Here is a 56,552-nt window from a genome sequence, read left to right as displayed (position 1 = left end):
TTGTCGCTGGCGGCGCTGGCCGCGCGCGTTCCGTACAGCAGGGCGGCACTCGGGCACTACGAAACCGGTACGCGAGCGGCGTCTTTCGAGGTGATCGCGTGGTACGAACGAGTACACGCGCAATCGACGCCCGCGCTACCCGGCACTCGCCGACGCGATCCGCGTGCTGCCGACGCGGCCCTCGCGACAGCGATCGCCGCGGCGCACCGGACCGGCCCGCTCATCGAGATCGGGCGACCCCATCAGGGCGACAGCGGAACCGGATACTTCTGCCCGTTCCGGATCGACGGTGTGGTCGAGGGCGAAGCCGCGGGAACCGATCCGGCGACGGCCTTGCACTCGGCGCTGCTCGCGGTCGGCGCGGAGCTGAACCGTGCGGGAAACTGCATCGGCCCTGGTCGACCTGGGTGAACCGGCACAGCCCGGCGGATCAGTGGTGCGCGGCGACGACCGTTTCGAGCGCGAGGGCGAGCAATTCCAGGTAGCGGTCCGGATCGGCGATCACCCGCGGATCGGAATGCACTGACAGCGTGATCGTTTCGCCGAGCCCGTGGACACCGTGGGTCAGGTGCATGACGGTACCGAGGGCCGGAAAACCCCCGGTGAACAGCACCGGGGCGCCCGCGAAGGCGAGATCGGCCGGTCCTCGATAGACGCTGGACACGACGGTATTGCCATCGAGCGACGCGGGGACGTTGTCCAGTTCGGCCCGTGCGACATCGCGTACCGCCAGGACCGCGGGAACCACGTCGCCGACTCGATCCTGCGCGGAGAGCAGTGGATTCAGTGCTCGCTCGCGACGGGCGGCGAGTTCATCGGCGATGAGATTCGCGCGCACACGCAGGTCGGGTTCGTCGATGTGCAGGTCGATGGACAGTCCGCGGTAGTTGTTGCGGGCCGCGCTCGGCGCCGGAAGTGCCATCGGTAGTGCGGTCCCCAACCGCTCCGGTTGCTCACCCCGCTCCGTGAAGTAGTCGACCAGCGCGCGCGAAATCGCCGTCAGCGCAATAACGGTGACGGTTTTACCCGGAATGCGGAGCTCGTCCGCATCGACGACGAGCATTCGCACCGCGTGGCCGCCGACCGCGGCGGCCGGATTCAGCACACAGGGCGCGAAACCGGCTGCGGCGGCCGGTACCTCACCGGCCGCGGTCCGGTCCGCCAATTCCCGTTGCGCCAGGTACGCGGCCCGCCCGCGCCACACCGTCGCCGCGAACTGCCCGGGAAAGCGCAGCACCCCAAGCACTCTCGGATCTATCCGTCGGGCAATCCATCCACAAGGTTGTCCACAGGAATCCACAGGCTGTGCAGGAGTTTTACCAGGTCCGACCGGGTGATCTGCCGAGTTGTCCACAGGCGTACCGGATGCGCTGTGGACAACTGCCGCATCCGCGGCCATCCCGAAGAGCGCTCGCCCGATGGCGGCGGCACGGGTGCCGTCCGCCAGTGCGTGCGAAAGTTGCAGCACCACCACCACAACGGGTTCCGCCGATCGCGGCGCCGAGTGGACCGACCGGAAAACATGGACACGCCAGGGAGATTCGGTCGCGACGACCCCGGTTCCCAGGAGTTCGCCCAGATCCGCGAGCAACGCCTGCCACGACAGACCGTCCGGGCGGTGGTGCACGAATTGCTGGGACGCGAATTCGGCCGGAACCCAGCGCGGGTAGGCGAGGTCGCCCGGAATCTCCTGTAACCGGATCCGCAGATCCGGAATGCACGCGACGCGCGCGGCGATGAAAGCGCGGAGTTCGTCGGTGGCGCAATCGGTTTCGGCGAAAGAGTAGAGCAGGAATACGTCGTTGGCGGTGCGCCGCGACAACCAGTACATCGTCGCGTCACGCGCGGCCATCGTGGTCATCCGGCCACGATAGGCCACCCCGCCGCGGTCACTGAGAAGGCCCCGAGTCCGCTCGACTCGGGGCCGGTATTGCCCATTCGAGATGCATCTAGCGGCTCAGCCGCGCGCGAACTCTCCCGCGGTGACATCGGCGAGAAAGGCTCGCCACTGCCCTGGACCGAAGGCCAGCACGGGTCCACGGCCGCGATCCTTCGTGTCGCGAACGGCGATATCGCCGCCGGCGAGAAAGGCTACTTCGACACAGTTCCCATCGGGTCCGCTGTAGGTGCTCTTCCGCCACACAGCGTCGGTCACATCAACTTCCACGGCACTTGCTCCTTTGGTTCATCGAGAAGAGGGGATAACTCCTGGAATCGTTGCAACATTCCGAAATCCGGCGCGACCGATGAGTTACTTCGTGGCACACAAGGCACTGCCACACGGCACGCGCAACTGACCGGCACGAACCAGCGCATCAAGGCGTTTCCGCCTCCGGGGGCTGCCCCCGCGGAAGAAACACTAGCAGGTCTTCCGCAATGTTGCGGAAGAGAATTTGCTTTCCCATATCGTTTTGCCAAGCTTGCGAAGCTTCACGTTTGCGGGGGCATTGCCAGGCCCCTTACCCATTCCCGATCCGGTCGACACATCCTGATTTACTTCCATGTGATTGGTCCGTGATACGTCAATTTCTCGAGTACCTCAGCAGCCACATGAGCACCATCGGGGGCAGGCGTGGATCATGGGGGAATGATCTCCCGTGACCGTGACACCGCAGGTCGTGCCCGTAACGACCGCCCCCGCGATCGACTCGGCCGACCGCTGCCCCCCGGCAGTGCCGGAGTCGCCCGAATTCCCGACGACCTCGAGCTCGGGCCCCAGCAAACTCTCACCTTCGCTCAGCAACTGCTGGACGACGGATTGGCATTCAATGCCCACGAAGTACTGGAGGCGGCATGGAAGAACGGACCGGTTGCCGAGCGGATGCTCTGGCAGGGGCTGGCCCAATACGCCGTCGGCCTCACCCACATCCAGCGAGGCAACGCCAAAGGCGCGGGCACTCTCCTGCGCCGCGCGAGTGAGCGACTCGGGTCCTACCCGGCGAATGCCCAGCAGCACGACATCGACCGCGCCGGACTGATCGCGCACGCGCGAGAACTGATCGCAGCGCTCGACGCCGGTGACGTCATCGCCGAGGAACGGCTGCGAACGCGGCTGTGCCGCGAGCCCACCTAGGATCGAGGGGTGCCAACGAGTCGAGGCGCGGGCCGCTACGCGCCGAGCCCTTCGGGCGAGCTGCACGTGGGAAACCTGCGTACCGCGGTGCTCGCCTGGCTTTTCGCGCGAACCTCCGCGCGCGAGTTCCTGATTCGCGTCGACGATCTGGACCGGGTCCGGCCCGGTGCCGCACAGCGCCAGCTCGACGACCTCGCCGCGATCGGCATCGACTGGGACGGCCCCGTGGTCTACCAATCCGAACGACTGCCGAACTACGCGGCCGCTGTGACCGAACTTACCGCGGCCGGGCGCACCTATGAATGTTTCTGCACCAGACGCGAAATCCAGCAGGCCGCCACCGCACCGCACGGGCCGATGGGCGCCTACCCCGGCACCTGCCGTCAGCTCAGCGCTGCCGAGCGCGCGGCCAAGCGGGCCGAAGGACGGGTAGGCGCAGTGCGATTGCGCGCCGACGTCACCGAGTACGAGATCACCGATCTGCTGCACGGCCGATATCGGGGCGCTGTCGACGATCTGGTGTTGCGCCGCGGCGACGGTGTCCCCGCCTACAACCTCACCGTCGTCGTCGACGATGCCGCCCAGGGCGTTGACCAGGTGGTTCGCGGCGACGATCTACTGCCGTCCACCCCGCGCCAGGCCTACCTCGCGCAACTGCTCGGACTCACCGTCCCGACCTACGCCCACGTGCCGCTCGTGCTCAACGAGGAGGGTAAGCGACTGGCGAAACGCGATGGCGCCGTGAGCCTTTCGGATCAGCGTGCCCTGGGCAACACGCCCGGAGACGTGGTGGCGGCGATCGCGGAGTCACTCGGGTACTCCGCACGGACGACTGCCGAGCTGCGCGAAGTTTTCGACCCAGCGCGCATCCCCGAGAAACCATGGATACTCGAGCCTATCGGGTTGTTCCGACCAGAGGGATGTCCGTAACGTACGCATCGACCGATCTAGAAGATCAAAACGAGGACTGAGATTATGACCAGCGGTGGTTACGACCCCAACCAGTACCCGCAGGGCGGTCAGCCCGGCGGCTACGGCCAGGACCCCTACGGCCAGCAGCAGCCACAGCCCGGCTACGGCCAGCAGCAGCCGTACGGCCAGCCCGGACACGGCGGGGCACCCCAGCCCGGTTACGGCCAGCCGGACCCCTACGGCCAGCAGCAGCCGGCCTACGGGCAGGACCCGTATGGTCAGCAGGCCTACCCGCAGCAGGGTCAGTACGGTCAGCCGCAGGGCCAGTACGGTCAGCCGCAGGGCTTCGGCGGCGTACTGCCCGCTGATCTGGGCGTTCGACTCGGCGCGCGCGTCATCGACGGCATCATCATCGGCATTCCGCTGTTCTTCGTGAACCTCGGCATCAGCTTCGCGCTGTTGGACAGCCCGTTCCTCGCAGGCGTCGTGCTCTGGATCATCATGGGTATCGCCTACGTCGGTTACAACGTGGGACTCGAGACGACCCAGGGCACCACGCTCGGCAAGAAGCTGCTCGGTCTGCGCGTGCTCGCCCCCGGCGGCGCGCCGAAGCTCACCCCCGAAGCGTCGCTCAAGCGCAACATCTTCCTGGCTCCGCTGGTGGTCTACTGCCTCGGCGGTCTGGTCACCACCGGCCTGTCGATCTACATCGCGGTCACCATCAACAACGACCCGAACAAGCAGGGCTGGCACGACAAGTTCGCCGGCGGCACGCAGGTCGTCAAGGGCTGATCGCCCGCATCTGACGAAAACAACAGGGGCGCTTCCGGATTCCGGAAGCGCCCCTGTTTCGTCGGGAGATCAGTAGGTCGTGGACGTGTCGAATCCACCGGCGATGCCGAGCACCACGAAGAAGAGGATGTAGAGGACCCAGCCCACGATCGCGGCGACACCGATCCAGATGCCCGCCTGCGCCATGCCCTTACCCTCGCCGCCGCGCTCCTTGATCTGGTTGAGCGCCATCACGCCGAGAATGATGCCGACGATCGCGCCGATACCGCAGCTGCACAGACCGATCAGCGAGGAGACCAGCGCGCCGATCGCCAGGCCGTTAGTACCCTGCGGCTGCGGGTACTGCCCGTAGGGCTGGTACGCGCCCGCCGCCGGATACCCGCCGTAACCGGGCTGCTGCCCGTAAGCGGGCGGCTGCTGCGGATACTGCGGCTGGCTGGGCTGCTGGTACTGCGGCTGCGACGGCGGCTGCTGCGGATACTGCGGCTGCGAAGGGGGCGGCGCCGGCTGCTGCGGATACTGCGGCGACGACGGATATTGGGAAGGCTGCGACGGCTGGGAGGTCGGATGCTGCGGCACCGAACCCGGCGCGCCGGACTCCGGGGACACGCCGGAGCCGCCGTACTGCTTCCACCACTCGTCGGAATCGCCGGGATTCGTCATAACGACAGCGTATTCCATATGCGCTCGATGAGCGCTGGCGCGCTCGAGGCGGGGCCCTTCGGGCCGCCCTTGATAGAGACCCATCAGGTTTGGCGGACCTGGGAGAATATGGGCCGTGACTGATACAAACTCGCTCGACAAACCAGCTGAATCTGGGCACCCCGCGCCGGAACATGCGGCATTCGCCCAGGTTGCGCGGGGGTTCTATCCGGTAATCGTCGCCCTGTTCACCGCGACGCTGATCATCTCCAATATCTGCGCCACCAAGGGTGTGGAGTTCTTCACCGACAGTTCGGTGATGCTGGGCCCGATCCAGATCCTGCCGATCGCGACCGACGGCGCCTTCTTCCTGTTCCCGCTGGCCTACATCCTCGGCGACGTGCTCAGCGAGGTCTACGGCTTCCGCGCCACCCGCCACGCCATCTACACCGGTTTCGGCGCGCTGCTGCTCACCGTCGGCTGCTTCTACATCGCCATCCGGCTGCCTCCCGCCGGCTTCTACGAGAACCAGGAAGCCTTCCGCACGGTCCTCGGCACCACCCCCCAGCTGGTGCTCGCCGGTCTCGCCGGCTACTTCGTCGGCCAGCTGCTCAACTCGGCCACCCTGGTGCTGATCAAGGAACGCACCAAGGAAAAGCACCTCTGGGCCCGCCTGATCGGCTCCACCGTTGTCGGCGAGTTCGCCGACACCCTGATCTTCTGCTCGATCGCCGCTACCGCCATCGGCATCAACACCTGGCAGTCGTTCATCAACTACGTCATCGTCGGCTTCCTGTGGAAGACCCTGTGCGAGGTGCTCGTGATGCCGATCACCTACCGCGTCATCGCCCTCCTCAAGAAGACCGAACCGACCTACGCTCCGGCGAAGGTCGACGCGCTGCACGACTAGCCCGCGGGGCGGGCGGCGGGTCGGAAGGTCCGCCGCCTACTCCCCCGGCACCTTGATCCGGCCCCGCCACTGGCCCAAGAACTCCTTCTTGAACTCGTCGAAGTAGCCGCCCTCGATGCTGGCCCTGATGCGGTCGACGAGGCGAATCGTGAACCGCTCGTTGTGAATTGTGCACAGTGTGGCCGAGAGCATCTCCTTGGCCTTGAACAGGTGATGCAGGTAGGCGCGGGTGTAGTGGGCGCAGGTGTAGCAGTCACAGTTCTCGTCGATCGGGGTGAAGTCGCGACGGAACCGGGCGGTGTTGATGTTGAACCGGCCCTCGTCGACATAGATCGCGGCATTGCGCGCCACCCGTGAGGGATTGACGCAGTCGAACGTGTCCGCCCCGTTCTCGATCGCGGTGAACATGTCCTCCGGTTCGCTGATTCCCAGCATGTGGCGCGGTTTGGCCTCGGGCAGCTCATCACAGCACCACCCGACGATCGTCCCGAGATTGTGCTTTTCCAGCGCACCGCCGATGCCGTAGCCGTCGAATTCCGTTCCACCACTGCCCCGGATCGACTCCAGCTCACGACAAGCCTTGCGCCGCAGATCTTCGTACTGCGCACCCTGGATCACCGCGAACAGCGCCTGATAGGGCCGATGACCGCGCACGGCGGTGAGCCGTTCGTGTTCGTCGATGCACCGCTGCGCCCACTCGTGCGTGCGCTGCAACGACTTCTCTTGATAGCCACGGGTATTCATCAAGGTGGTCAGCTCGTCGAAGGCGAACATGATGTCGGCCCCGAGTTCGTGCTGGATGCCCATCGACACCTCGGGCGTGAAGCGATGCTTCGAACCGTCCAGGTGCGAACGGAAGGTGACCCCGTCGTCATCGACGGTGGCCAGGCGCTCCTTGCCCGCCGCGATCACCTGATCGGACCGGATATCCACGGCCTCCATGGCGAGGACCTTCTTGAACCCGACCCCCAGCGACATCACCTGGAACCCGCCGCTGTCGGTGAAGGTGGGCCCCGGCCAATTCATGAACTTCCCGAGCCCACCCGCCTCGTCGACGACGTCGGCACCGGGCTGCAGGTACAGGTGGTAGGCGTTGGCCAGCAGCGCCTGTGCCCCGATCTCGCGCATCGTCTCCGGCAGCACGGCCTTCACCGAAGCCTTCGTTCCCACCGGAATGAAGGCAGGCGTGGCGATCTCGCCGTGCGGGGTGGAGATCACCCCGGTCCGACCGTGCCTGCCCCCGTCCAGACGGGTGCCTACTTCGAAGGAGAACTCGCTGCTGTCGGCCACCGACCCATCGTGCCAGGGCCTTACTGAGCGGCCGCGAACTGGGCGTTGTACAGGTTGTAGTAGGGCCCGCGCTCGGCGAGCAGCCGCTCGTGGGTGCCGTGTTCGACGATGCGCCCCTTGTCCATCACGACGATCAGATCCGCGTCACGAATCGTCGAAAGCCGATGCGCGATCACGAAACTGGTGCGATCGCGGCGCAACGCCGCGGTGGCGTGCTGGACCAGCGACTCGGTGCGGGTGTCGACCGAACTGGTCGCCTCGTCCAGGATCAGGATCGACGGCTTGGCCAGGAACGCGCGGGCGATGGTGATGAGCTGCTTCTCACCCGCGCTCACCCCGCCGCCCTCCTCGTCGATGACCGTGTCGTAGCCGTTGGGGAGCGAGTGCACGAACCGGTCGACATAGGCCGCCCTGGCCGCGGCCTGGATGTCGGCTTCCGAGGCCGTCGGGTTGCCGTAGGCGATGTTCTCGCGGATGGTGCCCTTGAACAGCCAGGTGTCCTGCAGCACCATGCCGATGCGCGAGCGCAGGTGATCGCGGGTGATGGTGGTGATGTCGACGTCGTCGATGGCGATGGTGCCCGCGTCGAGTTCGTAGAAGCGCATCAGCAGGTTCACCAGCGTGGTCTTGCCCGCGCCGGTCGGGCCGACGATGGCGACCACGTGGCCGGGATCGGCCACCAGCGAAAGCCGTTCGATGACCGGAGTTTCCGGGTCGTAGCCGAAGGACACCGCCTCGAACTCCACCCGCCCGCGATCCACCGGACGCGCGTTCTCCACCAGCGGATCGGGCCTCTGTTCCTCGGCGTCGAGGATCTCGAAGATCCGCTCCGCCGAGGCGACGCCGGACTGCAGCAGGTTCGCCATCGCACCGATCTGGGTGAGCGGCTGGCTGAACTGGCGCGAGTACTGGATGAACGCCTGCACGTCGCCGAGCGACAGGTTGCCGGTGGCCACCCGCAGCCCGCCGACCAGCGCGATGAACACGAAGTTCACGTTCCCGAGGAACATGATGGCGGGCATGATCAGGCCGGAGATGAACTGCGCCTTGAAGCTCGCGTCGTAGAGCTTGTTGTTGCGCTGGTCGAACTCCTCGCCGACCTCGCGGCCGCGGCCGAACGCGGTGATGATCTCGTGGCCCGTGTAGGCCTCCTCCACCGAGGAGTTCACCTCGCCGGTGAATTTCCACTGGTTGACGAAGTGCGGCTTGGATCGCTTGGCGATCTGCGCGGTGACCACGATCGCGGCGGGCACCGTGAGCAGCGCGATCAGCGCCAGCAACGGCGAGATCCAGAACATCATGATCAGGATGCCGATCACGGTGAACAGCGAGACCAGCAGCTGGCTCATCGTCTGCTGCAAGCTCTGCGAGACATTGTCGACGTCGTTGGTGACGCGGCTGAGCACGTCACCGCGCGGCGCGGTGTCGAAGTAGCGCAGCGGCAGCCGGTGCAGCTTCTGCTCCACCTCGTCGCGCAGCCGCTTCACGGTGCGGTTGATGGCGATATTGAGCAGATAACCCTGTAGCCAGCCGAATATCGCGGCGGTCACGTACAGCGCGAGCACGAGCATCAGCACGCGGCCGACGGCGTCGAAGTCGATGCCGGTACCGGGGATCACGTTCATCGCCGAGAGCATGTCGGCGCGGGTGGTCTCGCCTTGGCTACGCAGCAGTTCGACGGTCTGGTCCTTGGTGAGGCCGGGTTCCAGCTGCTTGCCGACGAAGCCGTCGAACACCAGGTTCGTGGCCCTGCCGAGCAGGTACGGGCCGAGCGTATTGAGCACCACGGAGGTGATCACCAGCGCGACGATCACACCGACGGTGAACTTCTCGGGAGCCAGCCTGCTCACCAGTCGTTTGAGCGACGGCTTGAACGACTTGGCCTTCGTTCCCGGCGCTCCGGGAACGGGTCCACCTGGCCTCATCGGGCTTCCTCCACGCTCAGCTGGGACTCGACGATCTCGCGGTACTCCGAGCAGCGCTGCATCAGGTGGTCATGGGTTCCGATGCCCGCGATCGCACCGTCTTCGAGGACGACGATCTGGTCGGCGTCGCGAATTGTCTGAATCCGCTGGGCCACGATGATCACCGAGGCATCCGCGGTCTCGGGCTCGAGCGCGGCCCGCAGCCGGGCGTCGGTGGCGACGTCGAGCGCGGAGAACGAATCGTCGAACAGGAAGATCCGCGGTTTGCGCACCAGCGCGCGGGCGATACACAGCCGCTGGCGCTGACCGCCCGACACCGTCGTGCCGCCCTGAGCCACCGGGGTATCGAGACCCTGGGGCATCTCCCGCACGAAATCGGCTGCCTGGGCGACCTCGAGTGCGTGCCAGAGTTCGTCGTCGGTGGCTTCGGGCTTGCCGTAGCGCAGGTTGGTCGCGATGGTGCCGGAGAACAGATAGGCCTTCTGCGGCACCAATCCGATCCCGCTCCGCAGCAGTTCGAGGTCGAGGTGGCGTACATCGGTGCCGCCCACGTAGACCGCGCCGTCGGTGACGTCGATCAGGCGCGGGATCAGGTTGAGCAGTGTGGTCTTGCCCGCGCCGGTCGAACCGACGACGGCGGTGGTGGTGCCGGGCGCCACCTGGAATCGGATCCCGCGCAGCACGGGCTTCTCCGCGCCGGGGTAGGCGAATTCCGCGAACTGCATGTCGATGGTGGCCGGGTCGCCCTTGAACGACTGCGGCAACCGCGGCGGGCGGACCGAGGACTCGGTCTCGAGCACCGCGCCGATCCGATCGGCGGAGACGGCCGCGCGCGGGGCCATCATCGCCAGGAACGAGGCCATCATGACGGCCATCAGGATCTGCATGACGTAGGACAGCATCGCGGTGAGCGAGCCGATCTGCATGGTGCCGTTGTCCACATGGTGACCGCCGAACCAGATCACCCCGACCGCGGTCAGATTGCTGATCAACATCACGGTCGGGAACATCAGCGCCATCAGCTTGCCCACGCGCAGCGACGCGTCGGTGAGCGCGGTGTTGGCCATCCCGAAGCGCCAGGTCTCCTGCCGCTCGCGCACAAACGCGCGCACCACCCTGATGCCGGTGATCTGCTCGCGCAGCACGCGGTTGACTCCGTCGATGCGTTCCTGCATCTGCCGGAACCCCGGCACCATCCTGGCCACGATCGTGCCCATGGACAGGGCGAGGGCGGGCACCGCGATCAACAGCAACCACGAGAGCCCGAGATCCTCGCGCAGCGCCATGATGACGCCACCGACGCACATGATCGGCGCCATCACCAGGATCGTCACCGACATCACGATGAGCAGCTGGACCTGCTGAATGTCGTTGGTCGAGCGGGTGATCAGCGACGGCGCGCCGAACATCCCCACCTCTCGGGCCGAGAACGTCTCCACCCGGTGCAGCACGCCACCACGCATGTCCCGGCCTGCGCCCATCGCCGCCTGCGCGCCGAAGTACACCGACGCCGCCGAGGCCACGATCTGCACGCAGCTCACCGCGAGCATCCACAGACCGGTGGTCCAGATGAAACCGATGTCGCCCTTGGTGACACCGTCGTCGATCAGGTCGGCGTTGAGACTGGGCAGGTAGAGCATCGCGATAACCGAGATCAGCTGGAGTACGAGGACACCCGCCAGCTGAGCGCGGTACGGGGCCAAGTAGGTCCGTAGCAGGGTGATCAACATGATGGTCGAAGGCTACAGCGCGGCGATGACCAGCGCCGAGGACTTTTACCCACCCTGTGGATAACTCTCAGCCTGTGGACAACCTCATGCGCCCGCGGGCGTGCGGGGCTCCCGACGCGCCCAGGCGCCGGGGTCGGCGACCAGTTCACCGATGAACCCGGGCAGCCGGTCGGTGGCGACGTCGGCGATGGAGACGTTCTCCAGCACCGCCCTGATATTGACCCGCAGCGCGATCCACACCTGCTGCAGCGGTTCCGCGGCGCCGGGATAGCGCACATCCTCGGGCCGCTGCCCGCGCACCGACGCCAGCGGCGACTCCACGGCGCGGATCACATCGGCCACCGAGATCTCGGTCGCGGGCCTGCCGAGGCGATACCCGCCATCGGGCCCGCGCCTGCTCAGCACGAGCTCGGCGCGACGCAGTTCGGCCAGCACCGTCTCCAGCACCTTCGGCGGGATCTGCGCGGCGGCGGCGATGGCCTCGGACTTGACGACTCCGTCGGCCGCGGCGAGCTCGAGCAGCGTTCGCACCGCGTAATCGACCCTGGCGGTGATATGCACGGTGTCGAACTTACGCGGTGCCGCATGCGGTCAGTACGCAGGTCGCCGCGTCCAGGAGGGTTTTCTCGACCATCTCGTCGGTGGCGCCCGGCGCGAGCTCGGACGACAGCAGCGCCACCCCCAGCACCTCGATCGCCGCCGCGGCCCGCAGCTGAGAGTCCTGGGTCGGATTGGGCCCGGCCAGCCATTGCCGCAGCTCACGGGTGGGTTCCATCAGGTCGGGGTAGCGGTCGGCGATGGCGTTGACGATGGCCGCGGTGTCGCGCACGCAGAGCGCGCCCGCGTCGCGATGGCGGATCATGCCGCGCAGGTAGGTGCGCAGGACCGCGCGGATACCCTCGTCGTTGTAGGGAACGGCCTCGATGTCCTCGACGATGTCGCGCATGTGATCGATGATCGGATCGATGATCGCCAGAAGCAGATCGAGCTTCGACGCGTAGTGGTAATAGAGCGAAGCCTTCGTGATTCCCACCACATCCGCCACCTCGCGCAGGCTCGTCTGCTCGAACCCCTTGGCGGCGAACAGCTGGACCGCGGCGTCGCGGATCGCCTGTTTAGTGCCCCCACCTGCGGTGACGGTGTCGGCGATGTCTCGGGCGGCCATGGCGGCAATCCTCCCATGATTCGGTGTGACGGATCCGGAGCCCCCAATATTGAGGTTGCTCCTCCACTTATCTACTAGGTAGTCTACCTACCGCACGGTAGGCAGAAAACGATGTTGTGGAGGCGGGTCCCGCAGGGGTGGCCCGCGAGTGCTGTCTACGAGCCATGCCACCCACCCGTTCTTCGCGCTAGGAGCACCCGCGTGTCCGTATACCTGTACAGATGGGGAAAGTTCGCTTTCCGCCGTAAGTGGATCGTGTTGCCGGTCTGGCTACTGCTGTTCGTGCTGCTCGGCGGCCTCGGCGCCACCCTGAGCAAGCCGATGTCCAACGACTTCAGCATGCCCGAGCTGCCCTCGGCCCGCGCCAACGAGATCCTCGACAAGCACTTCGAGGGTATGTCCGAGCAGTTCTCGATGGATGCCGTCACCGGCACCTACGTGATCGGCGCGCCGGAGGGGCAGAAGCTCACCGACCCGGCCAACCGGGCCGCGATCGAGGCATTCATCGCCAAGCTCAACGACCTGTCGATCGTCGATCACGAGAAGAAGCTGACCAGCCCGGTCGCGGCCACCGAGGAGATGGGCTGCCTCGCCGCCCCTGACCCCTCGAAGTGCTCGTCCGCCCCGCTCAACGTGCTGAGCGAGACCGCACCCGACACCGTCGGCGTGCTCAGCGTCCCGTTCACCATCAAGGCCGTCACCGACGTGACCGACGCCGAGCGCGATGCCGCCTTCGAGGTCGGCGCCGAAGCCCGCAACGCCGGGCTGACCGTCGAGCTCAGCGGCTCGATCGCGATGAAGCAGGAGCAGCCGAGCGGCAAGTCCGAACTGATCGGCATGGGTGTCGCGCTGATCGTGATGGTGGTGGCCTTCGGCGCCATCGTCGCCGCGGTCGTGCCCATCATCACCGCCATCGTCGGCCTCGGCGCGGCGACCTCGCTGATCATGCTCGGCACCTCGGTGATGGAGGTGCCCGGCTTCACCACCTTCCTGGCCTCGATGATCGGTATCGCGCTGTCGATCGACTACGCGCTGTTCATCGTCTCCCGGTACAAACACGAACTGGCCGTGCGTGATTCGGCCGAAGAAGCCGCGGGTACCGCGCTCGGCACCGCCGGTTCGGCCGTGGTGTTCGCCGGCCTCACCGTCATCATCGCGCTCGGCGCGCTCGGCATCGTCGGCGTGGAGTTCCTGACCTTCATGGGTCTGGGTGGCGCCATCGCCGCCGCGTTCGCCGTGCTCACCGCCATCACCCTGATGCCCGCGCTGATGGGTGCGTTCGGCAAGTCGCTGTTCAAGCCGAAGCTGCCGGTCGTGGCACAGCACGATCCCGACGACGAGAACTCGGTCACCAACGGTCAGCGTTTCGCCAAGGTGATCGCCAAGGCGCCGTGGGTCGCGTTGATCCTGTCGGTGCTCGTGCTCGGTGCGCTCGCCGCGCCCGCCGCCGGTCTGAACCTCGGCCTGCCCGGCGATGACAGCATGCCGAAGACCTCCACCATCCGGAAGGCCTACGACCTGCGCACCGAAGGCTTCGGTGAAGGCAGCAACGGTGTCCTCATGGTCGCCGCGGATTTGAGTGCGACGCCCGAGGGCGAGCGTGAGGCCGCGGTCGGTGCGCTGCGTGCCAAGCTCCAGTCCTACGAGGGCATGGACTACGTCACCGAGCCGGTGTGGAGCAAGGACAACCAGGGCGCCATGCTCAACGGTGTCCCGAAGTCCGGTCCGAACAACCAGGACACCAAGGATCTGGTCGCCGAAGCACGTGGCGCGGAAGCGGATCTGAACGCGCAGTACGGCATGGAGTACGGCATCACCGGCACCACCGCCATCTACGCCGACGTCGACCACGTACTGCTCAGCAAGATCCTGCCGTACCTGGCGATCGTGGCCGGTGCCGCGTTCATCCTGCTGATCCTGGTGTTCCGCTCGATCCTGGTCCCGCTCACCGCCGCGCTCGGCTTCCTGCTGTCGATGGGTGCCACCTTCGGCGCGACCGTGCTGATCTTCCAGCAGGGCAAGTTCGGGCTGATCGAGGATCCGCAGCCGCTGGTCAGCTTCCTGCCGATCATGTTGATCGGCTTGGTGTTCGGCTTGGCGATGGACTACCAGGTATTCCTGGTGACCCGGATGCGCGAGGAATTCGTGCACGGCAAATCGCCCAAGGACGCGATGGTCTCCGGCTACCACCACGGTGCTCGCGTGGTGACCTCGGCCGCGATCATCATGATCTCGGTGTTCGGCTCCTTCATCCTGGAAACCGACGTCACCGCCAAGTCGTTCGGTTTCGCGCTGGCCGCCGGTGTGGCGATCGACGCGTTCATCGTTCGCATGGTCGTCGTGCCCGCACTGCTGGTGATCATGGGTAAGTGGGCGTGGTGGATGCCGAAGTGGCTCGACCGCGTCGTGCCCGATATCGACGTCGAGGGCGCGAAGCTCGAGCAGCTGCGTGCCGAGAACGCCGAAACGGTGAAACACCCGGTTTCGGTGGGCTGACCCGCAACCTCGAGCACGGCCCCGCAATCCGCTGTCGGATTGCGGGGCCGTTCGTTTTCGGCATCCGCGCTGCACCGGTGCTTGATATCGCCGTTGCTGGGCACCAGACTCAGGGCTAGTTCGACCCGGCTACACCTCCGATCCGCGCTCCGCACCGATCCACGAGGAGAAGAACCGTGTCCATCTATCTCTACCGGTGGGGCAAGCTGGCCTTTCGCCGCAAATGGATTGTGCTGCCCGTCTGGTTGCTGTTCTTCATGGTGCTCGCGGGGCTGGGATCCTCGTTGCAGAAGCCGATGACCGATGACTTCAGCATGCCGAACCTGCCTTCCGAGCGGGCCACCGAAATCCTCGACAAGCACTTCCCCGGTATGTCGGAGGCATTCGCGTTCGACGCGGTGACCGGCACCTATGTCGTGGGCGCACCCGCAGGCCAGAAGCTCACCGATCCGGCCAACCGCGCCGCGATCGATGACCTGATCGGCAAGCTCGATCAACTCGAGATCGTCGACCATACCGAGCCGATCGTGAACCCGATCACCGCGACCGAGGAAATGGGCTGTCTCACTGGGCAACCCGATCCGTCGACGTGCAGTGGCGCGCCCCTGAACGTGCTGAGCAAGACCGCACCCGAGACCGTCGCGTACTTCAGCGTCCCGTTCACGATCACCGACTTCGCCGACATCACCGCCGACGAACGCGAGGCCGCCTACAACGCCGGCGACTCCGCCCGTGCGGCCGGGCTGACGGTCGAGATCAGCGGGACCATCGCGATGGAACAGGAGATGCCGAGCGGCAAGTCCGAGATGATCGGTATGGCCGTGGCATTGGTGGTGATGATCGTGGCGTTCGGCGCCGTCGTCGCCGCGTTCGTGCCGATCATCACCGCGATCGTCGGGCTCGGCGCGGCGACGTCGCTGATCTTCCTGTCGACCTCGGTGCTGTCGGTGCCGAGCTTCACCACGTTCCTGGCCTCGATGATCGGCATCGCGCTCTCCATCGACTACGCGCTGTTCATCGTCTCGCGCTACAAACACGAACTGGCGGTGCAGGATTCCGCCGAGGAAGCGGCCGGTACCGCGTTGGGCACGGCGGGTTCGGCGGTGGTGTTCGCCGGGCTCACCGTCATCATCGCGCTGGTCGGGCTGAGCATCGTCGGGGTCAGATTCCTGACGTTCATGGGTCTGGGCGGCGCCATCGCGGCGGCGTTCGCCGTGCTCACCGCCATCACCCTGATGCCCGCGCTGCTCGGCGCCTTCGGCAAGGCGCTGTTCAAGCCCAAGCTGCCGCTGATCGCCCAGCACGATCCCGAAGACGACAGTGTCGTCACCAACGGCACCCGGGTGGCCAGGGTGATCGCCAAATTCCCCGCGGTCACGATGATCCTGGCCATCGTGGTGCTCGGCCTGCTCGCCGCACCGGCGCTGAATCTGAACCTCGGCCTGCCGGGCGAGGACAGCCTGCCCAAGTCGACCACCGTCCGTAAGGCCTACGACCTGCGCACCGAAGGCTTCGGCGAAGGCAGCAACGGTGTGCTCCAGGTGGCCGTCGACCTCAGTGACACCCCCGCCGATCAGCGGGCGGCGGCGCTGAATGCCTTGCGCGACAAGCTGCAGTCCTACCCCGACATGGATCTGGTCACCGAGCCGCAGATGAGCAAGGACGGCGCGGGCGCCCTGATCAACGGCATTCCCAAGACCGGGCCCAACGCGCAGTCGACGAAGGATCTGGTGCAGTCGGCACGCGCCGCGGAAGCGGATCTGCACGAGCAGTACAAGATGTCGTACGGCATCACCGGAACCACGGCCATCTACGCCGACATCGACCATGTCCTGTTGAGCAAGATCGTGCCGTACATGGCGATCGTGGCAGGCGCGGCGTTCATCCTGCTGATCCTGGTGTTCCGCTCGATCCTGGTCCCGCTCACCGCCGCGCTGGGCTTCCTGCTGTCGATGGGCGCCACCTTCGGCGCGACCGTGCTCATCTTCCAGGAGGGCGAGCTCGGGCTGATCAAGGATCCACATCCCTTGGTCAGCTTCCTGCCGATCATGTTGATCGGCTTGGTGTTCGGCTTGGCCATGGACTACCAGGTGTTCCTGGTGACCCGCATGCGCGAGGAATACGTACACGGCGCCGACCCCACCGACGCCGTGATCAAGGGCTATCACCACGGTGCGCGCGTGGTGACCTCCGCGGCGATCATCATGATCTCGGTGTTCGGTTCGTTCCTGCTGGAATCCGATGTCACCGCCAAGTCGATGGGCTTCGCGCTGGCGGCGGGCGTGGCCTTGGACGCGTTCGTCGTCCGGATGGTGCTCATTCCCGCTTTGCTTGTGCTGCTGGGCAAGTGGGCGTGGTGGTTGCCGCGATGGCTGGACCGGATCGTGCCCGATATCGACATCGAGGGCTCGCGGCTGCGCGAGGTCCAGGCCGAACAGCGCAAGGTCGAGCCACTACCGCAGCACTGAGCGTCGACGGCCGGGGAACGCAGGTTCCCCGGCCATGTCGCTACTGACTCGGTTGCGGCACTTGGCATTCGGTGACGCGCGGATTGAGCCCGATGTAGTTCGCGGGCCCCGCCGCGGCGGTGACCGCGATGGTCGCCCAGTCCGAACACTGCTTGGGCAGGTGCGCGAAGTGATGACGCTGCCCGGCCGCGAGCAGCCCGACGGCGACCCAGCCGAGCACGACCAGGACCAGAAGCTTTCCCCCGAGCCCGATTCCGGACTTCGCGGGTGGCGGCTGTCGCCCGCGCATAATCATCGTTCCTTCCCGGATTCGGTGTAACCCAGTCTATTACGCGAGGAATACACCGCAGGTCGGACGAGGTGAATACCCGACGACAGATCTTGCCGCTACCGGGTGGTCCGCGCTCCCCCACACTGCGGCTTCCGGCGGTCGGGCCGAGCCGCGACAGGCGGGCGGATGCCGTGCCGGATCGCGTTCGCAGTGTGGATTCCGATGGCGAAGTCCTTCAGTTGCTTCAACATATCTCCATGGTCGGACTTCCGCGCCATCGGGAGAAGTGGCGTATATGACGACTATCGCTAAGATTTAGACATGAGGTCTGTCTCCGTGCTGGCGTACGACGGGATGACGGCGTTCGAAACCGGCATCGTCATCGAGGTCTTCGGCCTGACCTGGCCCGATATCGAGCAGCCCTGGTACGAGCTGAAAATCTGCACCGAAACCCCCGACCCCGTCCGCGTGATCGGCGGCGCGACCCTGACCAGCCCCTACGGCCTCGCGGAATTCGCCGCCGCCGACACGGTCGTGGTCCCGAGCGTCGCCGACCCACGCGCGCGGACCTCGCCGGAACTGATCGACGCGCTGCGCCGGGCGCACAGCAACGGCTCCCGGATCGTGTCGATCTGCTCGGGCGCGTTCGCCCTCGCCGCCGCGGGCTTGCTCGACGGCCGCCGAGCCACCACCCACTGGCGATACGCCGACCTGCTGCGCGAGCGCTACCCACTGATCGAGGTCGACCCCGAACCCCTCTACACCGACGAAGGCGACATCCTGACCAGCGCGGGCTGCGCCGCCGGACTGGACCTGGCGCTCCATCTGGTTCGCAACGACCTGGGCGCGTCCGTCGCCAACGCCGTCGCCCGCCGCCTCGTCATCCAGCCCCACCGCGCGGGCGGCCAAGCCCAATACATCGAGTCCCCCATGCCTCCCGAACCCCTCGATGCCCCCATCGCCCGCAGCCTCTCCTGGGCGCTCGAACACCTCGCCGACCCGATCGCCGTACCCGATCTGGCCCGGGTCGCCGGCCTCTCGCCCCGCACCTACCTGCGCCATTTCGTCCGGGAAACCGGGGCGACCCCGAGCAAATGGCTGATCGCCCAGCGGATCCAGGCGGCACTGGCCATGCTCGAGACCGGCGACGCACCGATCGAGGAAATCGCGACCGCGGCCGGTTTCGCCACCCCCGTCACCTTCCGGCACCATTTCACCCGAGCCGTGCGGACCTCGCCGTCGTCGTACCGCCGCACTTTTCGGACAAGAAAAAGCCCCCCACCTGCGTGAACAGGTGAGGGGCTTTGGCGGTGGCGGAGGGATTTGAACCCTCGGAGGGGGGTTACCCCTCACACGCTTTCGAGGCGTGCTCCTTAGGCCGCTCGGACACGCCACCGCCGACTACGGTACCGGAGTGGGTGCGAGATTGTTAAATCGGCTGGTCAGCGTTGGTTTTTGAAGAAGGTGTCGAGGAGGTCGACGCACTCCGGTTCGAGGATGCCGCCGCGGACTTCGGGGCGGTGGTTGAGACGGCGGTCGCGCACTACGTCCCAGAGCGAGCCGACGGCACCGGTTTTGGGTTCCCAGGCGCCGAACACAACCTTGCCGATTCGCGCCAGGACCAGGGCGCCCGCGCACATCGTGCACGGCTCCAGGGTGACCGCGAGGGTCGCGCCTTCCAGTCGCCAGCCGTCGCCGTGCACTGCCGCGGCCGCGCGCAAGGCCAGGACTTCGGCATGCGCGGTGGGGTCGCCGAGGGCTTCTCTCGCGTTGGTGGCGCGGGCCAGTTCGCGGCCGTGCGCATCGAAGACGACGGCGCCGACCGGCACATCGCGCGGGTCGGCGCCGGCTGCGGCCGCCAGGGCGGCGCGCATCATCTCCTCGTCGGTCACCTCGGCATTTTGTCCAGGACCGCGGCGAATTCGTCGGCGAAACCGAGCCGCTGGGCGATCATGCCGAGCTGCTCGTCGGGGTAGAGGTCGGTTTCGGCGATGATCACGCTGAGGACCGGTTCGGGCAGGCCGAGGTCGGCCAGCACGCCCAGGTCGCCCTCTTCCCACGGCTCGACGTCGTCGAGATCGTCGGGGTCGATGTCGGGGATCTCGACATTGAGCGCGTCCAAGACGTCGGCGGCGATGTCGTAGTCGATCGCCGCGGTGGCGTCGGAGACGAGCAGACGGGTGCCGCTCGGCGCGGGACGCAACACGATGAAGAATTCGTCGTCGACGTCGATCAGGCCGAACACCGCACCTGAGCTGCGCAAAGCCTTCAGTTCGGTTTCGGCGGCCGACAGATCGTGCAGGGCATCGGAGCTGAGCGGGCTGACCCGCCATGTGCCTTCTTCGCGGACCACGGCCACTGCGAACCCTTCGACGTCGAAGTCGTCATCCGACGTCGCCCTGTTCGTGCCCGAGCGCTGTGCTGCCATGGACCAAACGGTAGTCTGTCCCACCCCTAATGATGAACTCGTGTGCCAATCTATTGCGATGAGCATCGACGAGCGTGGGGCTGTTTGCGTCCTCGGGACCGGCCTGATCGGTGGTTCGCTGCTGCGCGCCGCCGTCGCGGCGGGGTACCGGGCGTTCGGCTACAACCGCTCCGAATCCGGTGTTTCCGCGGCGTGTCAGGACGGCTTCGAGGTATCCGGCGATCTGTCCGCGGTGCTGGTTCGGGCTGCCGAGGTGGACGCGCTGCTGGTGATCGCGGTGCCGATGCCCGCGGTCGAACACCTGCTGGCCGACATCGCCGCGCTCGCGCCCGGATGCCCGCTGACCGATGTGGTGAGCGTGAAGGGGCCGGTGCTGGACGCGGTGCGAAAGCACGGGCTGGAGGCGTTGTACGTCGGCGGGCATCCGATGACAGGAACCGCCCGATCCGGTTGGGCTGCTACTGATCCCGATCTTTTCCAGGGTGCGGTCTGGGCCGTCGGAGTGGACGCGGGAACACGGGCGGAACCGTGGTCCCGGGTGGTGCGCCTGGCGCTGGACTGTGGGTCGGTGGTGGTTCCGGTGCTCGCCGAGGAACACGATCAGGCTGTCGCGCGGATCTCGCATCTGCCGCATGTGCTGGCCGAAGCGCTGGCCGAAGCGGGGGCCGCGGGCGGGAAGCTGGCGCTCGGTCTCGCGGCGGGTTCGTTCCGGGACGGAACCCGCGTCGCGGGCACCGCGCCCGACCTGGTGCGCGCCATCTGCGAGCCGAACGCGGCCGCGCTGGAACGGGTGCTCGACGAGGCCATCGAGACACTTGTCACCGCCCGCGATCGCCTGCGCGCGGACGGCCGGCTCGGCGACCTCGTCGAGAGGGGTTTCCGCGGCCGCACCGCCTACGACGACCGCGCCACCTGGGACATCACCGGCATCACCCCTGGCGCCGGCGACTGGCTCGGTGCGCTGCACCGCGCGGGTCGCGACGGTGGGGCACTCCGCGCACTCTGAGTACGTGTCCGTTCGCCCACGAAACCGCGACGCCGGGATCAGGCGCGTTCGGCCAGTCCCGGGTAGTCGAGGACGAAACCTTCCGGATCGACCGTCAGGGTGGCACTCGAGACCGGCGAGAGGACATTGATCCCGTCGGAGGCGCTCGAGTAGGTGAGCTCGGCCTCCTGCACCAGCAGGTCGGGTAGTCGCACGTACACGACGGGGACCTGGACGTCGCCGACGGCGTTCTGCAGGCCGAACCGGCGGATGGGCAGCGTGTTGAAGAACGGGCTCAGCACCACGTCGACGTCGAGGGCGCCGCCGAAGGTGGAGCGCACGTGGGTGCCGCCCGCGTCGACGAGCCAGTAGTTCTCCTCGTCGCGCGAGATCGAGGCGTGGCGTTCACCGGCCGCCGTGGTGGTGCGCAGCGACAACCGCCGCGTCGCGCCCACTTCGTCGGTGACCAGGTCGTACGACGCGCTGAATGCCGGGTGCTCATCGCCGGCGCAGCCGATCATCCGGCCCGCCGCCCTGATCCGATTGCCGTTCACCGTCACCCGCACCGATTCCATGCGGGTGTTGTCGTGGGCACGCCAGGTGAGCACCGCAGGCCACCGGGAGGCAGGTCTGATCTCGGTGGGGCCGTCGGCCGGGCCCGGGGCTGGGGTCGTCACCTCTCTACGGTAAGCGACACCAGCCCCGGCGCTGCACAACACGGGCGCATCACACCAGCGAATCCCGCCATGCGGCGTGCAATCCCGCGAAGCGGCCCTGGCCGGCGATCAACTCCGCCGGTGCGCCGTCCTCCACGATCCGGCCGCCGTCGAGCACCAGCACCCGGTCGGCAATGGCCACGGTGGACAGCCGGTGGGCGATGATCACGGCCGTGCGGTCGCGCAGCAAGGTCTCCAGCGCGTGCTGCACCAGCCGCTCACCCGGGATATCCAGGCTGGAGGTGGCCTCGTCGAGGACGATCACCGCCGGATCGGCCAGGAACACCCGCGCAAACGCCACCAGCTGACGCTGGCCCGCCGAGAGCCTGCCTCCGCGCGTACGCACGTCGGTGGCATAGCCGTCGGGCAGTCCGCCGACGAAGGCGTCCAGCCCCACCGCGCGCGCGGCCGCGGCCACCTCGGCATCGGTCGCATCGGGCCTGCCGAGCCGGATGTTGTCGGCGATGGTGCCGGAGAACAGGTAGGCCTCCTGCGTGATCATCACGACGTGCCTGCGCAGCTCGACATCGGCCAGGTGCCGCAGATCCACGTCGTCGAGCGTGATGACGCCACCGCTCGGGTCGTAGAACCGGGTGAGCAGTTTCGCCAGCGTCGACTTGCCCGCGCCGGTGGCGCCGACCAGCGCCACCACCTGTCCGGCCGGGATCTCCAGGTCGAATTCCGGCAGCACCGACGTGGCGTTGTAGCCGAACCAGACCTGGTCCATCCGCACCGCACCGGTCGCCCGCTCCAGTGCGACCGGGTGTTCGGGTTCGGCGACGGCCGGCTCCTCCTCGAGCACGCCGGAGATCTTCTCCAGCGCCGCGGCGGCGGACTGGTAGGAGTTGAACACCTGCGCGAGTTCGTCGAGCGGACCGTAGAACTGGTCGAGGTAGAGCAGATACGCGGCGAGCACCCCGATCGCGAGGTTGCCCTCCATCACCTGCCAGGCGCCGACCAGCAGCACGATCACCGTGGTCAGCTTGCCGATGAAGTTGGAGAGCCCGACGTAGTCGCCCATCCCGCGGACCGCGGTGGTCGTGGCCTTCTGGTACGCCGAATCCTCGACGCCGAGGACCTCCTCGTTGCGGTGTTCGCGCCGGAACGCCTGCACCGCCCGCATGCCGCTCATCGACTCGACGAACTGCACGACAACGCGCGAGATCGCCCCGCGTGTGCGCCGGTAGCCCGCGCGCTGACGCCGCTGCGCCCACCGGGTGACCAGCACCAGCGGCACGAACCCGATCAGCACGATCGAGGCGAGCAGCGGGTCGAGCCAGATCAGCAGGGCCGCGATGGTCACCACCGAGATCACCGCGCTCAGCGCCTGATTCAGCGCGCCTTCGAGCAGTTCCTGCAGTGCTTCGATATCGCTGGTGAGCCGGGTGACGACCTTGCCCGAGGTGTACTTCTCGTGGAACGACACGCTCAATCGCTGCGTGTGCCGGAACGCGCGCACACGCAGGTCGAACAGCACCCGCTGACTCAGCGACCCGGAGGCCCGCAGGAAGGCGAAGGTGGTGAGCCCCGACAGCACCGTCACCGCGACGAATCCGGCGACGGTCGCGATCATCGGCGTCCAATTGCCTTGGCGGCCTTGGCTGATGCCGTGGTCGAGCCCGTAGGCGATGAACAGCGGCAGCGAGACCTTGGCCGCGTTGTCGAGCAGGATCAGGACGAAGGTGAGAATCGCCTGCTTGCGGTAGGGCCGCACCAGATCGAGGAGCAATCGCCGGGATCGCCCGGCCAGCACCAGGTTTCCGGTTCCGGTGACGGTGTCGTCCTCTTTGGCGATACCGCGCCAGTCGGCCGCCAGATCGGACCTCTCCTCCGGCACATCCTTTTCCGTGGTCACCGTCTCGGTGCTCATGTCTCACCTCCCATCAGTTCGCGGTAGTGGCTGCTCGTGCGCAGCAGTTTCTCGTGGCTGCCCTCGGCGACGATGCGTCCGTCGGCCAGCAGGGCGACGCGGTCGGCCAGCGCGGCAGTGGACGGCCGGTGCGCGACGAGCAGGGTGGTCGCGCCGGAGAGCACCGCCCGCAGCTGATCCTGCACGCGCTCTTCGGTTTCCACGTCCAGCGCCGAGAGCGGATCGTCGAGGACCATGATCCGGCCGTGGGCGGTGGTCTCGCCGGTGAGCACAGCTCTGGCCAGCGCAAGACGCTGACGCTGTCCGCCCGACAGACTCATGCCCTGCTCACCGATGCGGGTATCGAGCCCCCACGGCAACGCGTCGACGAACTCGCTCGCCTGCGCGATATCGAGCGCCTGGCGCACGTCGGCGTCGGTGGCACGCGGGTCGCCCAGCGCCACGTTCTCGCGCACGCTGGCCGAGAACAGCACCGGTTCCTCGAAGGCCACCGTCACCACCCGGCGCAACTGCGCCAGGCGCAGCGTGGCGATGTCGACGCCGTCGATGGTGATCCGGCCACCGCTGACGTCGTAGAGCCGGGGAATCAGTTCGAGCAGGGCGGTCTTACCGCTGCCCGTCGCGCCGACGAGCGCGACGGTCTCTCCCGGCCGGATCCGCAGCGAGATCTCTTCCAGCACGGTGTGCTCCGGACCGTCCCCGGATCGCGGGTAGGCGAAACGGACCCGGTCGATGACCAGTTCCCCGTGCAGCGGGTCGGGTAGTTCCGCCGGGTGCGGCGGATCGGTGATGTCGAGCGGGGTGTCGATGATCTCCCAGAAACGATCGGCCGCGGTGCGCGCCTCGAACAGCTCCGACAGCAGGAAGCCCAGCCAGATGATCGGCCACTGCAGGAATGTGGCCAGCGTGATGCTCGCGACGAGCGTGCCCATCGTCATCGACCCGTGCACCACCGAGTAGCCGCCCACCCCGAGCGACAGCGCGATCGACACCGTCGGCAAGGTCACCAGCGCAGCCCAGAGCGTGGCGTCCAGGCGCACCTTCTCCATCTCCGTGCGCCGCAGTTCGCGCGAGAGCGCGGTGAAACGCATCCCGAAGAAGCGGCCACGCCCCAGCGCCTTGAGCACCCGCACGCCCTGCGCGGATTCCTGGGCGATGGTGGCCAGGTCGCCGGACTGGTCCTGCGAGCGCCGCGAGGCCACCTCGAACCGGCGGACGAAGCGCGCGCAGAACAGCGTCAGCGGCAGGGAGGTCACCGTGAAGATCAGTCCCACCTGCCAATTCATCGCGAACAAGACGATCAGCCCGGTGGGCATGATCACCCCGTTGACGATGAGGAACGGACCGGCGAACGCGACGAACCGCCGCAACACCGACAGATCGTCGATGGCGCGCGAGAGCAGCTGACCCGACTGCCACCCGTCGTGACGGCCGATCGAGAGGGCCTGAAGTTGCGTGAAAAGCTTGGCACGCATGGTGATTTCGAACATCGTCGAAGGCTTGGACACCAGCCATCGCCTGCCCCACATACCGAACGATTCGAGTGATCCGAGCACGAAGATCAGCGCGACCGGCGCCAGCAGACCGACGAAGTCCCGCCGCGCGATCGGCCCGTCGACCACCCGCGCGATGACGAGCGGAATCGCGATCGCGGTGCTCGCGGTGACGATCGCCAGCACGTTGGCCAGCAGCAGCGGCACCCGGTAAGGCCGGAGAAACGGCAGAAATCGCCGCAGCGACCGCATTCCTCCACTCGACTGCGGCGACGGCCGCTCCGATCTGTCGGCCTCCGATTCGGCGGCCGCCAGCTCTGATGTGACAGACAAAACTCCCCCTTGATGTCCGGTCGGCTGGGTTGGTTTTCCGGTACGGACGCCAGGTGATGTTCGCACCGGGGTCCGACAAGTTCGGCCCGTCAAGAGTCCCAGAGCACCCCCACCCCCGGCCACCGATTTTCCTCGGCCCGAACCCAGCCGTCTACCCCCTGCCGGGCGATACGGCACCCGCCGTCGGGGAGGATTCGTTCGCGGCCTGCACCTGTTCAGCGGACCGATACAATTCGCCACAGGCGCGAGGGAACGGGTCGCTGAAGAGCGGGCCACCCGATGGCCGCGAACCCGAGCGCGCCAGCGCTCCGAAAACACAGGAGTCTCGTTGTCGCGGATGGTCGGGTTGTTCGCCGGGATCGGCGGGCTCGAACTCGGTCTGAGCAGGCACGGTTGGGCGTCGGAGCTGCTGTGTGAGATCGATCCCGGCGCTCAGGGTGTGCTCGCGGCGCGATTCCCCGATACCGACCTGCACGGCGATATCACCCGTCTGCGGTCCCTTCCCGCGGGCACCGAGCTGGTCGCGGCCGGTTTCCCGTGCCAGGACCTCTCGCAGGCCGGGCGCACCGCAGGCATCACCGGCCGTCGTTCCGGCCTGGTCGACGAGGTGTTCCGCCTGGTTCGAAGGCAGCGCGGGCCACGGTGGCTGTTGATCGAGAATGTCCCGTTCATGCTGCAACTCGGCCGGGGCGCGGCGATGCGCCACATCACCGCCGCCCTCGAGGAGCTCGGGTACGCCTGGGCCTATCGGGTCGTCGACGGACGCGCGTTCGGCTTGCCGCAACGGCGCCAGCGCGTGCTGATGCTGGCTTCGCGGACCGAGGACCCCCGCCAGGTGCTGTTCGGTGACGACGCCGGTCCCCGCGACTACGGCGATCCGGACTGCGATCCGTGTGGCTTCTATTGGACCGAGGGTGTGCGCGGTCTCGGCTGGGCGGTGAACGCGGTGCCGACCCTCAAGGGCGGTTCCGGTCTCGGCATCGCCAGTCCGCCCGCGGTCCGGCTGCCCGCGGGCGAGATCGTGACGCCGGGGATCGTCGACGGTGAACGATTACAGGGGTTCGACGCCGACTGGACCGCCCCCGCCCTCGATGTTCCCGGCGTGCGCCACGGTCATCGCTGGAAACTGGTGGGCAACGCGGTGAGCGTGCGGATGGCGAACTGGGTCGGCGAACGCCTCGCCGCGCCTTCGGACCCGCTGACCGTGGGAGAGCCGATCGCCCCCGGCCAGCCGTGGCCCAGCGCCGCATGGGGGCACGCGGGCGTCGTGCACCGCGTTCCCCTCTCGACCTGGCCGGTCCACGAGCCCTACGAGGACCTGAAGAACTTCCTCGCCGAGCCCCGCCTGCTCTCGCCTCGCGCGACGGCCGGATTCCTGCGTCGCACCGAGATGGGCAGCCTGCGCTTCCCGCCCGGCTTCCTCGACGATGTCCGGGATCACCTCGACCGCATGGGCGGCTGGGCAGCATGAGCGCGCGGCGGGCAGACAACCGGGAATCGCCCGGCCAGTCCGCCGCTTCGCCGACTCCCTCCGCCGCGCGAAGGCTCGTGACCGATGCCGCGACAAGCGCGCGCATGTCCAAGCAGCGACGCGCTGATACCGCTCCCGAGCTGGCACTACGCCGCGAATTGCACCGCGCGGGCCTGCGCTATTTCGTCGACCGCCCGCCCATCAAAGGGCAGCGTCGTCGTGCGGACGTGGTGTTTCCCCGACTGCGCATCGCCGTCTACGTCGACGGTTGTTTCTGGCATCGCTGCCCTGATCACGCGACCGATCCGAAGAACAACGCGCAGTGGTGGGCCGACAAGCTGGCGGGCAATGTCGCGCGCGATCGGGCCACCGACACCGCGTTGACAGCGGCGGGCTGGGCGGTCGTCCGAGTGTGGGAGCACGAAGATCCGCAGGCGGCGGCCGAGCGGATCACCGCACTGGTGAAACGCTCCAAACCCAGCTGACCTGCGACTATCGAGTTGTTCAGCGGCGATGCGGACTACGTTCGGCGCGAACCCGCACCCGTGCGCGCGACGCGTCCGCCGCGACGAAGCCGGACACGGCCAGCGCGAGGATCGTGGCGAAACCTGCCAGCGCGATCACGTAGCTCATCGAGGACCTCTCCGTTGATTACCAACCACCCTGCACGGCGAACCTGACAGCAACCTGTGCGTGCCCGTGCTGCCTCGATGAAACCACGTCCCCCGCTCTCGACGCGCCTGATCCAGGCGGTGGAGGCCGGACCCGCACAATGGTCGGTGTGACCGAATCCGCACGGCACACCCGTGGCTACGCGTTGCTGATCGCGCTCGCGATCGCGATCGCGGGCCTGTGCTACTCGTCCTGGCTGCTGGAATTCGCGCTGCCGATCGACACCGACCCGGTCAACGACTTTCTCAGCGAACTCGATGCCGAGGGCAAGCCCTACCGGGAGGTCTTCGGCACCGCCGACAAGGTCGCCGGCCTGTTGCTGATCCCGGCGGCGCTGGGTGGACTGCTCGTTTTCCGGCGCCGCCGATTGACCACGATCGGCTGGACGGCCCTGTTGTGCTTCGGCGCGTCCACCATCGCCGACGCCCTGCTCCCGCTCCACGACTGCGCTCCGGGCGACAGCGCGTGCGGCGGCGACAGCGGACTGTTCCCGCAGCTACGCCAACCGCACGCGCTCACGAGCACACTGGCCGTCACCTCGATCGCGGTGGCGGCGCTCGCCTTCAGCGTCGCCGCCTACCGGTACCACCGCTGGCGGATCCTGCGGGAATTCGGCGTCGCCGTGCTGGTGCTCGGGTCGGCGGCGACCATCTGGATGATGGTCGCCGACAACCTGTCCGGCTCCTACGCACTCGGCATCGCCCAGCGAATCCAGGTCGCCACCATGTCACTGTGGTTGCTCGCCCTGGCCACCGCGGTACTCGTGGAAGGTCGCGAGTGGACTACTTGACGGTGATCTTCACCGTGTAGCCGTCGATCTTCGCGGGCAGCTTGGTGGTGTCCACCGCGAGCACCTCGCCGGTGTCCTGCACGCCGTTGGGCAGCGTCTTGGGCTTGAGGCCGAACGGGGGCTGTTCGCCCTGACTGGCGGCCAGGCCGAAGTCGCTGTCGTTGGCGATGTAGATGGTCTTGCCGCCGTCGAGGGTGGCGATGCCTTCGATCTTGTCGTGACCGAAGAACCTGCCCTTCTCGTCGAGCGTGGCGACCAGCGCGGACAGGTCCAGGTTGCTCTTCTTCGCGACCGGGGTGACGCCCGCCTTGGTCAGCGCGGCGACGGCTTCGGCGGTCGGGGTGACCCCGATCAGAGTCTCCAGGGGCTTGCCGTCGATCAGCAGGCCGCCCTTCTCCGCGTCATAGATCGCGCCCGGCACGGCGGACTGCGGGCCCACATCGGTCGCGCCCGCGAGGTCGACGGTCCAGATCTTCTTGTCCGACTTGGGCGCGAGATTGCCGTCACGCTCGTCGACCAGGAACGTGGTGGCGCTCAGCGCGGTGATCTCCGAGACGGCGACCTTCGACTGCTTCGGGTTTTCCAGCGGGTACAGGAATTCCTTCTGCGCCTTGGTCTTCAGATCGACCGTCACGATCCGCGCGAACGGCACCTCCTTGGCCGAGCCGTTCAGGCCGGGGGTGTTGAGCGCGCTCTGCACCATGCCGACCAGGGTGCTGCCGTCGGGGGTGATGGTCAGCCCCTCCATGCCCTGGTTGGGCGTGCGCAGCGCGAACTCCTTCGGCAGGCCGTTGCCGGGCGCGAGCCGCTCGATCTCTGTGCCCGTGGCATCGAAATGCACCAGGAACGGACCGTATTCGTCGGAGATCCAGAAGGTGCCGTCGGCCAGTGCGACCAGGCCCTCGGGATCGATGCCGTGGTCGGTGGGCGGGAGGACCTTGCCCTGGAGGTCCCTGATGGTCTCGCCGGTACTGGCCGAGGTGTCGACCTGCCCGTTGAACGGCACGCCCGACTTGCTCCGCAGTTCGATGCTCGACTGCAGTACGGCGCTGTTGCCGACCAGCTTGAACCGGCCGATCTTGGGCACGAAATTCGGTGTGGGCGAGAGCTTCTCATTCTTCGCCGGACCATCGACGTTCGGGCCGCGGTCGGTGAGTCCGTAGAACTCGTCGGCGCTACCGGGCACCGCGGTCCAGGCCGAGCCGAAACCACTGCCCTGCACCGTGGTGCCACCGAACTCGCCGAGCACCGGAATGTCGGTCGTGTAGAGACGAACCGCGTCGGTGGTGGTGACGGTGAACTGGTCGAGTCCGGTGTAGCCGGCGCTCGGGGTGTATACGTAGGCGCCGTCGGCGCGGCGGGTGACATTGCCGTGCTCGGGCTCGAGGTCGACCCCGAGCACCGCGTTGGTGCCCGCCCTGGCGACCAGGTCGTCGAGCGAGATCACCAGCGGCTGGTCCTTGCCCACGGTGAAGCCGGCCGCGGAGTCCGGCGAGGAGCAGCCCGCCGCCACGGCGGCGGCGCACAACGCGGCGGTGAGCGGGAGAAGACGAAGACCTGGACGCACGTTCATCCGGCATGCATACCGTCGCGATCCGACGACGAGAAGACCGGGAAATGAATTGTCCTCCACCGCCCGGTGGAGGATTCTGGCAACCATGACCACAACTCGGGTGAACATCTCCTCAGCCTCCGATTTCGAAGATGTCGTCGGGTATTCGCGGGCGGTGCGGGTCGGCAACCAGGTCGTCGTCAGCGGCACCACCGCCGCTGTGGCCGGCGGTGGCGCTGTCGGCGGCGACGATATCGGCGCCCAGACCCGTGAAGTCCTGGCTCGCATCGCCGCCGCGCTGGAGCAGGCCGGGGCGAGTGTGCGCGACGTGGTGCGCACGCGCATGTTCGTCACCGATATCGCCCGCTGGCCCGAGGTCGCGGCCGCCCACGCCGCGGTGTTCGGCACGATCCGCCCCGCCGCCTCGATGTACGAGGTCACCGCGCTGATCGCCCCTGACCTGCTGGTGGAGATCGAAGTCGACGCGATCATCGACGGCGGCGCACTACCCTCGAATCCGTGACCAGCGAAACGGCTACTCCCACCGACCTGCTCGATCAGGTCGCCGCCTCCACCGCACGCTTCGACGCCGCCATCGGCACCCTCACCGATCCAGCGTTGGCCGAACCGTCCCTGTTACCGGGGTGGACGCGCGGTCACGTGCTGGCGCACATGGCACGCAATGCCGACAGCCTGTTGAACCTGCTGCTGTGGGCCCGCACCGGCATCGAGATGCCGCAGTACCCGAGCGTCGCCATTCGTGATGCCGATATCGAAGCAGGGGCACCCCGGCCGCTGACCGTGCAGCACGCGGACTTCACCGCCACCGCGCACCGCTGGCAGGCCGTCGCCACCACCATGCCCGCCGCCGACTGGCGGGTCGAGGTCCGCAACCGCCAGGGCGGCACCCTCACCGCCGACCAGATCCCCTGGATGCGCCTGCGCGAGACCGAAATCCACCACGTGGACCTCGACGTCGGCTACACCGCCGCCGATTGGCCGGCCGCCTTCGTCGCGCGGCTTCTCCCCGAGACCATCGCGGACCTCTCCGCCAAACTCCTCCCCGAAGCCACCCCCACGTTCGACATCCAGTCCACCGACACAGATTTCATCGCCACCGTCGGCCCTGGCCGTCCCCACCACACCGTCCTCGGCCCCGCCACCGCCCTCCTCGGCTGGCTCGTCGGCCGTACCTCAGGTAGCGACCTGACCGGACCCCTACCGCCGCTCCCGGCTTGGAAGTAGTCCCGACAGGTAAACCTCGCGACCTACGAAAGAACCTTCGCTCCAGCACAGCTCGGAGGTTCCATGTGGTCAGCGAATGCCGATTTTCGGGTCGGTGAAGCGGTTGGTGAAGATCTCGCCCGCTGTCAGCGCCGGTGGGATCGCCGCGCCGCCTGCCACCAGGATCGGCCGCAGGTCCTCGAGGTTGCGCTGGGTTCGAGCCTGCTCGTAGGTGCCGAAGGAGCCGTCGGCCTCGTTGGCCAACAGGCCGAGCTCGACGAGCTGCTTCGCGGCGAACTCGGCCTCACCGGCCGGGTACGGAGTGAAGGCCGGTGTGCGGGAGACGATATCGACGACCTTGGCATTGGTGTCGGCCGGTGCGACGGCGAAGTCGGCGCCGGACTGCTGCACGATCGGTACCAACTTGGCCAGACACGGCGCCAGCCCGTCGAGCTTGTCGGCGCGCGCGGTGAGATTCGAGGCGTAGGTGTCGAAGCCGGAATTCTTGATCAGGTCGTAGGCCACCGGCTTGTTCCAGGCGCGGGCCTCGTGCTCGTAGACGTACGGTTCCGCGCTGGCGAAACCCTGCTGGGCGATCGTGGGGTCGGCGACGAAACGGGCTGGGGCGCCGTCGTATCCGGTATCGATCTGCGACTGTTTCAGCAGACCCTTGGCCACCAGCCACTGCGGAAAGATCTGCTCCTTCGACACCACTACAGGTGCGTTCGAGCGGCCGATATCGGTGATCGATCGCCAATCCGGGTGGCTCGCCGGATCCCACATCAGAATGGAGGGACTGTATTTCAGCAACGGGGTGACAGCGACGACCGACTTGGCGGCACTCGCCGCGATCACCTGCTCGCCGTGTACCACCCCGAGAGTGACCGTGTCGTCGACATACATGCGCGAGGGGACGGACTGGAAGCCGATCGCGGGCCCACCCGCTCGCAGCTGCAACCGCACCCCGGTGTCCTTACCGCCTGCCACCAGCGGCCCTTCGACCGATTTGGTCTCCTCGTCCACGCGGTACCCGGGGCCGAGCAGCTGGAACAACCCGCCTTGATCGGACTGCGGCTGCCACTGCAGCTGGACGGTGACCGTATCCGGGCACACCCCGCGCAGTGTCTGCGCGGGCGCCGCGGGTTCGAGCGCGACGGCGGCGCCACCGTGATCCGCGGTATCGGTGCCGCAGCCGACGACGGCGAGCAGCGCCGCCAACAGCACTGCTCCCGAGGTCGCGGCGCGCCTGTGGTGTCGGTGGTTCTGCATGTCGTCCTCCTCGTCGTCGCGCCCTTCTGCGCGACATCTACATGCAACTTCCCCTCGGTTTCCAGGCAGTTACGTGTTCACTACATGTCTGTTCTTCCTCCAGTTCTGTAATGCGGAGGCAATACATGCAATAGACCCTGAAAAGATGACGTCCCCGTTCACCGTCCCCACCATCGACATCACCCCCTTTCTGACCGACACCGACGATGCCGATCGCGCGGCGGTCGCCGCCGAAATCGACACCGCTTGCCGCGAGGTCGGCTTCATGCAGATCGTCGGCCATGCCATCCCCGACGAGGTGGTCGCCGGACTCACCGACGCGCTCGACGAGTTCTTCGCCCTGCCACTCGACATCAAGAAGCGCTACCGCCGCTCGACCTCGGAGAACCGCGGCTACTCGCCGCCGAGGTCGGAATCGCTGAGCCTGAGTCTGGGTCTGCCCGCGGCGAATCAGATGAACGACTTCTACGAGGCCTTCATCGTCGGCACCCAGTACACCGACTTCCCCGGCCTCGACCTACCCGCGTCGTCGTACGCCGCCAACAACTGGCCAGAGGCCGCTCCGGGCTTCCGTCCCGCCATCGACGCCTACTTCGCCCACGCACAGCGGCTGTCGCGAATCCTGCTGCGCGCCTTCACCGCAGCCCTGCGGCTACCCGCCGACTACTTCGACACCCTCACCGACCATTCCATCGACGCGCTGAAGATGAACAACTACGCCCTGCCCGAAGGCGAGCTGCGCCTCGACGGCGATATGACCGGCATGGGCGCGCACACCGACTTCGGCATCCTCACCATCCTGTGGGCCGACCGCGTCCCCGGCCTACAGGTGCTCGACAAACACGGCCACTGGCACAACGTGCAGCCCGCGCCGGGCGCCCTCCTTATCAACCTGGGCGATGCGATGGCCCGCTGGACCAACGACCGCTGGATGTCCACCCTCCACCGCGTCGATCCACCGATCATCGACGGCCACATCCGCCGCCGCCGTTCCGCCGCCTTCTTCTTCGACGGCAACCACGACGCGGTGATCCAAGCCCTCCCCGGCACCCTCGCCCCCGGCGAACAGGGCTACCCCCCGATCACCGTCGCCGACAACATCAACGCGAAAGTCGCCGGCCTGAAAGGACTGGCCACCCCCGCCCCGACCGCCCGCGAAACCGCCAGAGTCCTGGCAGCGACCAGCCCGGAATGACCAGAGCCCCACACAAAAAAAATCGACCCCGTACCTACTGATACGGGGTCGATTTCGGTGCGCCCGAAGGGATTCGAACCCCTAACCTCTTGGTTGTTCCGTTGCTCTGCGGTTGTCCGCTGGCGTACCTCCAATCTTGCTGCTACCGGGGCGTTTTGCGTTCGTCGCTACATGACTGTCTGCCGTTGTCCGCCCGTATCGCCGGGGGTTTGTAGTGGGAAAGTAATGGGTGAGTCATGTTCTCCGGTTTCGGGAGACTGTCTACGAGTAGTGATCGCAGTCGGTGTGGAGCGGTGGCGTGTATGCCGTGGTGCAGGCTCGACCCGTGTGCGTTCGATGGTGACCCACCGATCCAGATACAAGGCACCGCACCGATGAGTACATAGCCAGGTCCAGAGCGGAGGATCGACGTCGTTGTACGGCTCGGATCAGTACGGGACGTGTGACAACGGATACTTCGTAAGGATCACTGGCCGTGTCGGATCGAGTGTGTACATTGCGGACATGTCGGTGGGCGATAGCTCGACTCTTGCCCGGAACGTGCTGCAGGATAAGAGGCCTGGTCCTGGGGCAAGTTGAGTCGTAGCCTGCCGACATCCTGACCACGAGTAGAACGAGGTGTCGATGTCGACCGAATCACAGCCGGATGTTGCGACGATGCAGCGGATACAGGGGCGCGACCTCAGCCCAGCGAATGTCGGCCAGTACATGATCCGGGCCAAGAACGGCTACCACCAGCCTGGCGAGATTCTTGACATCGTTCCAATACGCGCCGACCGGGGCGGAGCATGGCTGCTCACGGTGAAGTGGGTCGCTACGCCTGTCGATGCTGCGCAAATTAGCCAGGCAAAGGTGGCGTTCGACGGGCCCGCCGCTCTGATCGAAGCTCCTCTGGTCCGAGCAGTTCCCGGCACCGCGGCTGCCCAGCTCGAACTGGGCGAAATTCCCGAAGACCAGGCCGTCGTCGAGGAAACAGGCGCTGTCGTCTCCGATTGGATCAAACTGGTTCAGAGTGGTCCCTACGTCGATGGGATGACCGAGACCACCACGGTTCGAGCCCGCGACCTGACTCCCCGCCACGTGGGAAAGGTGTTCGGCAACGGAGACGAATCAGGGCTGACTTACTTCATCAAAGTGCTGAACTTCCGCGCGATCGAAGATGGTCCGAAACCTGGCGTGCAGCTGTGGCTGAGGCACTCGCAGATCGAAACCCGACCTGCCTACGACAACGAGTGGCATGTGCCGTTTGACAGAGAGTTCAAGTTCGTGGAACTCACTCCGTTCAAGGGGTAGTCGAAGCTAGCGAGCGATCAGTAACGAACCTGCTTGGTTCGCTGGCACTGTTCTAGGGTTGGTTGCACATGCGGGGCTCGCTCACCGCCTGCCTGGTGCGGCCGCCGTTCACCCGCACTGCAGGCCAACCAAGAACGGGGCCACGCGGTAAAGCTGCTCTGGGCCGGTGATCCCGCCGAGACAACTTCTACAATCGAGCTGTAGGCAGACGGAGAGGCTGATCTCACGTGATTGTAAAGGCTTGGCTCGCTGGTGACGTGCCTAGCTTGAGTGCCCTAGTAACTCGCTTGTCCACGGGCGACGTACGAGTGGTACAGGATGGTGACGGCTATTACCTCACAGCCCCGGAGATCAATACTTGCCCCGACCTCCACGCGATCAAGGAGGTCGCGGCCCGAGTTCTGGCGAGAGTTAATGGCGTGGCTCGAGCAATGGACGCAAGCTATCGCCCAGTACGTCTCGCTGGCCGCTACAACAACGGAGACGACGCGGTTGTCACTGTCGATGCCGCGCTCGAGATCAGGTTCACAATGACGGCCGCCGTTGTTGTGCACGACGCGAGTGGGCGTGAAGTACCGACTCCGCCCCCAGCTGGACCGGTATATGTGCAGGTTGCTGCGGACGTTCCAGAAGCAGCTGAAGCGCTCGACATACTGGGCAAGCCCGGGCAGCTCAGCTGGGGCGAGATGTACAAGGTGTTCGAGATCGTGACAGACCAGGTACCGGACGAGGTTCGCCGGAAAGACTGGGGAATCAGCAGAGCAGACGAGACTCGATTCACCTCATCGGCGAATCACCCCGGCGCGAACGGTGAGCACCGAGACGGACGGCATGCTCGCCCCTTCCGTCCGGAGCTGAAAGTGAGGTGGTCCCAGGATGAGGCTCGGCAATTCATCTCCAGGCTCGTCTTGTCGTGGCTGTCGCACGAAGCCGCCCAGCGGCACGACGCCTAGCTGCTTGGACGATTGGTGCGTGACAACTTCGGGGTTGGCTGAGTCGCGATCCGCGACACGTCGGGCTACTTGAGGTTGCAATAGAGTGCCAAACTTGGCATCATCGAAGACGCAAAAGCAAACGTCGCACACTGTGCGGCAGATCCTAAGGCCACTCTTCCGAGGGTGGCCTTAGTTGTGTCTTGGGTCACCATCGCCGAACATTGACCTGTGCTTCTGTGCTATCTCGATGAATCAGGCGATGAGCAGGCTCTCCGGACTGAGACCGACACACCGGCTTTGGTCATCGCTGGTCTCGTGGTCGATCACCAGCGGGTTCACGGTTTGGTGTACAAGTTCCTACAGCTCAAGAAGAAGTACCGACCGGCCCTCGCCAAGCCCACGGTCAAGTTGAGCGATTTGATCACACACGAGATCAAGGGGTCCGACCTGCGCAAAGGTGTCCGCGACGGCGGGCGCAACGCCAGGAGAGCGGTCTACTCACTGCTGAGCGACACCCTCGATCTCCTTGAAGAGAGCAACTCAAAGGTAGTTGGCGAAATCCATGTCAAGGGCGAGGAGCCACTTGCCCGATGGGCATATGCCGTCACCGTAGCTGGGATCGCAGAACAGCTCGAGGCGCAGTCGCGAGCAGCCAACACATCGGGAGCGATGATTCTCGACGCAAGAACAAAGTCCAAAAATGTCCCGTCAGTCCACCGGATCACTACGGAACGGTTTCGGGCGGGAGGGAACCCCTACCCGTGCCTGGTGGAGAGTCCCGTTTTCGGACACTCAGATGCACATGTCGCCTTGCAAGTCGCTGACCTCATCGTTTCGGGACTGCTGTTTCCCATGGCCTGCTTCGCATACTCCCAGGGGCTGATCAGCAACATCCACATCAACGAGAGCTATGGCGAGATCCGCGAGCGCTTCGGTTCCCGCTTGCGGCTGCTGGAGCACCGGCACGTGTGGGCAAACGGGCGACACGCTGGAGGGATTGTTGTCAGGGACCATCTGAACAATCAACCGTCCTTGCTGCTCTACAAGGACTGCCCGTTCGACACTGGTCGACGGGACTACCTAGAGAACCGTAAGAATGGCCGACCAGGTCCGGCACCCGTGACGGTATAGGCGGTCGATCACGCTCGCACGGACCACACGCATGTCTAGACCACGATCGGCCTTGTTCTGGGATGGGTTGCGCACACAGGGGGGGCTGGCTCATCGACCGAGCTGCCTGATGCCACGCCAGCGGATGGCTCCCGGCGAGTGGGGCAAGATCACCGTCAAGCAGACCAGTGCCGGCCAGTTCACCGCTCACACGTACGTGCGCGATGAGGACGGCGAGCGTCGGCAGGTGGAACGCAGCGGTGCCAGCGATGAGGCTGCACGACGAAATTTGTTGCGGCACTTGAAGACACGTACGTCTACGATCGCGGAGGCCGTGGTGACAGATCGCACTACGCTGGCCGAGTTGTTCCCGATCTGGCTTGCGACCAAGACCAAACTCAAGCGGCAATCGCGGGAGCTGTACCAACAGTCATGGGACCGGCACGGGCGCAAGCAACTTGGCGCTCTGCGCATTCGGGAGCTGCCTACCAGCCGCGCCGAAAGGCACCTCAGCAAGCTCGCTGCTCGATCGGAGTCGAACGCCAAGACATTCCGTGTGGTGCTGATCGGCATGTTCGCTCTGGCCGTCCGATATGACGTACTGCCGGTGAACCCGATTCGGGAGACCAGTCGCACTGGGGGCAAGCAGTCCGGTGCCCGGGCCCTCACGCCTGACGAGTTCGCGAAGGTGCGAAAAGCGGTCCATGCCTACCGTGACCGTGAGAAGGGTTTCGGACCTCGGCCCGGTCGGAATTTGCCCGAGTTCGTTGATGTGCTGGTCTCGACTGGATGGCGACCGAATGAGGTGCTGTCGCTGCGGTGGTGCGAGGTCAACTTGACGGCCGACCCGCCGACGGTCACGACTACCGGGACCATGATCGACCACGGCAAGGTCAAGGGGCAGGCGCTCCACCGCCAGGACACACGGAAAGGCGATGCGCCCGACCATACGGTGATCCTGCCCAAGCTCGCGGTGGAAGCCCTGAACACCCTGCGCCCGAAGGACCCCGACCCCGACAGTCCGGTGTTCGCCAACCGCAACGGCGAGTGGATGAGCTTGGCGAACATGCGTCGGTCGCTGCGGGCCGCGCTGCCGGAGGATCTGAAGTGGGTCACCCCGCGCAGCTTCCGTCCGACCGTCGCGACGGTGGTCCGTGACGACCTCGGCCCGGCTCAAGCACAGGCCCAGTTGTCGCATGCGAAGCTGGATACAACCGAGCGCCACTACCTCGAACGGCGGACTGTCGGACCGGACGCGAGGAAGGCTCTCGACAAGTTCACGCAGGGAAAGTAGTGGATCGTTTGTAGGGGGAAAGTAGCGGATCTAGCGAGATTTCCCAGAAACGAAAAACCGCCCCTCACCGGTAAACCCTGGTGAGAGGCGGTTTTTTTGTGCGCCCGAAGGGATTCGAACCCCTAACCTCTTGATCCGTAGTCAAGTGCTCTATCCGTTGAGCTACGGGCGCATGGTGGTGCATCTTCAGTTGTTACCCAGCGAGCTGGGTGTGGCGGAGGCGAGAGGATTTGAACCTCCGGTCCCCGTGAAGGGACAACTCATTAGCAGTGAGTCCCATTCGGCCGCTCTGGCACGCCTCCTGGAGCCTTCTCTTTCGAGGGCACCGGTCCTTGTCGAACCGCCGGGAATGAAGATTACACGAGCAGTGGTAGTAGTCCAAAACGCCTGGTCAATCAGCGTAAGTTGCTGTCGAACCAGTCGTAGATGCGAGTCTGGGAGTCGATGCGAATCGCGATGGCCGCGTCGTCTTCGGGATCGGGTCGGTCGACCCGGTGAGTCAGCCCCGGATAAGAGACTGTGAGACTGGCCACATCCGCTTTGGCCGTGGCCTCGCGCAGGCGTTCGACCGCCTCGGGCGGGGTGGCCGGGTCGTCGGCGCCGAAGAGCCCGAGCCAGGGGGCCTGGAGGTCGGCGGCGATGTCGATCAGGGCCGCGTTCTGGTCGGGGAGCGGTTCGGTGATGCCGGGGGCGGCCACGCTCACCGCGGCGCCGATCGGACGGGTGGCGGCGACGAGGAAGGCCGCCGTGCCCGCGCTGTCGAAACCGAGGACGCCGATCGTGTCGGGGAAGACACCGCGGCCGGTGAGCCAGTCGAAACCGGCGTCGAAGTCGTCGAAGAGCTCGTCACCGAACACCTCGTGCTGCGCGTCGGCGATGCGGTCGAACAGATGCGGCGCGACGACGATCCAGCCCTCGAACGACAGCGCCCGCATCAGCTCGAGTAGCTGGGGGGAGAATTCACGGGATTCGTGCAGGACAACGATGCCGCCGCGGGCCACCCGTTCGGGCTCCACCACCGTGATCGGCACGGCATCGCGTCGCGCGACGGCGGCCGTGTCGGCATCAACCGGCCGCAGAGGGGCGACGTCGTCGTAGGTGCCCGGCATAAACCCAGCGTAGGCGGCAGAACTGGACTTGGGTAGGTCTGGACGGCCGCGCCGCATGTCGGCGCGGCCGATCATCGTAGGGTGGAGGCGTGACCGCGCACATCCGCCCCGACCTCGCCACCATCCCGGCCTACGTTCCCGGCCGTAACCACCCGGATGCGGTGAAGCTCGCGTCCAACGAGACGACCTTCGGCCCGTTGCCGAGCGCGGCCAAGGCGATCGCGGAGTCCGCCGAGCTGGCCAACCGCTATCCGGACAATCAGGTCAGCGAGCTGCGGGCGGCGCTCGCCGAGTTCCTCGGGGTCACCGTCGCGAATGTCGCGGTCGGCTGCGGCAGCGTGGCGCTGTGCCAGGAACTCGTGCAGATCACCTGCGACGCCCCCACCGACGAGGTGGTGTTCGCGTGGCGCTCGTTCGAGGCGTACCCGATCGTCACGCAGGTGGGCAACGCGACCGCGGTGCGGGTGCCGCTGACCGAGGATCACCTGCACGATCTGGACGCGATGGCCGACGCGGTCACCGAGCGCACCAAACTGATCTTCGTCTGCAACCCGAACAACCCCAGCGGCACCGCGCACGGGCGCGCCGAGCTGGAGCGGTTCCTGGACCGGGTGCCCGCGCACGTTCTCGTCGTGCTCGACGAGGCCTACTACGAGTACCTGCGGCTGACGCCCGAGACCCGCCCCGACGGCGTGGCGATCGGCCGCACGAGGCCGAATGTGGTTGTGCTGCGCACGTTCTCGAAGGCCTACGGCCTGGCCGGGCTGCGTGTGGGCTACGCGGTGGGTGATCCCGAGGTGATCTCCGCGCTGCTGAAGGTCCACATTCCGTTCAGCGTGAACCGGATCGCGCAGGCAGCCGCGATCGCCTCGCTGCAGGCGCGCGGCGAACTGCTCGACCGCACCGATGTGCTGGTGGCGCAACGGCATCAGCTGCGCGAGGCGCTGCTGGCCGCGGGCTACGAGGTGCCGCCGAGCGAGGCCAATTTCGTGTGGTTGCCGTTGCGCGAGCGCAGTATCGAGTTCGCCGAGGCGAGTGCCCTTGCGGGCGTGCTGGTTCGGCCGTTCGCCGGTGACGGTGTGCGGGTGACGGTCGGCGATCCGCACGAGAACGAGCAGTTCCTCGGTTTCGCCACCGCACCCGACACGGCGGCCCGATTCCGTTAGTCCGGCGCACGGTCAGCAACCCTTGACACGGGTTGCCGTGGGATTACCGCGAATTCGAGCACACTGCCAGCACACCGGTCGTAGGCTTGCCCGAAGCTGATCTCGGGTCGACCGATTACCCGGTCGGCGCGCCACCGGTCGAGTGAATGTGTTCTCGGCGGGCAATCTTCCCGCGTCGGAGGGTGCACCCGCACGGCCCCGCACCCTGCTGCCCGACCGGAGATGTACCGTGAACCAAGGCTCTCGCCCTGCCGTCTGCGAAAAATCAACCCCCACAGTAACTTCGGCGATCGATGTCGATCTCGCTGTGCCGCCGCCGGTCGAGCTGGATCGCCGCTTGCGTGACTGCGACGAGTTCTTCCGCTACCCCGAACTCGGGCACCTGCCCACCCAGCGTCGCCTCGGCGCGCTCGCCGAATTGCGCGATACCGGCACCTATACCCAGACCGCCGAGGAGATCTTGATCGGCGCGAAACTGGCGTGGCGCAACCACGCTCGCTGCGTCGGCCGCAAACACTGGCGATCGCTGAAGCTACTCGACGCCCGCCGAGTTACTTCTGCGCGCGAACTTTCCGAGGTGTGCTGGCAACATCTGCGCCTGGCCACCAACGGCGGCGCGATTCAGTCGATGATCACGGTCGGACCGGCGGCCGCACCCGGCGGCGGTGAGTACCGGATCGAGAGTTCGCAGCTGATCCGCTACGCCGGCTACCGCAACGGCGACGGCACCGTCACCGGTGATCCGGCCAATATCGCGGCCACCGAACAGGCGCTGGAACTGGGGTGGCGCGGGGCGCGCACGCCGTTCGACGTGCTGCCGGTGCTGATCAGCACGCCCACCGAGGGCGTGCGGTATTTCGACGTTCCGCGCGAGCTGGTCCGCGAGGTGGATCTGATCCACCCCGACTACCCGTGGTTCGCCGGGCTCGGCCTGAAATGGCATGCGCTGCCCGCTGTTTCGAACATGGACCTGGCGGTGGGCGGTGTTCGCTACCCCTTCGCCCCCTTCAACGGCTGGTACGTCGGCACCGAGATCGGCGCGCGCAACCTCAGCGACACCGATCGCTACAACATGCTGCCGCTGATCGCCGACATGATGGGTCTCGACACCTCGTCGGTGCGGACGCTGTGGCGGGACAAGGCGCTGATCGAGCTCAATCATGCTGTGCTACACAGCTTTCGCGCATCGGGCGTACACATGGTCGACCACCACACCGTGGCCAAGCAGTTCTGCGATCACGTACAGCGCGAGGAAGCCGCCGGGCGCGCGTGCCCGACCGACTGGAGTTGGGTCAATCCACCCATCTCGTCCGGGCTGACGCCCACCTTCCACCGCTACTACGACGCGCCCGACCTGGACATTCGACCGAATTTCGTCCGCCGAGACTGATCTACGGCGGGCTGTTTGGCTCATGACCGACCGGGTATTTGCTGTGTCGTAGCCGAGTCCGGCCGTGCCGGACGCTACGACCGATTGATCACCCAACAACCCCCAGCGGAGCCGGCGAACGAGCCCAACATGCCCGCGACCGGCCTCCGCACCAGGTAGGAGGGATCATCATGAGCAAATCGACCCTGGAATCGCTGATCGGCGCCACCGCCTACGACGAACGCGGCGACAAGATCGGCAAGGTCAAGCAGATCTACCTCGACAACCAGTCCGGAGCGCCCACCTGGGCCGCCGTATCGACCGGATTCTTCAGCCACGACTCGCTGGTTCCGCTGGCCGGTGCCGAACACCTGCCCGACGACGGCTCGCTCAGACTGCACGTGGACAAGGAGCTGGTGAAGACGGCGCCGTTCCACGACGGGTCACGGATCAGCGCGCAATCGGAGCAGGAACTGTTCCAGCACTACCACGTCGATCCGCGAGCAGCGGGCTGGAATGCCGAAGGGCGCCCGCGGATTCGGCCCGAAGACGACGCGCCGATGACCCACGGCAACCAGTCGCGGACCGTGACCGGTCAGTCCGACACCGCTCGCTACGGTGACGACTCGATGGTGCGCTCGGAAGAGCAGTTGCGCGTCGACACCGAGAGCGAGGAAATCGGCACCGCACGGTTGCACAAGTCCGTGGTCACCGAGGAACAGACCTTCAAGGTGCCGGTGACGCACGAGGAAGTGCATGTCGAACGCGAGCCGATCACCGACCGCAGCGGGCGCGCGACCATCGGCGAGGAGGACCGCGAGGTCACCCTGCACGCCGATCAGGTGCACGTCGACAAGGAAACCGTCCCGGTGGAGCGGGTGCGGCTTGCCGTCGACGAGGTCGACGACGAGACAACGGTCTCCGAGACGGTCCGCAAGGAGCGGGTGGAAGCCGAGGGCATCGACGACCGCCGCCGCCAGGAGCCCTGACTTCGCGGCGAGAGTCCGCTCGACCGAACCGGCCACCCACCCGGTGGGTGGCCGGTGGGTTACGCGCGGTCGGCGGCGAGCGTAGGGTTCTCGATACGGGCCGAATCGCCCTGGTCCGGCTCGTTTCGACGAGCGAGGGAGCCCCCGATGAGCACCGCATCCAGTTCGGGATTCGATGCCGACGCACTGCGCCGCGGAATCGAAAGCCGTGATGCCGCAACACTGCTGACGCTTTACAGCGACGACGCCGAGATCCGCATGGTCGACCACCGCGATCAGCCGAGCCATCCACGGGTGATGCACGGCCGCTCGGCGATCAGCGCAATGTTCGACGACGTGTGCGCCAGGGAGATGACGCACTCGCTCGACAGCGTCCTGATCGACGGCGACCACATCGCCTTCGTGGAATCGTGCCGCTACCCGGACGGCACCCGCGTGCTCGCCCACTCGATGGCGAACCTGCGCGACGGTCGCATCGTCGACCAGACGTCGATCCAGGCGTGGGACGAGGAGTAGTCAGCGGAAATCGGCGACGTGATCGGCTGCCCATCGGCGATAGTCGCGGGCAGGCGACCCGGTGATGTCGTGCACGGTGGAGGTCACCGTGCCCGGGGTGTCGACGAGGCCGGCGAGTCCGCGCAGCACCACGCGGGCGATGTCGGGTGGGAGCCAACCCATGTGCGCCATCGCCTCTTCGGGGCTAATCTCCTCCCACACCAGCGTGCGGCCGAGCGCGGCGCCGATCGCTTCGACCTGGTCGATCCGGCTCAGCGCGGCCGGGCCGGTCAGGGTGTACTTCGCCCCGGCGTGCCCGGCGGTGGTCAGTGCGCGCACCGCGACCGCGGCGATATCCGCCTCGTGCAGCAGGGGCATCGCGGCGGCACCGTACGCGCCGCGCACGACGTCGCCCGCGCGGATCTGCGGTGCCCATTCGACAGTGTTGGTGGCGAAACCACCGGGCCGCAAGAAGGTCCATTCCAGTGACGATTCGGTGATCGGCTGCTCGATGACCGCGTGTGCGCGGCCGATCGGGTGGACCTGCTCGTCGAGTTCGTCGCGGACCGCGGCGGAGGAGAGCAGGACGATGCGGCGCGCGCGTTCGGCGATACGGGCGACGACCTGCTCCGCGATCTCCGCCGACAGCATCGGCCAGGTCAGGTACACCGCGTCGATGCCGTCGAGTGCGCTGTCCAGGGTGTCCGGGGCGGTCAGATCCCCCTGCACCACTTCGATATCCGGGGGTAGCGACGCGGCGCGCGGGTCGCGAGCCAATGCCCGCACCCGCGTTCCGCCCACGGCGAGCTGCGCCGCCACCTGACCGCCGACATGACCGGTCGCCCCGATCACCAGAACCCCGTTGACATCCATGGGCCAACCGTACGAAGGGGACTTACCAATGGAAAGGCCATACCGATAGGTAAGCTCATGACATGGTGGTAGGAGTCCCGGACAGCGACCAGTCCACACTCGATCGACGTGACGTATTCGACAAAGAGTGTCCGGCCCACGCCATCCTCGGCAAAGTCACCAGCCGCTGGGGCGTCCTGATCCTGGCCGCGCTCCTCGACGGCTCGATGCGATACCACGTCCTGCGTGACCGAATCGGCAGCATCAGCGAGAAGATGCTGTCGCAGAACCTGCGCACCTTCACCGACTACGGCCTGGTCGAGCGCACCGTCGAACCCACAGTGCCCCCACAGGTTTCCTACGCCCTGACACCGATCGGCCACGAGGCAGCCGACAAGCTCCACGGACTCCTGGAATGGGTCAGCACCCGAGCCGAAGAAATCGAAACCTTCCGAACGGCCAACGGCCCGACCTGACCTGACCGACAGGCCAACTGGTTCGATGCACGACACCCCTTGGCCGACCTGCGGGGTTTTTGGCGGAGACGGAGGGATTTGAACCCCCGATGGTGTTACCCATGCTCGCTTTCAAGGCGAGTGCATTCGGCCGCTCTGCCACGTCTCCCTGGGAAGGATGGTAGCTGACGTGATCCGGCCTTTCGCAAGTCTGGGCGGACCTGGGCCGGGTTGTCTCGCGCCGGCGCGAACTGTGGGCGACATGGGGGCGCGGGGTTCTGGCTACCGGCGGGGTGTGGGGAGAGGATTGGGGTCATGTACGCGATTGAGCTGAACGGGTTCGGCGGGCCGGAGGTCATGGAGTGGACCGTGGCGGTCGATCCGGAGCCAGGGCCCGGCGAAGTAGTGGTGGAAGTTGTCGCGGCGGGGGTCAATCGGGCCGACGTGATGCAGCGGAGGGGGTTCTATCCGCCGCCGGCGGATGCGAGTTCGATCCTCGGGTTGGAGTGTTCGGGCACGATTGTGCAGGTGGGGGCGGGGGTTGTGGACTGGCAGGTCGGGGATCGGGTGTGCGCGTTGCTGGCGGGGGGTGGGTACGCCCAGTTCGTGGCGGTGCCCGCGACGCAGCTGTTGCCGATTCCGGACGGGATGGACGCTGTCGCGGCCGCGGGGTTGCCGGAGGTGGCCGCGACGGTGTGGTCGAACCTGGTGATGACGGCGGGGCTCGGCTCGGGGCAGCTGGTGTTGATCCACGGTGGCGGTGGCGGGATCGGGACGCACGCGATCCAGGTGGCGCGCGGCCTCGGGGCGCGGGTCGCGGTGACGGCCGGGTCGGACGCGAAGCTGACCAAGTGCGCCGAGCTGGGGGCGGAGATCTTGATCAACTACCGGACCGACGACTTCGTCGCGGCGGTCGCGGATCAGGGTGGGGCCGACGTGATTCTCGACAACATGGGTGCGAAGTACCTGGAACGGAATGTGGAGGCGCTCGCACCCTTTGGGCAGCTGGTGGTGATCGGGATGCAGGGCGGTGTGAGCGGAACGCTGAATATCGCCGCACTGCTGCGTAAATGGGGCACCGTCGCGGCGACCAACGTGCGCAGCCGTCCACGCTCGGGGCCGGGGAGCAAGGCCGAGATCATCGCGGCGGTCCACACACACCTGTGGCCGCGGGTGGCCGCGGGCGAGATCGTGCCGGTGATCTCCACCGAGCTGCCGATCACCGAGGCCGCCCGCGCGCACGAGCTGCTCGACGACTCGCAGACCTTCGGCAAGGTGATCCTGCGGATTCGCGACTAGCGCACCCTATTCGAGGGCGCCGAGGGCGCGGCCGAGCTGGTCGATCTCGTAGCGGGTCGTATAGGGCGCGAGCCCGATCGTCACCGCACCGCCCTCGTCGTTCACCCCCAGCGCGTCGAGCAGCCTGCTGCCGCCGTGCACCCCGCTGACCGTGCCGATCCTGGCGTCGGCCAGCTTGGCCGCCACCTTCTCCGCCTGCATCCCGGCCATCGTGAAACTGACCGTCGGGATACGGGTGGAGGCCCGGCCGATCACGGTGAGGTTGTCGACCTTCTCCAGCACCTGCATGAGGTGGTCGAAGAGCTGGTCGTGATAGTCCTGCAGCGAGGTGATCGACATCTCGAGGCGTTCACGGCGGGTGCCGGTGGCGCGCTCGTCGAGTCCGGCGAGGAAGTCGATCGACTCGGTGAGCCCGGCCAGCAGCGCGTACTGATGCCCGCCCACTTCGAGGCGTTCAGCACCCTTGGCATAGGGGTTGAGCGACATCGACGGGATGCGGTCGAGGAACGCCGGGTCGCGGAAAACCAGCGCACCCACCTGCGGGCCGCCCCACGACGGCGCGCTCAGCGCGACCACGTCGGCATTGAGTTCGTCGATGTCGATCAGCGCGTACGGCGCCGCGCCGAACGCGTCGGCCACCAGCAATCCGCCCACGTCGTGGACGCGATCGGCGGCCACCCGGACACCGGGCGCCGAACCGACGATCGGTGACGCGGCGGTGAGCGCCACCAAACGCGCGGTCGGCCCGATCAGCTCCTCGAACTGCCACGACGGCATCTCACAGGTCTCGATCTCCACCTCGGCCCAGCGCACGTGCGCGCCGTAGCGGTTGGCGATGCGCAGCCACGGGGCGACATTGGCCTCGTCGTCCAACCGGGAGAGCACGATGCCGGTGCCGAGGCCGAGCCGTGAGCTCAGCGATTCGGCCAGCCAGGCCAGCAGTACCGCGCGATCGGGACCGAGGACGACGCCGGCCGGATCTCCACCGACCAGATCGGCGACAGCTTCCCGTGCGGCGTCGAGGATCGCGCCGCTGCGCGAGGCCGCGCCGTGGCGGCCGATGTGGGAAAACGAGGAGGTGCGGAAACCCGTTGAGACGGCACGAGATACCGAATCGGGAACCAGCATCCCCGCCTGCGGGTCCAGATGGATCCAGCCGTCGCCCAGGGACGGTATCAGGCCCCGAACCCTCGCGACGTCATAAGTCATGGTGGCCACTTTAAGGGCAGGGGGCCTCCCGGGGTAACCGCGTGGGGGTTTTAGCGCGAACCCGGCGCACACGCAATGATGGGGATATGACGCACTCGGAGGATGTCCCCGAATCCATCGTCGTGATCGGTCCCGACGGCCGTCCACTGACCGTGCCCGCCGACGCCGACAGCGCGTCCGCGTTCACCGCACAGGTCGTGCCCGACGACGAGAAGGCCGCGAGCGAGTCGGCCGAGTCGCTGACGGACATGGTGGAGCAGCCCGCCAAGGTGATGCGCATCGGCACGATGATCAAGCAGCTGCTCGAAGAGGTTCGCGCCGCACCGCTGGACGATGCCAGCCGCTCGCGCCTCAAGGAGATCCACAAGTCCTCGGTCCGCGAGCTCGAGCAGGGCCTCGCCCCGGAACTGCGCGAGGAACTCGAACGCCTCACCCTCCCGTTCACCGACGACTCGGTGCCCTCGGACGCGGAACTGCGCATCGCTCAGGCTCAGCTCGTCGGCTGGCTGGAGGGCCTGTTCCACGGCATCCAGACCGCGCTGTTCGCCCAGCAGATGGCCGCGCGCGCCCAGCTGGAGCAGATGCGCCAGGGTGCGCTGCCGCCCGGGATGCACGCGGCGGACACCAAGCCAGGCGGCCATGTGGGCGGCGGCCAGTACCTGTAAACCCCCGACTCTCTTGTTCGCGGCCCGCCTCGATCTGGACTGACCGGAGGGTGCGACGAAGAAGTACCCGGAGGGAGGGAAGATCGAGGCCCCCCGGGGCCGCGAACACCCGGCGCCAGCCGGAAAGGAACACTGTAAGGTCGGGGACCGTGCCCGCCGCTGCCGCTCGCCCCGAATCGGTCTCCGATGAGGGTGACGTGCGTACCGAAGAGAGCCCCGTGCATTCTGACGACATTCCCGCCGACGCCGAGCTAGCCGAAGTCGCCGCCGCCGAGCACACCACCGATGCGCCGCTGCTGGTGAAGACGCCGATGGTGTCGGATTCGCAGACCTTCGGGCGTGCGTTCAAGGACATGCGCGACGGTCTGCACCAGCGTGAGCTGTGGTTGTCGCTGGGCTGGCAGGACATCAAGCAGCGCTACCGCCGGTCGGTGCTCGGTCCGTTCTGGATCACCATCGCGACCGGTTTGCAGGCGCTGGCGATGGGTCTGCTGTATTCGACGCTGCTGGATCAGCCGATCAGCGAGTACCTGCCGTATGTGACCGTCGGCCTGATCGTGTGGAACGTCATCAGTGCCTCCATTCTCGAGGGCTCCGATGTGTTCATCGCCAACGAGGGACTGATCAAACAGTTGCCCTCGGCGCTGAGCGTGCACGTGTATCGCCTGGTGTGGCGGCAGTTCCTCTTCTTCATCCACAATGCGGCGATCTACGCGCTGCTGGTGGTGGCGTTCTCGATCTGGCGCGATCTGGATCTGTCGTTCCTGCTGGTGTTCCCCGCGATCCTGCTGCTGTTCCTCAACGCCATGTGGGTGACGATCGTCTTCGGCATCTTCTCCACCCGCTACCGCGATATCGCCCCGATCCTGGGCTCGATGACGCTGATGCTGTTCGTGCTGACCCCGGTGATGTGGTCGACGAAGGCGCTGGAGAACTCGGTCGGCGGGGCGGGCGACCGCGCCAAGCTCCTCGAGATCATCCCCACCTATCACTACCTGGAGATCGTGCGCGCTCCCCTGCTCGGTGAGCCGTCGCAGTGGCATCACTGGGCGATCGTCGGTGCGATCACCGTCGTCGGCTGGGCCGTCGCGATCCTGGCGCTCAAGCAGTACCGTGCCCGCGTCCCGTACTGGGTTTAGGAGCAGTTCTCGATGAGCCGTGTGAGTATCGAAACCCATGAGGCGTGGGTCGAGTTCCCGATCTTCGACGCCAAGTCGCGGTCGCTGAAGAAGGCGTTCCTCGGCAAGGCGGGTGGCGCGATCGGGCGCAACAGCTCCGATGTGGTGGTGGTCGAGGCGCTGCGCGACATCAACCTCTCGCTCAAGGAAGGCGACCGGGTCGGGCTGGTCGGCCACAACGGCGCGGGCAAGTCGACGCTGCTGCGCCTGCTCTCGGGCATCTACGAACCCTCGCGCGGCAGTGCGCGCATCCGCGGTCGCGTGGCTCCGGTGTTCGACCTCGGGGTCGGCATGGATCCGGAGATCTCCGGCTACGAGAACATCATCATCCGCGGCCTGTTCCTCGGGCAGACGCGCAAGCAGATGATGGCCAAGATCGACGAGATCGCCGACTTCACCGAGCTCGGTGAGTACCTGTCGATGCCGCTGCGCACCTACTCCACCGGCATGCGGGTGCGGCTGGCGATGGGTGTGGTCACCTCGATCGATCCCGAGATCCTGCTGCTCGACGAGGGCATCGGCGCGGTCGACGCGGAGTTCATGAAGAAAGCCCGCACGCGGCTGCAATCGCTGGTCGCGCGGTCGGGCATCCTGGTGTTCGCCAGCCATTCCAACGAATTCCTCGCCCAGCTCTGCGATACCGCGATGTGGATCGACCACGGTCAGATCCGCGAACAGGGCGGGATCGAGGACGTTGTGCGAGCGTATGAAGGGCCCGAGGCGGGTAATCACGTGGCACAGGTGCTGCGTGATCTGGAAACCGAGGGCGCACTCGGCGCGGCGGGCGAGAAGAAGCTGGAGCAGAATCAGGTATGAGCGGTCAACGTGACGAGGCTGCCCCGGCTGCCGTGCCGGGTGGGTTCAGCATGACCGACCGGCTCGAGGCGACTCCGGCACCCGTCGAACCCGCCGCCGTGCTGCCCGACGACGCGCTGCCCGCGGTGGTGCTGCCCGACGATGCGGAACTGCCCCCCGGCGCCGAACCCGCCGACATCACGACCGAGACCGGTCCCACCGCGCGGATCATCGCGGTGGTCGTCACCCACAAGCGTCGCGAACTGCTCGCCGAGTCGCTGAAAGTGCTCGCCTCGCAGACGCGGCCGGTCGACCACCTGATCGTCGTCGACAACGCCAACGAGGACGCGGTGGCCGAGCTGGTCGCCCAGCAGCCGATCGAGGCCACCTACCTGGGTTCACGCCACAACCTCGGCGGCGCGGGCGGTTTCGCGCTCGGCATGCTGCACGCGCTCACCCAGGGCGCGGATTGGGTGTGGCTGGCCGATGACGACGGCCGCCCCGACGGCCCCGAAGTGCTGGCGACGCTGATCGATTGCGCGCGCAGGCACAACCTGGTCGAGGTGTCGCCGGTGGTGTGCGATATCGACGAGCCGGACCGTCTCGCGTTCCCGCTGCGCCGCGGCGTGGTGTGGCGGCGGCTGCGTTCGGAGCTCGGCGACGAGGACTTCCTGCCCGGCATCGCGTCGCTGTTCAACGGCGCGCTGATCTCGGCGAAGGCCGTCGACCTGATCGGCGTGCCCGACCTGCGGCTGTTCGTGCGTGGCGACGAGGTGGAGGTGCATCGCCGCCTTGTCCGCTCCGGGCTGCCATTCGGCACCTGCTTGCAGACCGCCTACCTGCATCCCAATGGCGCCGAAGAATTCAAGCCGATCCTGGGCGGGCGGATGCACACCCAGTACCCGGACGACCCGGTGAAGCGCTACTTCACCTACCGCAATCGCGGCTACCTGATGTCGCAGCCCGGTATGCGCAAGCTGTTGCCGCAGGAATGGATCCGATTCTCCTGGTTCTTCCTGGTGACCCGCCGCGACCCGGCCGGTCTCAAGGAATGGTTCCGGCTGCGGTCGCTGGGCCGCAACGAGCACTTCGGTAAACCCGACTAGCCCCCGAAAATAGGGGGTAGTTCCCTCTGGCAACAATCGGCGGTTCGGTCTTACGATGCGAAACGTGACCTTCGCAAAGAGTTTTGCCTCCGCCGCGGCGACCGTGCTCGCCGGCGCCGCGCTCTGTCTCGCCGCACCCGGCACCGCCCAGGCGGACGACACCTGCCAGTTGGGCTGGTCCAACGTCGGCCCGCGCTCCTGCGTGATGAACGAAGTCAGGACCGCGCCGGTGGCGACCCTCGGCAACGGTGTCTGCGTCGGCATCCTGAACGTGGCGGGCACCGCGTTCGACGGACCACTCAATTCTCCGAGCGTGGCGCCCGGCGCCACCCACAGCATCGCCCTGCGCGTCTCGCAGGGCTTCTCCCCACTCGGCAACTGGGCGCCCACCGTGCTGGCATGCGATGTGAACGTGGTCGTCGACTGGAAGAACCTGGACAGCGGCGCCACCGGCTCGGTGACCCGCTTCGTCCCGGCCACCAGCACCAGCACCTACCCGGTCCAGGACGTGATCGCGAACACCGGCCCCGGTCGGGTCCAGGTCACGGTCCGCACCGACAAGCCCAACATCCCCCAGACGACCGAAGTCTTCGTGCCGTAAGGCGTGCCGTCATCGGGCCGCGCGACAGCACACGGAAAATGAGTTGCCGGGTGTCGGCGTGGTCGGGCACAGTAGTGGTCGAACGTTGGAGAGGAGGTGGATGTCCGTGAGTACACACGTGTGGATTGCCGTGGCCGGGGGGCGCGATTGCGCGCCCGCCCAGGTTGCTCCGGACATCACCCCTACTCGCTGAACCCGTCGTTCGGGTTCGGCACCCGACGAAGGATTCCCCCTCATGGTCGACTACGACCTGCTCGTCCCTTACGGCTGGACCGAAGCCGTAGCTTCTGAATATCTGCCGCTGCTCGGCGATCTCGCACCTGCCCGCATCGTGCGGATGGACCGCAGCGAATGCGATGTGGTGACCCCGCGCGGTCCGGCGCGAGCCGCCTGCCCGCGCGACATCACCGGGCTGTGCACCGGCGACTGGGTCGGGCTCGATGCCGAAGGCACCGTGCGCCGGCTGCTCCCACGACGCTCGGCGATCATGCGATCGTCGGTGTCCGGGCGCTCGGTGGCCCAGGTGCTGGCCACCAATGTGGATACCGTGCTGATCTGCTCGGCCGCCGATGGCGATGTGGATCTGGGGCGGATCGAACGGATGCTCGCGCTGGCCTGGGAGAGCAATGCCCAGCCGGTTGTCGTGCTCACCAAAGCCGATGCGGCGGACTATCTTCCGCTCGACGAGGTGCGCGCGGTCGCGCCCGGCGCCACGGTGGTCGCGGTGAGTGCCGCCGTCGCGGTCGGTCTCGACGTGCTCACCGCGGTGCTCAGTGGCACCGTCGCCCTGATCGGGCCGTCCGGCGCGGGCAAATCCACCCTCGCCAACGCACTGCTGGGCGCGGAAGTGTTCGCCACCAACGCGGTTCGCGCGGTGGACGGCAAAGGCCGCCACACCACTGTGCACCGCGAGCTGCGACCGCTGCCCGGCGGCGGCACGCTCATCGACACTCCCGGTTTGCGCGGCATCGGCCTCTACGACGCCGCCGACGGCATCGGCAAGACCTTCAGCGACATCGAATCCCTCGCTGCCGATTGCCGTTTCGCCGATTGCGCCCACGAGACCGAACCCGGCTGCGCGGTCCGGGCCGCCCTCGCCGACGGCACTCTCGCCGAGCGCAGGCTGACCAGCTATCGCAAGCTGGCCAAGGAGAACGAGTGGATGGCCGCGCGCACCGACAAACGCCTGGCCGCCGAACGCGAACGGGTCTGGCGCGACATCTCCAAACAGCACCGCAAGCAGTACCGCGAACGCGGCCGCCACTGAACCCGAGTAGTTGATCATCAGGCACTGACGGACAACAGCCGAAAGCCGAACTGCGTCAGTGCCTGATGGTCTCGCTAATCCGGTTCGAAGGTGACGTGTGCGCGAGGGGACACGGTGGCCTCGGCCGGATCGATGATGTAGTCGATGGTGCCGGAGTCGGAGCCGAAGTGATGGCTGGCGTAGTAGGAGTAATTCACCATGAACCGGCCGTCGTCCATGGTCACCGCGAGCGCGGGACGGTTCTCCGCACGGGACCAGCTGTCGTCGATCTCCAGCCCGCCCACCGAGCGCAACTCACTGCCGGACAGCGCCAGCGTCCAGCGGTTCTCCGGGCCGTGACCGAGGTATTCCTTGACATAGATCGTCCGGAATCGCGCGGTGACCACGCGGCCGTCGGGCAGCAGGATGAACGGCACCTCACCCTCGGCGTAGAGGTGGCCGGGCTCGGGATCGTCGTGAAGTTCGGTGTGCCACAGGTCGTTGAGTTGTGGTTCGGGCCAGCCCTTTTCCGCGGCTTCGGCGCGCAGCGACGACCAGTGCCCCGCTCGAGTCCGCTCGTAGGCGAAATCGATGACATGGGAGCCGATGTAGCGCTCCACGGTCGTGAACACATCCGGGTCTGCCTGGTTCGGCTCGCTCACCGCTACACCCGCGGCGCTCGCTCTCTCCTGGATGGCGCGGAGCAGGGCCGCGCCCGCACCGGTGCCGCGCGCCGACTCGGTGATCAGGAACTCCGAGATCCGTAGAGCGCCCGCCCACCCCTTGTCCGGAAGGGACAGATCATAGGTCGCGAAACCGAGCGGTGTTTCGTCCTCGACGATCAGCAGCATCGCTCGCCCGGCCTCCTCGGCCACCCGCCGCGCACGCCGCACGATGTCGGCCGGGCGGTGCACCTCGAAATGCGCGTGCAGCTCGGCCAGCAGTCCGGCGGCCGCCTCCGCGTCGGACGCGGAGGCGGGCCGAACGAAACGAGTCACCGGTCAGCTCGGGTCGATGCCGTACAGCCGCGCCCAGTTCTCCCGGCTCGTGAGTTCCGGTACCGCCCTGCGGTATTCGGCCTGCAACGCCGGGAGTTCCTTACGGAGCTTGCGCAGGGTGCGGTAGGCGCGAATGAGCAGAGCGCGCGCGCGAGCCTTGTCCCGGCGACGCACCCGCACGCCCGACTGTGAGGCGTCGGTGACGACCACGTGATCGAACAGGCCGATGTGCCACCAGTGCGCGTCCTCCCGAGTGACCCCGATCAGGCCGGGCTGCGTGCGGCCGGTCCACTGGGTGATGGCGCGCTTGATCAGCACCAGGGTGGTGCGGCTCGGTTCGCCGCCTGCCCGGCGCACGGAGATGTCGGCGGAGTTCACCGGCGGGGTGGCCGCGGGGTGCTTGATGGTTTCGGGGTAGTCGTTGCGGGTGCTGCGGGCGGCGGCGAGTGCGTCGATTCCGCCGTCGCGCAACGCCTTCGGGCCCTTCAGGAAGTCCTCGATGCCCTGCAGGGTGGTGTGCACCAGGCCGTACTGCATGCCGACCAGGTGCTCGGCGATGTAGCGGAAGAACTCGCGCGTGATCGCCTTGCCGTCGAGATCGGTGTGCAGGGCGCCGACGATGAGCGAGTTACGGGTGGAGAAGTACCGCGCCCAGTCGTCGTAGTCCTTCCAGTAGAAGTCCGCGTGCCAGACCGCGGCGTTGGGCAGCGTGACGGTGACGAAACCGTGCTCGCGCGCGCGGATGCCGTACTCGACGTCGTCCCACTGGAAGAAGATCGGCACCGGCAGCCCGATCTTCGACACCACCTCGGCCGGGATCAGGCAGGTCCACCAGGCGTTGTAGCCCGCGTCGACCCGGCGCTCCTGGTTCTTCTTGAGCATGGAGGTGTTGCGCAGCGCCTTGGGCACCTTCTGGCCGTGCTTGAGCTCGTGCAGGTGCACCTCCTCCGCGCCGACATTGAGGTAGTCGGGGTTGAGCAGGAACAGCATCTGCGCGCCGACCAGGGTCGGTTCGACGGTGAGGTTGGCGAACGCCTGCAGGCGCAGCACGGTCTCGGGCTCGCAGAGGATGTCGTCGTCCATCAGGATGACGTCGGCGTGCTCGTTGGCCGCCGACACCTCGTAGAGGCCGCGGGTGAATCCGCCCGCGCCGCCGAGGTTCGGCTGGCGGATGTAGCGCAGCTTATCGCCGAAATCGGGGCGGACCTGCTGGAACAGCGGGCGATCCTCGACCAGGTCGGTGCCCTGGTCGACGACGTACACCGCGTCGATCGCGGCCAGCACTGTCGCGTCCGAGGCCAGCGCGGCGACGGTGTGCGCGCAGTCCTCGGCCCGGTTGAAGGTGCAGATCGCGATGGCGACCGGGCGCACCTTCTCGGGAGCCTGCGCGGTCCAGGCCAGTTCGGTGATGTCGAGTTCGCCCCCGATGGCGTCGAACTCGAGCCACAACGCGCCACCGTCGACGTACTGATCCAGCGGTGCCGTCAGCGAGACGAACCCGCTGCTGGTCGCCACCAGCGAGGCGATGATCCGGCGGTGCCCGGCGATATCGGAGGCGACCAGCCGCACGTTCGCCTTGTCGGCGACCACCAGCTGCGCACCCACCGTCACCTCGGTGACAGTGGTCCAGCGCTGCCAGTAGCTGGCGGCGAACCGGCCGAAGTAGGTGTTGGTGTGCGCGGTCGCGCCCTTGGGCAGGTGCAACGAGTGCCGTTCACGAACAGCGGCGCCGCCCTTGACGACGGCGTAGAGGTCGTCGTTCACCCGCGCCGACGGCCCGGTGAAGATGCCTCGGGCCAGCACGAGCCGCTCGGGCGCTGAGTGTTCACCCCGCAGCGATGCGGGCGCGGCCTCGCGCCGATCGTTCGATTCGGTCACGGCTTTGGTAGCCGACTGCTCCATGAAGTCCTCGAAATTCTCGGTATCGACTGCGCCGGCGCAGGGAGTCACGTAAAAGGTGGGCGTCGCGGCGGGCGGGGCGAGGATATCAATCACGCGCCACCCTCGCGTCGTCAGTGAGGAGTTGCCGCACTCCGCGCGTGTTGCTCATCACTTGCCGATGAGCCGGTGAAAACGAATTTGCTGTAGGCCCAATAGCGGAATACGACCGCCATGGTCTGCCCGATCACCGTGGCGGAAATGTTGTCCGCCAGCGGTGACGACAGATCGAGGACATAACGGGAAAAGCCGAGGCAGCCGAGTTGCAGGAGGATCGCTACGACATTGACGATCGCGTACAGAAGATATTCCCGAACGGGGCTGCCGGACTTGCGGTGCGAGTAGGTCCACCACTTGTTCCCGAAGTAGGTGACCACCGTCGCCACCACGATCGCGATGATCTTGGCGACCAGCGGGGAGTGATACAGCACACCTTCGGAGAGCGAGAATCCCCCACCCCAGAACACCAACAGGTTGTAGGTCCCCGCATCAACGAGAAACCCGATAGCCCCGACAACAAGGAACGCCGCCCCCTGCCGCAACCCCGCTATCACCTTCGACATGAAGGGAACAGCGGACGGTTCAACTGATTGCGACACGCCATGACGGTAGCCAACCCCACCCCCGACCCCTAGGGAGGGTCGGCCACGCAGTGGCCGGTTCGCGGCCGGGTCGCCGGTCAGGCGCCGTTGCGTAGGCGACGAAGGAGCAAGCAACGGGGCCAGGCCGGGGGCCCCGCCGGGCCGCGGTCAAGCGGCGCCCGCGGCGCCCATAATAG

54 protein-coding genes and 4 tRNA genes (1 of these 58 running past the window's edge) are annotated in these 56,552 nt (G+C 66.8%); 31 read left to right on the top strand and 27 right to left on the bottom strand.

Going from position 1 to position 56,552, the window contains the following annotated elements:
- Positions 1-411, top strand: partial view of a helix-turn-helix domain-containing protein gene (locus ACFWFP_RS33275; protein WP_379301773.1) — the 3' portion only. It extends 72 nt beyond the left edge of the window; only the last 411 of its 483 coding nucleotides appear in the window; its start codon lies beyond the left edge, outside the window; the stop codon is at positions 409-411.
- Positions 412-430: 19 nt separating this feature from the next.
- Here ACFWFP_RS33275 and ACFWFP_RS33270 read toward each other — a convergent pair whose 3' ends face one another.
- Both ACFWFP_RS33270 and ACFWFP_RS33265 read right to left on the bottom strand, forming a co-directional pair.
- On the bottom strand, positions 431-1,861 hold the full coding sequence (locus ACFWFP_RS33270) for a hypothetical protein (protein WP_379301771.1): 1,431 nt from the start codon (positions 1,859-1,861) through the stop codon (positions 431-433).
- A 96-nt stretch (positions 1,862-1,957) separates the two neighbouring features.
- Entirely contained in the window at positions 1,958-2,167 is a 210-nt protein-coding gene (locus ACFWFP_RS33265) for a DUF397 domain-containing protein (RefSeq protein WP_378638552.1), read from the bottom strand.
- Between the two features lie 420 nt (positions 2,168-2,587).
- On the opposite strand from ACFWFP_RS33265, the gene ACFWFP_RS33260 reads away from it, so the two are divergent.
- From ACFWFP_RS33260 to ACFWFP_RS33250, 3 genes are read left to right on the top strand one after another with little or no spacing between them, the layout of a single operon-like run.
- Positions 2,588-3,073, top strand: coding sequence for a DUF309 domain-containing protein (locus tag ACFWFP_RS33260; protein ID WP_379301769.1), 486 nt, complete (start codon positions 2,588-2,590; stop codon positions 3,071-3,073).
- A gap of 9 nt (positions 3,074-3,082) precedes the next feature.
- Positions 3,083-4,003 carry a tRNA glutamyl-Q(34) synthetase GluQRS gene (gene gluQRS / locus ACFWFP_RS33255; RefSeq protein ID WP_379301767.1) on the top strand — a complete coding sequence of 307 codons (921 nt, stop codon included), beginning with the start codon at positions 3,083-3,085 and terminating at the stop codon, positions 4,001-4,003.
- Between the two features lie 45 nt (positions 4,004-4,048).
- Entirely contained in the window at positions 4,049-4,777 is a 729-nt protein-coding gene (locus ACFWFP_RS33250) for an RDD family protein (RefSeq protein WP_379301765.1), read from the top strand.
- Between the two features lie 69 nt (positions 4,778-4,846).
- Here the strand turns inward: ACFWFP_RS33250 and ACFWFP_RS33245 are convergent, their stop codons facing one another.
- Positions 4,847-5,440 carry a DUF4190 domain-containing protein gene (locus ACFWFP_RS33245; protein WP_379301763.1) on the bottom strand — a complete coding sequence of 198 codons (594 nt, stop codon included), beginning with the start codon at positions 5,438-5,440 and terminating at the stop codon, positions 4,847-4,849.
- Between the two features lie 115 nt (positions 5,441-5,555).
- Between ACFWFP_RS33245 and ACFWFP_RS33240 the strand changes: the two genes are divergently transcribed.
- Positions 5,556-6,329 carry a queuosine precursor transporter gene (locus ACFWFP_RS33240; protein WP_379301762.1) on the top strand — a complete coding sequence of 258 codons (774 nt, stop codon included), beginning with the start codon at positions 5,556-5,558 and terminating at the stop codon, positions 6,327-6,329.
- Positions 6,330-6,365: 36 nt separating this feature from the next.
- On the opposite strand, the gene tgt is transcribed toward ACFWFP_RS33240, so the two are convergent.
- From tgt to ACFWFP_RS33215, 5 genes are all read right to left on the bottom strand, one after another.
- Positions 6,366-7,619: a tRNA guanosine(34) transglycosylase Tgt gene (gene tgt, locus ACFWFP_RS33235; protein ID WP_378994448.1), complete on the bottom strand. Its 1,254-nt coding sequence runs from the start codon at positions 7,617-7,619 to the stop codon at positions 6,366-6,368.
- Between the two features lie 20 nt (positions 7,620-7,639).
- Positions 7,640-9,544 (bottom strand): ABC transporter ATP-binding protein, encoded by a 1,905-nt coding sequence (locus tag ACFWFP_RS33230; protein ID WP_379301761.1) that lies wholly within the window; start codon positions 9,542-9,544, stop codon positions 7,640-7,642.
- Entirely contained in the window at positions 9,541-11,274 is a 1,734-nt protein-coding gene (locus ACFWFP_RS33225; RefSeq protein ID WP_379301760.1) for an ABC transporter ATP-binding protein, read from the bottom strand. Before ACFWFP_RS33225 ends, ACFWFP_RS33230 begins: the two co-directional genes overlap by 4 nt.
- Before the next feature lie 84 nt (positions 11,275-11,358).
- Complete coding sequence (locus tag ACFWFP_RS33220; protein WP_379301758.1) at positions 11,359-11,835, bottom strand: RrF2 family transcriptional regulator; 477 nt, start codon at positions 11,833-11,835, stop codon at positions 11,359-11,361.
- Between the two features lie 10 nt (positions 11,836-11,845).
- The gene (locus ACFWFP_RS33215; RefSeq protein WP_379301756.1) at positions 11,846-12,439 is read right to left on the bottom strand and encodes a TetR/AcrR family transcriptional regulator; all 594 of its coding nucleotides are present in this window, start codon (positions 12,437-12,439) and stop codon (positions 11,846-11,848) included.
- A gap of 201 nt (positions 12,440-12,640) precedes the next feature.
- Between ACFWFP_RS33215 and ACFWFP_RS33210 the strand changes: the two genes are divergently transcribed.
- Together ACFWFP_RS33210 and ACFWFP_RS33205 are read left to right on the top strand one after the other, a co-directional pair.
- On the top strand, positions 12,641-14,935 hold the full coding sequence (locus ACFWFP_RS33210) for an MMPL family transporter (protein ID WP_379301754.1): 2,295 nt from the start codon (positions 12,641-12,643) through the stop codon (positions 14,933-14,935).
- Positions 14,936-15,111: 176 nt separating this feature from the next.
- Positions 15,112-17,403, top strand: coding sequence for an MMPL family transporter (locus ACFWFP_RS33205; protein ID WP_379301752.1), 2,292 nt, complete (start codon positions 15,112-15,114; stop codon positions 17,401-17,403).
- 40 nt (positions 17,404-17,443) lie between these two features.
- On the opposite strand, the gene ACFWFP_RS33200 is transcribed toward ACFWFP_RS33205, so the two are convergent.
- Complete coding sequence (locus ACFWFP_RS33200; protein ID WP_358102963.1) at positions 17,444-17,692, bottom strand: hypothetical protein; 249 nt, start codon at positions 17,690-17,692, stop codon at positions 17,444-17,446.
- A gap of 303 nt (positions 17,693-17,995) precedes the next feature.
- Between ACFWFP_RS33200 and ACFWFP_RS33195 the strand changes: the two genes are divergently transcribed.
- The gene (locus tag ACFWFP_RS33195) at positions 17,996-18,964 is read left to right on the top strand and encodes a GlxA family transcriptional regulator (RefSeq protein ID WP_379301750.1); all 969 of its coding nucleotides are present in this window, start codon (positions 17,996-17,998) and stop codon (positions 18,962-18,964) included.
- A gap of 15 nt (positions 18,965-18,979) precedes the next feature.
- On the opposite strand, the gene ACFWFP_RS33190 is transcribed toward ACFWFP_RS33195, so the two are convergent.
- From ACFWFP_RS33190 to ACFWFP_RS33180, 3 genes are all read right to left on the bottom strand, one after another.
- Positions 18,980-19,070 (bottom strand) — tRNA-Ser (locus ACFWFP_RS33190).
- Between the two features lie 46 nt (positions 19,071-19,116).
- The gene (locus ACFWFP_RS33185) at positions 19,117-19,551 is read right to left on the bottom strand and encodes a nucleoside deaminase (RefSeq protein ID WP_379301799.1); all 435 of its coding nucleotides are present in this window, start codon (positions 19,549-19,551) and stop codon (positions 19,117-19,119) included.
- Positions 19,552-19,562: 11 nt separating this feature from the next.
- Positions 19,563-20,102 carry a tRNA adenosine deaminase-associated protein gene (locus ACFWFP_RS33180; RefSeq protein WP_379301748.1) on the bottom strand — a complete coding sequence of 180 codons (540 nt, stop codon included), beginning with the start codon at positions 20,100-20,102 and terminating at the stop codon, positions 19,563-19,565.
- A gap of 58 nt (positions 20,103-20,160) precedes the next feature.
- Here ACFWFP_RS33180 and ACFWFP_RS33175 point away from each other — a divergent pair, with 58 nt between their 5' ends.
- Entirely contained in the window at positions 20,161-21,108 is a 948-nt protein-coding gene (locus ACFWFP_RS33175; RefSeq protein WP_379301747.1) for a prephenate dehydrogenase, read from the top strand.
- Between the two features lie 38 nt (positions 21,109-21,146).
- Here the strand turns inward: ACFWFP_RS33175 and ACFWFP_RS33170 are convergent, their stop codons facing one another.
- From ACFWFP_RS33170 to ACFWFP_RS33160, 3 genes are read right to left on the bottom strand one after another with little or no spacing between them, the layout of a single operon-like run.
- The gene (locus ACFWFP_RS33170) at positions 21,147-21,764 is read right to left on the bottom strand and encodes a putative glycolipid-binding domain-containing protein (RefSeq protein WP_379301745.1); all 618 of its coding nucleotides are present in this window, start codon (positions 21,762-21,764) and stop codon (positions 21,147-21,149) included.
- 49 nt (positions 21,765-21,813) lie between these two features.
- On the bottom strand, positions 21,814-23,673 hold the full coding sequence (locus ACFWFP_RS33165) for an ABC transporter ATP-binding protein (protein WP_379301743.1): 1,860 nt from the start codon (positions 23,671-23,673) through the stop codon (positions 21,814-21,816).
- Positions 23,670-25,499, bottom strand: a complete 1,830-nt coding sequence (locus tag ACFWFP_RS33160) for an ABC transporter ATP-binding protein (protein ID WP_379301741.1) — start codon at positions 25,497-25,499, stop codon at positions 23,670-23,672. Before ACFWFP_RS33160 ends, ACFWFP_RS33165 begins: the two co-directional genes overlap by 4 nt.
- A gap of 337 nt (positions 25,500-25,836) precedes the next feature.
- On the opposite strand from ACFWFP_RS33160, the gene ACFWFP_RS33155 reads away from it, so the two are divergent.
- Together ACFWFP_RS33155 and ACFWFP_RS33150 are read left to right on the top strand one after the other, a co-directional pair.
- Positions 25,837-26,970, top strand: a complete 1,134-nt coding sequence (locus ACFWFP_RS33155) for a DNA cytosine methyltransferase (RefSeq protein WP_379301797.1) — start codon at positions 25,837-25,839, stop codon at positions 26,968-26,970.
- A 77-nt stretch (positions 26,971-27,047) separates the two neighbouring features.
- Positions 27,048-27,455 (top strand): very short patch repair endonuclease, encoded by a 408-nt coding sequence (locus ACFWFP_RS33150; protein WP_379301795.1) that lies wholly within the window; start codon positions 27,048-27,050, stop codon positions 27,453-27,455.
- A gap of 19 nt (positions 27,456-27,474) precedes the next feature.
- On the opposite strand, the gene ACFWFP_RS33145 is transcribed toward ACFWFP_RS33150, so the two are convergent.
- The gene (locus tag ACFWFP_RS33145) at positions 27,475-27,603 is read right to left on the bottom strand and encodes a hypothetical protein (protein WP_379301739.1); all 129 of its coding nucleotides are present in this window, start codon (positions 27,601-27,603) and stop codon (positions 27,475-27,477) included.
- 148 nt (positions 27,604-27,751) lie between these two features.
- On the opposite strand from ACFWFP_RS33145, the gene ACFWFP_RS33140 reads away from it, so the two are divergent.
- Entirely contained in the window at positions 27,752-28,432 is a 681-nt protein-coding gene (locus ACFWFP_RS33140; protein ID WP_379301737.1) for a DUF998 domain-containing protein, read from the top strand.
- Here ACFWFP_RS33140 and ACFWFP_RS33135 read toward each other — a convergent pair.
- On the bottom strand, positions 28,425-30,005 hold the full coding sequence (locus tag ACFWFP_RS33135) for an esterase-like activity of phytase family protein (RefSeq protein ID WP_379301735.1): 1,581 nt from the start codon (positions 30,003-30,005) through the stop codon (positions 28,425-28,427). The genes ACFWFP_RS33140 and ACFWFP_RS33135 overlap by 8 nt on opposite strands.
- Before the next feature lie 85 nt (positions 30,006-30,090).
- Here ACFWFP_RS33135 and ACFWFP_RS33130 point away from each other — a divergent pair, with 85 nt between their 5' ends.
- Complete coding sequence (locus tag ACFWFP_RS33130; RefSeq protein WP_379301733.1) at positions 30,091-30,507, top strand: RidA family protein; 417 nt, start codon at positions 30,091-30,093, stop codon at positions 30,505-30,507.
- The gene (locus tag ACFWFP_RS33125) at positions 30,504-31,229 is read left to right on the top strand and encodes a maleylpyruvate isomerase family mycothiol-dependent enzyme (protein ID WP_379301731.1); all 726 of its coding nucleotides are present in this window, start codon (positions 30,504-30,506) and stop codon (positions 31,227-31,229) included. Before ACFWFP_RS33130 ends, ACFWFP_RS33125 begins: the two co-directional genes overlap by 4 nt.
- Positions 31,230-31,298: 69 nt before the next feature.
- On the opposite strand, the gene ACFWFP_RS33120 is transcribed toward ACFWFP_RS33125, so the two are convergent.
- Positions 31,299-32,477: a nitrate ABC transporter substrate-binding protein gene (locus ACFWFP_RS33120; RefSeq protein ID WP_379301729.1), complete on the bottom strand. Its 1,179-nt coding sequence runs from the start codon at positions 32,475-32,477 to the stop codon at positions 31,299-31,301.
- 145 nt (positions 32,478-32,622) lie between these two features.
- Here ACFWFP_RS33120 and ACFWFP_RS33115 point away from each other — a divergent pair, with 145 nt between their 5' ends.
- From ACFWFP_RS33115 to ACFWFP_RS33095, 5 genes are all read left to right on the top strand, one after another.
- Positions 32,623-33,672: an isopenicillin N synthase family dioxygenase gene (locus ACFWFP_RS33115; protein WP_379301727.1), complete on the top strand. Its 1,050-nt coding sequence runs from the start codon at positions 32,623-32,625 to the stop codon at positions 33,670-33,672.
- A gap of 624 nt (positions 33,673-34,296) precedes the next feature.
- Positions 34,297-34,965, top strand: coding sequence for a hypothetical protein (locus ACFWFP_RS33110; protein ID WP_379301725.1), 669 nt, complete (start codon positions 34,297-34,299; stop codon positions 34,963-34,965).
- A 287-nt stretch (positions 34,966-35,252) separates the two neighbouring features.
- Positions 35,253-35,918 carry a hypothetical protein gene (locus ACFWFP_RS33105; RefSeq protein WP_379301723.1) on the top strand — a complete coding sequence of 222 codons (666 nt, stop codon included), beginning with the start codon at positions 35,253-35,255 and terminating at the stop codon, positions 35,916-35,918.
- 210 nt (positions 35,919-36,128) lie between these two features.
- A complete protein-coding gene (locus ACFWFP_RS33100) occupies positions 36,129-37,031 on the top strand; it encodes a DUF3800 domain-containing protein (RefSeq protein WP_379301721.1) in 903 nt (300 codons plus the stop codon).
- A gap of 109 nt (positions 37,032-37,140) precedes the next feature.
- Positions 37,141-38,304 carry a tyrosine-type recombinase/integrase gene (locus ACFWFP_RS33095; RefSeq protein ID WP_379301719.1) on the top strand — a complete coding sequence of 388 codons (1,164 nt, stop codon included), beginning with the start codon at positions 37,141-37,143 and terminating at the stop codon, positions 38,302-38,304.
- A gap of 99 nt (positions 38,305-38,403) precedes the next feature.
- Here ACFWFP_RS33095 and ACFWFP_RS33090 read toward each other — a convergent pair.
- From ACFWFP_RS33090 to ACFWFP_RS33080, 3 genes are all read right to left on the bottom strand, one after another.
- Positions 38,404-38,476, bottom strand: a tRNA-Arg gene (locus ACFWFP_RS33090).
- A 40-nt stretch (positions 38,477-38,516) separates the two neighbouring features.
- A tRNA-Ser gene (locus ACFWFP_RS33085) sits at positions 38,517-38,606 on the bottom strand.
- A 93-nt stretch (positions 38,607-38,699) separates the two neighbouring features.
- Complete coding sequence (locus ACFWFP_RS33080) at positions 38,700-39,413, bottom strand: dienelactone hydrolase family protein (protein WP_379301717.1); 714 nt, start codon at positions 39,411-39,413, stop codon at positions 38,700-38,702.
- A gap of 89 nt (positions 39,414-39,502) precedes the next feature.
- Here ACFWFP_RS33080 and hisC point away from each other — a divergent pair, with 89 nt between their 5' ends.
- The 4 genes from hisC to ACFWFP_RS33060 all read left to right on the top strand — a co-directional run bounded on the left by hisC (position 39,503) and on the right by ACFWFP_RS33060 (position 43,453).
- Positions 39,503-40,579, top strand: coding sequence for a histidinol-phosphate transaminase (hisC, locus tag ACFWFP_RS33075; protein WP_379301715.1), 1,077 nt, complete (start codon positions 39,503-39,505; stop codon positions 40,577-40,579).
- A gap of 289 nt (positions 40,580-40,868) precedes the next feature.
- A complete protein-coding gene (locus ACFWFP_RS33070) occupies positions 40,869-41,969 on the top strand; it encodes a nitric oxide synthase oxygenase (RefSeq protein WP_379301794.1) in 1,101 nt (366 codons plus the stop codon).
- A 170-nt stretch (positions 41,970-42,139) separates the two neighbouring features.
- Positions 42,140-42,937, top strand: a complete 798-nt coding sequence (locus ACFWFP_RS33065) for a PRC and DUF2382 domain-containing protein (RefSeq protein ID WP_379301713.1) — start codon at positions 42,140-42,142, stop codon at positions 42,935-42,937.
- 147 nt (positions 42,938-43,084) lie between these two features.
- The gene (locus ACFWFP_RS33060; protein WP_379301711.1) at positions 43,085-43,453 is read left to right on the top strand and encodes a nuclear transport factor 2 family protein; all 369 of its coding nucleotides are present in this window, start codon (positions 43,085-43,087) and stop codon (positions 43,451-43,453) included.
- Here ACFWFP_RS33060 and ACFWFP_RS33055 read toward each other — a convergent pair whose 3' ends face one another.
- The gene (locus ACFWFP_RS33055) at positions 43,454-44,305 is read right to left on the bottom strand and encodes an NAD(P)H-binding protein (RefSeq protein ID WP_379301709.1); all 852 of its coding nucleotides are present in this window, start codon (positions 44,303-44,305) and stop codon (positions 43,454-43,456) included.
- 62 nt (positions 44,306-44,367) lie between these two features.
- Here ACFWFP_RS33055 and ACFWFP_RS33050 point away from each other — a divergent pair, with 62 nt between their 5' ends.
- Positions 44,368-44,760 (top strand): winged helix-turn-helix transcriptional regulator, encoded by a 393-nt coding sequence (locus ACFWFP_RS33050; RefSeq protein WP_379301707.1) that lies wholly within the window; start codon positions 44,368-44,370, stop codon positions 44,758-44,760.
- A gap of 60 nt (positions 44,761-44,820) precedes the next feature.
- Here ACFWFP_RS33050 and ACFWFP_RS33045 read toward each other — a convergent pair.
- Positions 44,821-44,908 (bottom strand) — tRNA-Ser (locus ACFWFP_RS33045).
- 146 nt (positions 44,909-45,054) lie between these two features.
- On the opposite strand from ACFWFP_RS33045, the gene ACFWFP_RS33040 reads away from it, so the two are divergent.
- On the top strand, positions 45,055-46,038 hold the full coding sequence (locus ACFWFP_RS33040; protein WP_379301705.1) for an NAD(P)H-quinone oxidoreductase: 984 nt from the start codon (positions 45,055-45,057) through the stop codon (positions 46,036-46,038).
- Between the two features lie 6 nt (positions 46,039-46,044).
- On the opposite strand, the gene ACFWFP_RS33035 is transcribed toward ACFWFP_RS33040, so the two are convergent.
- A complete protein-coding gene (locus ACFWFP_RS33035) occupies positions 46,045-47,247 on the bottom strand; it encodes a cysteine desulfurase-like protein (protein WP_379301703.1) in 1,203 nt (400 codons plus the stop codon).
- A gap of 86 nt (positions 47,248-47,333) precedes the next feature.
- On the opposite strand from ACFWFP_RS33035, the gene ACFWFP_RS33030 reads away from it, so the two are divergent.
- From ACFWFP_RS33030 to rsgA, 6 genes are all read left to right on the top strand, one after another.
- Complete coding sequence (locus ACFWFP_RS33030) at positions 47,334-47,912, top strand: bacterial proteasome activator family protein (protein WP_379301701.1); 579 nt, start codon at positions 47,334-47,336, stop codon at positions 47,910-47,912.
- A gap of 311 nt (positions 47,913-48,223) precedes the next feature.
- Entirely contained in the window at positions 48,224-49,051 is an 828-nt protein-coding gene (locus ACFWFP_RS33025; protein ID WP_379301792.1) for an ABC transporter permease, read from the top strand.
- Positions 49,052-49,063: 12 nt separating this feature from the next.
- A complete protein-coding gene (locus ACFWFP_RS33020) occupies positions 49,064-49,906 on the top strand; it encodes an ABC transporter ATP-binding protein (protein WP_378996804.1) in 843 nt (280 codons plus the stop codon).
- Positions 49,903-50,991, top strand: coding sequence for a glycosyltransferase (locus ACFWFP_RS33015; protein ID WP_379221961.1), 1,089 nt, complete (start codon positions 49,903-49,905; stop codon positions 50,989-50,991). The genes ACFWFP_RS33020 and ACFWFP_RS33015 overlap by 4 nt, the downstream gene beginning before the upstream one ends.
- Positions 50,992-51,055: 64 nt before the next feature.
- On the top strand, positions 51,056-51,592 hold the full coding sequence (locus ACFWFP_RS33010; RefSeq protein ID WP_379301699.1) for a hypothetical protein: 537 nt from the start codon (positions 51,056-51,058) through the stop codon (positions 51,590-51,592).
- Positions 51,593-51,827: 235 nt separating this feature from the next.
- Positions 51,828-52,859 (top strand): ribosome small subunit-dependent GTPase A, encoded by a 1,032-nt coding sequence (rsgA, locus tag ACFWFP_RS33005; protein WP_379301697.1) that lies wholly within the window; start codon positions 51,828-51,830, stop codon positions 52,857-52,859.
- Between the two features lie 74 nt (positions 52,860-52,933).
- Here the strand turns inward: rsgA and ACFWFP_RS33000 are convergent, their stop codons facing one another.
- The 3 genes from ACFWFP_RS33000 to ACFWFP_RS32990 form a co-directional block, all read right to left on the bottom strand.
- Entirely contained in the window at positions 52,934-53,836 is a 903-nt protein-coding gene (locus ACFWFP_RS33000; RefSeq protein ID WP_379301695.1) for a GNAT family N-acetyltransferase, read from the bottom strand.
- 3 nt (positions 53,837-53,839) lie between these two features.
- Positions 53,840-55,738: a glycosyltransferase gene (locus ACFWFP_RS32995; protein ID WP_379301790.1), complete on the bottom strand. Its 1,899-nt coding sequence runs from the start codon at positions 55,736-55,738 to the stop codon at positions 53,840-53,842.
- Between the two features lie 110 nt (positions 55,739-55,848).
- Positions 55,849-56,373 carry a GtrA family protein gene (locus ACFWFP_RS32990; RefSeq protein ID WP_379301693.1) on the bottom strand — a complete coding sequence of 175 codons (525 nt, stop codon included), beginning with the start codon at positions 56,371-56,373 and terminating at the stop codon, positions 55,849-55,851.
- Positions 56,374-56,552 lie beyond the last annotated feature (179 nt).

It is taken from the genome of Nocardia sp. NPDC060249, assembly GCF_042728755.1.
Lineage (GTDB): Bacteria > Actinomycetota > Actinomycetes > Mycobacteriales > Mycobacteriaceae > Nocardia.
This window is presented reverse-complemented; position numbering and strand designations above follow the sequence as displayed.

Bases quoted from the DNA above. Each gene is read 5' to 3' on its own strand.
- ACFWFP_RS33115 (WP_379301727.1), top strand. From the start codon at position 32,623: ATGACGTCCCCGTTCACCGTCCCCACCATCGACATCACCCCCTTTCTG.
- ACFWFP_RS33060 (WP_379301711.1), top strand. From the start codon at position 43,085: ATGAGCACCGCATCCAGTTCGGGATTCGATGCCGACGCACTGCGCCGC.
- ACFWFP_RS33200 (WP_358102963.1), bottom strand. From the start codon at position 17,692: ATGCGCGGGCGACAGCCGCCACCCGCGAAGTCCGGAATCGGGCTCGGG.
- ACFWFP_RS33065 (WP_379301713.1), top strand. From the start codon at position 42,140: ATGAGCAAATCGACCCTGGAATCGCTGATCGGCGCCACCGCCTACGAC.
- ACFWFP_RS33270 (WP_379301771.1), bottom strand. From the start codon at position 1,861: ATGACCACGATGGCCGCGCGTGACGCGACGATGTACTGGTTGTCGCGG.
- rsgA (WP_379301697.1), top strand. From the start codon at position 51,828: ATGGTCGACTACGACCTGCTCGTCCCTTACGGCTGGACCGAAGCCGTA.
- ACFWFP_RS33145 (WP_379301739.1), bottom strand. From the start codon at position 27,603: ATGAGCTACGTGATCGCGCTGGCAGGTTTCGCCACGATCCTCGCGCTG.
- ACFWFP_RS33215 (WP_379301756.1), bottom strand. From the start codon at position 12,439: ATGGCCGCCCGAGACATCGCCGACACCGTCACCGCAGGTGGGGGCACT.
- ACFWFP_RS33250 (WP_379301765.1), top strand. From the start codon at position 4,049: ATGACCAGCGGTGGTTACGACCCCAACCAGTACCCGCAGGGCGGTCAG.
- ACFWFP_RS33120 (WP_379301729.1), bottom strand. From the start codon at position 32,477: ATGCAGAACCACCGACACCACAGGCGCGCCGCGACCTCGGGAGCAGTG.
- ACFWFP_RS33175 (WP_379301747.1), top strand. From the start codon at position 20,161: ATGAGCATCGACGAGCGTGGGGCTGTTTGCGTCCTCGGGACCGGCCTG.
- ACFWFP_RS33035 (WP_379301703.1), bottom strand. From the start codon at position 47,247: ATGACTTATGACGTCGCGAGGGTTCGGGGCCTGATACCGTCCCTGGGC.
- ACFWFP_RS33135 (WP_379301735.1), bottom strand. From the start codon at position 30,005: ATGAACGTGCGTCCAGGTCTTCGTCTTCTCCCGCTCACCGCCGCGTTG.
- ACFWFP_RS33180 (WP_379301748.1), bottom strand. From the start codon at position 20,102: ATGGCAGCACAGCGCTCGGGCACGAACAGGGCGACGTCGGATGACGAC.
- ACFWFP_RS33245 (WP_379301763.1), bottom strand. From the start codon at position 5,440: ATGACGAATCCCGGCGATTCCGACGAGTGGTGGAAGCAGTACGGCGGC.
- ACFWFP_RS33020 (WP_378996804.1), top strand. From the start codon at position 49,064: ATGAGCCGTGTGAGTATCGAAACCCATGAGGCGTGGGTCGAGTTCCCG.
- ACFWFP_RS33050 (WP_379301707.1), top strand. From the start codon at position 44,368: ATGGTGGTAGGAGTCCCGGACAGCGACCAGTCCACACTCGATCGACGT.
- ACFWFP_RS33130 (WP_379301733.1), top strand. From the start codon at position 30,091: ATGACCACAACTCGGGTGAACATCTCCTCAGCCTCCGATTTCGAAGAT.
- ACFWFP_RS33110 (WP_379301725.1), top strand. From the start codon at position 34,297: ATGTCGACCGAATCACAGCCGGATGTTGCGACGATGCAGCGGATACAG.
- ACFWFP_RS33015 (WP_379221961.1), top strand. From the start codon at position 49,903: ATGAGCGGTCAACGTGACGAGGCTGCCCCGGCTGCCGTGCCGGGTGGG.
- ACFWFP_RS33155 (WP_379301797.1), top strand. From the start codon at position 25,837: ATGGTCGGGTTGTTCGCCGGGATCGGCGGGCTCGAACTCGGTCTGAGC.
- ACFWFP_RS33165 (WP_379301743.1), bottom strand. From the start codon at position 23,673: ATGAGCACCGAGACGGTGACCACGGAAAAGGATGTGCCGGAGGAGAGG.
- ACFWFP_RS32995 (WP_379301790.1), bottom strand. From the start codon at position 55,738: ATGGAGCAGTCGGCTACCAAAGCCGTGACCGAATCGAACGATCGGCGC.
- ACFWFP_RS33030 (WP_379301701.1), top strand. From the start codon at position 47,334: ATGACGCACTCGGAGGATGTCCCCGAATCCATCGTCGTGATCGGTCCC.
- ACFWFP_RS33185 (WP_379301799.1), bottom strand. From the start codon at position 19,551: ATGATGCGCGCCGCCCTGGCGGCCGCAGCCGGCGCCGACCCGCGCGAT.
- ACFWFP_RS33195 (WP_379301750.1), top strand. From the start codon at position 17,996: ATGAGGTCTGTCTCCGTGCTGGCGTACGACGGGATGACGGCGTTCGAA.
- ACFWFP_RS33040 (WP_379301705.1), top strand. From the start codon at position 45,055: ATGTACGCGATTGAGCTGAACGGGTTCGGCGGGCCGGAGGTCATGGAG.
- ACFWFP_RS33095 (WP_379301719.1), top strand. From the start codon at position 37,141: ATGCCACGCCAGCGGATGGCTCCCGGCGAGTGGGGCAAGATCACCGTC.
- ACFWFP_RS33025 (WP_379301792.1), top strand. From the start codon at position 48,224: ATGGTGTCGGATTCGCAGACCTTCGGGCGTGCGTTCAAGGACATGCGC.
- ACFWFP_RS33260 (WP_379301769.1), top strand. From the start codon at position 2,588: ATGATCTCCCGTGACCGTGACACCGCAGGTCGTGCCCGTAACGACCGC.
- ACFWFP_RS33055 (WP_379301709.1), bottom strand. From the start codon at position 44,305: ATGGATGTCAACGGGGTTCTGGTGATCGGGGCGACCGGTCATGTCGGC.
- ACFWFP_RS33225 (WP_379301760.1), bottom strand. From the start codon at position 11,274: ATGTTGATCACCCTGCTACGGACCTACTTGGCCCCGTACCGCGCTCAG.
- ACFWFP_RS33230 (WP_379301761.1), bottom strand. From the start codon at position 9,544: ATGAGGCCAGGTGGACCCGTTCCCGGAGCGCCGGGAACGAAGGCCAAG.
- ACFWFP_RS33080 (WP_379301717.1), bottom strand. From the start codon at position 39,413: ATGCCGGGCACCTACGACGACGTCGCCCCTCTGCGGCCGGTTGATGCC.